Source organism: Methylocystis suflitae, from assembly GCF_024448135.1.
Lineage (GTDB): Bacteria > Pseudomonadota > Alphaproteobacteria > Rhizobiales > Beijerinckiaceae > Methylocystis > Methylocystis suflitae.
On record NZ_JAMRYX010000017.1, the window covers coordinates 1 to 55804 of the forward strand.

Sequence of the window (55804 nt, forward strand, 5' to 3'; positions counted from 1 at the left end):
ACTTCCCAAGCGCCGCATGCGACTCGTTCACCGATGCGCCGCCGTCGATCACGCTTTTCGCCAATCCAGGCGCGGCGATCGCGATATTTTCGGCAAAGAAGCGCGCGAGCGCGGCGTAGCGCGCCGCATTCGCATCGGCTTCGCGCTGCGCGCGCTTCGCGCCTTTGACGAGCAGCGTCACGCCGCGCGCGAGCGCGAAGAGGCGCAGATAGGGCGTCGCGCCGGCGAGCGCGCCGGCGATTTCGGCTTTCGTCAAAAATGCGCTCGCCTGCGCCAGCGCTTCGACACTCTCGCGCAGCGCCTCGCGCGCGACATCGGCTTCGCGCGCGATGGCGCGCATATCGTCGATCTCTCGCACGAGCGCCGCGCCGTCGCCGCCGCGGATCTTGCGCGTCACGAGATCAATCGACTGAATGCCGTTCGTGCCTTCGTAAATGGCGCAGATACGCGCGTCGCGCATGAGCTGCGCAACGCCGGTCTCCTCGATATAGCCCATGCCGCCGAAGACCTGAATGGCGAGTGAGGTCGTCTCATTGGCGATATCGGTCGAAAACGCCTTGGCGACGGGCGTCAGTAGAGAAGCGCGCTCATGCGCCGCCGCCGCGCGCGCCGGATCGCTTTCGCGATGCGCGCGATCGATCGCGGCGGCCGTCTCGTAGCAGATCGCCCGCGCCGCCGCCGTTGAACTCGCCATGGTCAGCAACATGCGCGCGACGTCCGGATGCTCGATGATCGCGCTCGTCTCCTTGGCGCCGGGCGCGCGCCCCTGCTTGCGCTCGCGCGCGTAGCCCAGCGCCATTTGCGTCGCGCGTTCGGCGAGCGCCACGCCTTGCAGCCCGACGGAGAGGCGGGCGTTGTTCATCATCGTGAACATGCAGGCGAGGCCCTTGTTCTCCTCGCCGATGAGATAAGCGACCGCGCCGTCCTCATCGCCATAGATCATGGTGCAGGTCGGCGAGCCATGGATTCCGAGTTTGTGTTCGATGCCGGCGCACCGCACATCGTTGCGCCGCGTGAAGCCGCCCACTTCGTCGGGCAGGAATTTCGGCGCCAGGAAAAGTGATATGCCGCGCGTGCCGGCGGGCGCGTCGGGAAGACGCGCCAGGACGAGGTGCACGATATTGGGCGCAAGATCGTGCTCGCCATAGGTGATGAAAATCTTCTGGCCGAAGAGACGATATGAGCCGTCGTCGGCGCGTTCGGCGCGGGTGCGCATCAATCCGAGATCGGAGCCGGCGCCGGGCTCGGTCAGATTCATCGTCGCCGTCCATTCGCCGCTGACGATCTTGCGCTGATAAACGTCCTTCAGCGATTCGCTGGCATGCGCCTCCATCGCCTCGATCGCGCCATGGCCGAGCAGCGGGCAAACGGCGAAAGCCATGTTGGCGGCGTTCCAAATCTCCGTGCAGCCGGCGTTGAGCAGGGCAGGGAGGTCCAGTCCGCCATAGTCCTCGCCGGCCGCGATGGCGTTCCAGCCGCCTTCTTTCCATTGCGCGTAGGCCTCTCGCCAGCCGGGCGGCGTCGTGACGGCGCCATTGGCGTAGGTCGAGCCCACGCGATCGCCGATCTGATCGAGCGGCAGCAGAACCTGTTCGGCGAATTTCGCCGCCTCGGCCAGCGTCTGTTCGGCGACGCCGTCAGCGAGATCGCGGTAAACGCCGTCCGCCTCGATCGCGCCTTCGCCGGCCGCGAGGCGAAGCGCAAAAACAATGTCGTCGAGCGGCGCGCGGTAGGTCATCCGATTTTCTCCAATCCGAATCGTTTCACGGAATCTAGCGCGCCAGCGCGGGGCGCACGGGCCGTCTCCTCCACGGCCATCTCCTTCATGTGCGTCAAAACGCATATTTCGCCTCATGAGTCCGGCATTCACAGAAGTATGGGTAAGAAAGGGCGCTTCAATTACGAGGAGCGGGCGGCGGAGGCGCGCGCGGCGCATCAGGAAATCGGCCGCACTTTCGCGCGACTCAAGAATCGCAATGACGAGAAAGATCATGCGACGATCGCCTGGAAGGCGGCGACCGCCCGCTTTCACGACGCATTGCGCCTCGCCTATCCGGCTGATTTCGGAGAGGATATCGAACGGCTGAAAGCAGGCGACGCGCGTGGACTCGAGGGCGTGATTCGCTTTCTTGAAGCCGATCCGATGTTTTTCGGCTCTGGCTACGCCAAGGCCGATCTCATTCGCTTCATCAACCGCATGACGCTGACCGAGCATCAGGCGGACCGCCTGCGCGCGGTTGCTCTCGCGATCGTCGACCGGCGCGCGTCGCAGGAGTTTCGGCGCTATTGCCGACTGGCCGCGAAGGTCAACCACCCAGGCTTGCGAGAGGAGCTACGGGTTCGCGCGGCGTGCGGCGATCCCGCCGTCGCGCGGCGGGCGCGCTGGATGCTCGCCTATGTCGGATCGCCGCCTTGCGCGAGGCGCGCCGGCCAGTAAAATCGGCGGATCGTCAATTCGGCAGATCCGAGGGCCTAATGCCGCTTTTCGCCTATCGCTGCAGTGACTGCGCGCATCAGTTCGAGACTTTGTCGCGTTTCGATGAGATCCCCGAGTGCCCCGCGTGCGGCGGCGCCCATGTCGAGCGCCAGTTATCGCTCATCGCCCGACCCGCCGCAGGCGGAGAGTCCGGTGAGAGCTGCGCCGCGATGGCGGGCGGCGCGCCCTGTCCGAGTTGCCCGGCATTAGCGGGCCAGATGTGACGTCGGCGGCGACGCTTCTGGGGGCGCGCCGCATCGTCGTTCCGGCGAACGGAATAGAGTTTGAAGTTTTCGAGGCGGGCGCGGGTGATCGTCTCGCGCTGCTTTTGCACGGCTTTCCCCAGCACGCCGTCATGTGGCGTCATCTCGTCGGACCGCTCGCCGCCGCCGGATACCGCGTTTGGGCGGTCAATCAGCGCGGCTATGGCGCCACGACCCGCCCGGTGGAGGAAGACGCCTATTCGCTCGAGGCGCTGACAGCCGACCTCGCCGGATTGATCGACGCCGCGAATCCCGCTTCGGTCTCGCTTATCGGCCATGATTGGGGCGGTTTCGTCGCCTGGGTCGCCGCCATTCGCAAGCTGCGGAAGATCGACTCTCTCGTCGTTCTGAATATTCCGCACCCCCTGTGCTTCCGGCGCACGCTCGAACAGGAGTGGAGACAGAAGCTGAAGTCCGCCTATGCAGCCTTCTTTCAGCTGCCCTGGCTGCCTGAACGACTGCTGTCGGCGCGGCGCGGCGCCGGCACGGAGTGGCTGATGCAGCGGGCCGCAGGCCGGGACGGCGTTTTCTCAAAAGAGGCGATGGACATCTACCGCGCCAATGTCGCGGCGCCGGGCGCCGCCAGCGCCATGCTCAATTGGTATCGCGCCGCGGGCCGCGATATTCTGGCGGCGGAAGACCTCGACGAACGGATCGATGCGCCGACGCTGGTCGTCTGGGGGCTGGAGGACGCAGCGCTCGGGGAGTCCTGTCTTGACGGCGCGGAACGCTATGTTCGCGATCTGCGGATCGAGCGTCTGCCAGGCGTGTCGCATTGGACGCCCGAAGACGCGCCGGAAAAAGTTAACGAGCTGATTTTGGGCTTTGTTTAAAATATTCGACGTTCCCGTCGCAAAAAGCAGCGTGTCGGGGCCAGTAAAGGTTGACTTGGCGCGCTGGCGTGGGAATCTGTTCCATGGTCCCGGACTCCTGCGTCCGGCGGTCGCTGTTTTGCGCCTTTGGCTCAGCGGCCGGCTTTTGGCCAAGAGAAGGAGATGATCCATTCGCCGTCCAATGAAGAGCATCGCAGCCCCCCAAAAGGAAGGGCCGCGCATCAATCGGGAAATTCGCGCGCGAGAAGTGCAGCTAATCGATTCCGAGGGGAAAAATCACGGCGTCATCCAATTGCCGGAGGCGCTGGGCATCGCCGAAGCGGCGGGACTCGATCTTGTCGAGATTGCGCCCAACTCCACGCCCCCCGTCTGCAAAATTCTTGATTACGGGCGTTTTCGCTTCGCCGAGCAAAAGAAGGCCGCCGAGGCCCGCAAAAAGCAGAAAGTCGTCGAGGTTAAGGAAATAAAGCTTCGCCCCGGCATCGACGATCATGATTACGGCGTGAAAATGAAGGCGGTGCGCCGCTTCTTCGAAGAAGGCGACAAGGTTAAGGTCACTCTTCGCTTTCGCGGCCGCGAAATCGCGCATCAGGACATTGGCTATCGACTTCTGTCCCGCGTGAAGGCTGAGACTGCCACGCTGGCCAAGGTCGAACTCGAACCGTCCATGGAAGGACGGCAGATGGTGATGGTGCTGGCGCCTCGATAGCGCGCGTCTCGCCGCAAGGGCAGGAGCCGGGCTGCGGCCGAGGGGTGGCGATCGCTATGTTTGGATCTGGGTTTGTCACTCTGACCGCGCGTCGCGCTTGCGTTCTCGGCGCAGCGGCGCTGATCGCTGCGGGCGTCCCGCCAGCCAGAGCACAGCTGGTGCTGCCTGGGGCGGTCGCCCCGACTCCGGAAGGGACGGTCGCTAGTCCCGGACAAGCAAAGAAAAGGTCCATTGGCGGCGAGATGGGCGCGGCCGCGGGGCCGGCCATCATGCCCAAGGCGCCCGCCGAAGACGCGATCGTCGGAAAAATTCTCAAACGCGACGGCGAGGGAAGCGCCATAGAATTCTCCCGGGCCGGCGCAGACCTGCAAGTCGCCAAGCTCACGCTTGTCGGGGACGATTTGCGACGCTCCGGCGAAGCCTGCCGAGTCGAAGTGGCCGGAACGCCGTTGAAGCTCGCCGCCCGCCAGAGCGACACCGGATTGCGTCGCTATCAAATCCTATTTCCAGCCTGCGGCTTCACATTCGACGTTCTTGACGGCGCGATTCTCGTCACCAACGAGGGCAAGGCCTGCGAACTGAAGGACGCGGGTTGCCGCGCCGATCCCGAAGGACTCTGGGGGATGAGCGCGGATGAAATCGACCCCAAGAAGGGCGAGGAGATGCTCGGCGCCCGCGCGCGCGTTGAGAAGACGGTGCGAAGCACATTCCGGTCGCTTTACGACCAGAACAAGAAGGAAAAGGCGATCCGCAACTTCATTGTGAAGGAGCAGGCGGGCTTCTCCTCCTGGCGCGAGGAAGTGTGCCGGTCCTATGCGCGCGAGCCGGATTTCGGCTATTGCGCCTTGAGATTGACCGAAGCGCGCGCCATCGCGCTCGGCGCGCAGCTCGCCGCTGGCGTCAAATTGCCGCCTGGGGTCGCCGAAGAGGTCGCGGCGGAGAACACGAAGAAGGACAAGAAGTAATCGCGGCGTGGGTTCGCCGGAGGGGGCGCAATGCTGAAATCAGCGACGATGACAATCGTTCTGGCGATGCTCCTGTCGCCGCATTCCGCCGCAGCGAGCCCTTGGACCGAAGGACAGGCCGAGTGGTTCAGGCATGGCGCGCGGCATGGGCGCTGGGACTGCTACGGCAAATGTCCTGAAGGGCGCGTTCACAATCGCGCAACTCAGCGTAGCCATCATCGTCCGCGCTGACGCCGACGACGCCAGCATCCACCATCGTTCAACCGCCCCTGCGCATCAACATGCCGCGCCCTGGATCATATGCGAGGATCGCCGCGACCAGGAATGCGCTCGTGTAGGCGAAGACAATCGCGAGCGAGGTCCACTCGACTTTCTCATAAAAGGCGAAGCGGATCAGTTCGACCGCATGCGTGAACGGATTGACCTCGCACAAATAATAGAGCCAGGGGCTCGACTCTTTCACGCGCCACAGCGGGTAGAGCGCGGAGGAGGCGAAGAACATCGGAAAAATCACGAAATTCATCACCCCCGCGAAGTTTTCGAGCTGTTTGATCAGCGATGACAGCAGCATGCCGAGCGCGCCAAGCATCAGGCCGCTGAGCGCGAGCGCCGGCAGCAGGGTGAGATAGCCCCATTTCGTCGGCGGCTCGATTTCCCAGAAATAGGCGATCACCAGGAAGGCGTAGACCTGCAGGATCGAGACGGCGACGCCCGCCAGAAGTTTGGAGCCGAGCAGAAACCAGCGCGGAAAGGGCGAGACGAGCAGCGTGCGCATATTGCCCATTTCGCGGTCGTAGACCATCGAGAGCGAGGACTGCATGCCGTTGAACAGCTGGATCATCGCCATCAGGCCGGGCGCGATATAGACCTCGTAAAGAACGTAAGTTTCGTAAGGCGGGATGATCGAAACGCCGAGCACCTGCCGGAAGCCCGCCGCGAAAATGAAGAGCCAGACGAGCGGGCGCACCAGCGCCGAGACGAAGCGTTCGCGCTGATGCAGAAAGCGCAAGCCTTCGCGCCAAACGACTCCCGAGAGGCAGATGAGATATTGGCGAAGGGTGAAGCCTCTCGGCGCAGCAATTTCGCTCATGCCGAAAGCTTCTCCTGACCGATCCCGGCGATGCGCGAGAAAGCGTCGCCGATATTTGCCGCGCCCTGCGCCGCGACGATCTCCCGCGCCTGGTCGGTCGCGAGCACCTTGCCCTGATGTAAAATGACGACCTGATCGTCGTCGGCGATCTCGTCGACAAGATGCGTGGTCCACAAGACGCCGAGACTCTTTTCCCGCACCAGATCGCGAACGAGCGCGAGGAGATCGGCGCGCGCCTTGATGTCGAGTCCGACCGTCGGTTCGTCGAGAAGCAGCAGCCGCGGATCGTGCAGCAGCGCGCGCGCAATTTCGACGCGGCGCATCTGTCCCCCAGACAGCGCGCGCGCCTTGTCCTTGGCGCGGTCCGCGAGGCCCGCGCGCGATAGCGCCGCCTGTCCAAGGCGGCGCGCGTCGATCGGGCCGATGCCATGCAGGGCTGCGTGGTAAAGCAGATTCTGCATCACGCTGAGTTCGAGATCGAGCGTGCGCGCCTGAAAGACGACGCCAAGCTGGCGCAGCGCTGCGCCGGGCTCGCGCATGACGTTATGGCCGAAGATGTCAATCTCGCCGTGGCGCGCGGCATAGAGCCGCGTGATCAGCGAGAACAGCGTGCTCTTGCCCGCGCCGTTTAATCCAAGCAGCACCGTGAAGCTGCCGGCCGGGACGGAAAAGCTGACGTCGTCGAGCGCCTTGCGCGCCCCATAAGAGTGGCTGACATTTCTGATTGCGAGCGCGTCGGTCATTGCGGCGCCACGACGACGCCCCAGGGGAAAGCGCCGACCGGGATCGACTTCACCACTTTGAGCGATGCGACGTCGATCACCGAGACGTCGTTGGAGACGCCATTGGCGGTGAGCAGATATTTTTCGTCGGGCGTGAAAGCGAGATGCCAGACGCGCTGACCGACGAGCAGATATTTTTCGACCTTTTTCGTCTCGGCGTCGATCACGGCGATGCGATTGGCTGGCCCCAGCGCGACGAAGGCGCGTTTTCCGTCGCGCGTGAATGAGATGCCGATCGGCTGGATCGCCTCTTTCGACATCGCCGGAATGTCGAAGCTGATCTTCTGCTTCAACTCGCGTTTCGCTGGATCGATGATCGCGACGGTGCCTCCGACTTCAGACGAAACCCACAGCTCCGACCCGTCCTTCTTGAACTCGGCGAAACGTGGCCGGCCGTCGACGAGAATATTCGCGACGATCTCTTTCGACTGCGTGTCGATCAGATGCGCCATATTGGTCGTTTCCGAGGTGTTGACGAGCAGCTTGCCGTCGGGACTGATGGCCATGCCCTCGGGTTCGACGCCGACGGGAATGTCGCCGATCATTTCTTTCTTCTTCACGTCGATCAGCGTGACGAGATTGTCGTTTTCGTTCGAGACATAAATCACGTCGCCATCGGGACTGAGCGCCAGGAGCTCGGGATCCGGGCCCGAGGGCAGCTTGCCGGTAACCTTGAGCGTCTTCGTGTCGAGCACTTGAATGGCGTCGTCGTCGCCGGCGCAGATGTAGAGTTCGGAGCCGTCCTTGTTGAGCGCAATGCCGCGCGGACGTCGGCCGACCTTCACCGTCGATGTCGCTTCCATCTTCTCCGTATCGAGGACGGTGATGGAATTGCCCTTCTCGTTGCTGACGTAAGCCTTGTAGGCGTGGGCTGGCGCGATCAAAGTTGCGAGCAGCGCCGCGACCCACAACCCCCTCCCTGTCCCTCCCCCGCTTCGCGGGAGAGGGGACGCCAACGATCGGCCTTTTGCGAAAACAAAGGAAAGGCCGAATCTGCTCCCTCTCCCGCGCCAGCGGGGGAGGGTTGGGGAGGGGGCGTTCGTCACTTCAATGTGCATTTCGTCTCCGGCTGATCGACTCCAAGCGTGTCGAGTTCGCTCGTTTGATGGAGAAAGCCTTCCTGCGGCGAAACAGACACGATCATCCGCCCGTCGGAAAGCAGGATCGGCTGGCGCAATTGCTGGTTCCAGGGCCGCAGCGTAAGCCGCACGCCTTTGAATGCGGCGATGGAGAAGTCCTTGCCGAGCAGATAGAGGCCGAGCTTCTCTGGGTCGTTGGACCCCGTGCGCGTTGCGGCTTCGCCGATCATCCGCATGGCGAGCCACGCGGCATTGTCTCGCGCATTCATCAGGCGCCGGAACGTCTGGGTGAAGCGGTTCTGCAACTGAAGCGCGCCCCATTGCTCATGGGAGGGGTCCCAGCTTGTCGGCGTCAGGCCGCCGGAGCCTGCCACAGGACGCGGGTCCCAGGTGCGGTAGGGCAGATAACCGCCAAAGACCTCGCTCTCGTCGGCGGCGATGAGCGCGTCATAGGCGGGCGCGTTCTGCGTCAGGACCGGGATCTGCCGCTGGGTCTGCACGGAGCCGGAATCGCTGCGGCGTCCGCCGCCGGTGTCTTCATAGACGCGTTCCTCGACGATCTTTGCGCCAAATTTCTTGGCGCTGTTGCGGAAGGCTTGCGCCAAAAGTTCGTCTTTCGGATGCGAGCCCTTGATGAGCAGCCAGCGGCGCCATTGCTTCCAGATGAGATATTGCGTGAGAGCATCCGCGAGCATCGACCGCGTCGGCGCGACATGGATGACATTGGCGCGGCAGTCCGCCTCGCGAAGCCTGTCATCCGTCGCGGAGACATTAAAAAGCACGGCGCCTTTCGGCTTCGCGCGCTCGGAAGCGGCAAGCAGCCGTTCGGGCGAAAGATCGGCGATGATGAACAGCGCGCCCTTGTCCAGGAGCGCGTCGAGGGCCGCCACGAGGTCATCGCCGTCCTCGAGCTTGGCGTCGATCGCCTCGAACGTCTGGTTGGTAAATTTGCCTGTGGTGTTGTTGTCGGCTGCACCCGTCAGCGCCCCCGCGAGCGTGTCGTCGGCGGCCGGAATATCGAGAATGGAGAGGGTCTCTCGGGCGTGCGCTTCGCGCAACACGCCGACTTTGACGTTGACCGTTTCAGCCGCGACCGGCGCGGCTGAAAGCACCAAACAGAAGGCGGCGACCAAGCTTTTCATATTGCCTAGATGGCCGCTTTGGCGCGCGGGATCAAGTTTTTCAGAGCCCGCGCGCCTTCCTCGATTCACCGTGTGACGCGCAGCAGCGCCTTACCCTTCTTGGATGCGAGCTCCTTGGCGTCGAGCGTGCCGTCATTGTCGGGATCCGCATCCTTGAACAGGCCGGAGACCATCGTCAGAAATTCGTCCTTTGAAAGCGTGCCGTCATTGTCCGGATCGGCCGTTTTGAAGTCCTTCTTCGAGACGCGTCCCTTCAGCTCTTTGATGTCGACCGTCCCGTCCGAGTCCTTCTCAAGACGCGTAAAAAGGTCAGTCGCAGACTTATTGATTTCCTTGAGATCGACAGTTCCGTCGTCGTCCGTGTCGAGCGCGGCGACGGGGCCAGTCGCCTTGGCGAGCGCGGACGTCGCCGGCAGCGCCGTCACGCCAGCAAGCGCGAGCGCGCCGAACAGCAATGCTTTCTTCATGTGCGACTCCTTTGGTAAAGCCATCGCACGCAATATAGCGCGGGCGCCGCCGAACCGGCTAGCGGCTCGCGACATTCCTCCCCTCTGGAGTCAGTAGGTGATCTTCACGCCCCCATAGACGCCGAGCGGCGGTCCGATCGAGACCATGCGCGGATTGTTGAAGGCGAGGAAGGAGATGTCATTCGTGTCGAAAAACGTGCCGAAGCTGCGCGCGCGCGTGTTGGTGACATTTTCGAGCAAGCCATAGACCTGGATGTTCGGGCCAAGCTGATAGGATGTGCGAAAATTGAGGATCGCATAGGAAGGCAGCGTGCCGGCGATGTTGATTTCGTCGCCCCGAATCCATGGGCCGGAGGAGTAGACGACGTCTGCCCCGATTTTCCACAGCGGGTTAACGGCGAAATCGATTCCGCTTTTAAAGCGGTGGCGCGGCACCGAGGTTAGATTGGCGCCTGGCGTCACCAGGATGGAGCCGCCGGTCCCAAAAATCGCGGTCGCCGGATTATCGGGCGCGCCGAGCACGATCGTCGAGCGGAACGTCGCGTCCGTGAGCGTGTAGTTCAGAAAGGCGTTCACCCTTTCGGTCGTGTAGCGGAACGACGATTCGAAGCCTTGGCGCAGAGTCGTGCCAGCATTGGTGAAATAGCCGCGGCCGTTGATCGCGCTCGGCACGCTCAGAATGTCATTGAAGCTATAGGTGTGGAAGACGCCAAGGCTCCAGTTGAGATTGCCGGGAAGCGCGTCGGCATAGGCGGGCAGGACCGCCGGGACGGCAAGATCCCCCCGAAAGCCGGCTTCGATCGTTTGCGCCTCGACCTGCTTCAGCGGCGGATCGGCGACGAGGAAGTTGTCGATAAGACAGGGCCGGTTGGGATCGGCGCAGCCGAGTTCGAGCGGGGTTGGCGCGCGGTTGGCCTCGGAGTAGCTGGCGTAGGCGGAGACGTTCGGCAGTATCTTGTAGGTCAGGCCCGCGACGGGATTGATGCGGGTGAAAATGCCATTGCCGTTCAGCGTCGTTCCTCTCATGTCATAGAGCGCGATGCCGGCGCGATTGAAGCGCGCGCCCGCCGTAACCTTCAAATCATCCGTCAGATCGAGCGAGTCGAGCGCATAGACGCCGAGATAATCATTCGCCGCACGCACAGAAACGCTGGAGATGCCGGTAGCCTGCTCTTCGACAATGTAGCCGAAGCCTCCGACGACGAGATTGGGCTGAATGACGCCGAGCTCCTCATTGGCAGAGAAGGCGGTCCAACCATGATCGTAGCTGACGCCGAAGGTGATCTTGTTGTGAAAGCCGAAATAGATATCGTCATTCGTGACCTGCACCGTGCCGCCGACGGTGCGCGAACGCGTCCAGGTTCTATCGATCGCCCCGAGCGGGACCTGTCCGTTGAAAAAATTGGGGATGTTTGTGTCGCCGGCGTCGCTCTCGCATAGCGACTCGTCGACTTCACATTCGAATTCCGTCGTATTGCCGTCGACCCTCGCCTGATCGAAGGCGCGGTAATGGACGTCGCCAAAGAGCTTCCAGGTCGGCGTCGCCTGAAACACGCCATTGATGTCGAACATCGAGAGCGTGTTCTTGATCGTCTGCGGCGTGGTGAACACCGCGCTTTCGTCGAGATTGGTCAGATCGACCGGCGCCGGCCCTGAAACGCCGAACTTGTTATTGGCGAGCGTCACATTGGCGTGGATCTCGCCGCTCTCGCCGCGGTAGCCGACATCGCCATAGAAGCGCTTGATGTGCGCGCCGGAAAACTGGCGGTAGCCGTCGTCGCCGAGCGCCTCCATCGCCATGTAGGTGGCGAACGGGCCGGAGATGAGACCATGCTGCATTGACGCTTGGCGACGGCCGCGGCTGCCGAAACGTCCGTCGAGTTCGAAGCCCTGCCAAGTGAAGCCGGTTTTCATGTCGAGCGTGACGGCGCCGCCGATGGCATTGAGGCCGAATAGCGGGTTGCCGGTGACAAGCGTGAAGCGATCAATCGCAACGCTCGGAATCATGTCCCAGTAGACGTTGTCGCCCCAGGCTTCGTTGACGCGAATGCCGTTCTGATAAACAGCGAGGCCTTGCGGCGTTCCGGCGATGGGCGAGGCGACGAAGCCGCGGAAATCGATTTCCGGCAGGAAGGGGCCGCCCGCCACGTCATTAACGATGACGCCCGGCGCCTGACGGACAAGGTTGTCCGTGAGATTGAACGCGCGCGTGTTCTGCAGCTCATTGCCAGTGATCGTATAGGTCGCGGCTGGAACAGCGTAACGCACGATGGGAGACGCCGGCAGAGCAGGCGTCGCCGGCGCTGACGTCACCGACGCCCGACCTGTCGGGGTCGAGGGCGTCGTCTGAACAGGCGGCCGCGCGGTCGAACGCAGAGGCGCGCCTCCCACCTCGATCGTCGGCAGCGCCTGCTGCGCGCGGGCTGTTGTGGCGAGAGAGGCGCAAAGAGCGATCAGCGAGACCTGTTTGACGAAGCGCATGAGAGACCTGGAATTCGAAACCATGTTTGAATGAGTTATATCGACGCGGCCCGCAGCCGGTAGTCGCCAGAGGCGACAAACCGGCAATATTTCCCGTCTGTTGCGCGACGGCTACACTTCTGAAAAATAACGCAAATTTGCGGATGCATTCCTGTGTCTATCGGGAATATGTCCCGACTCGCGCGACAAAGGCGAATGCTCTGCGCGCCGGCGTCAACAACCGATCAATCGCGTCGAGCACACGCTGACTCGCACGCGGGTTGTTGGCTCGGCGCCGATCGAATTACGTCGTCGCCGAAACGCCAGTGGTTTTCCGGCGCAAGGGCAGGCTCGCGATCAGCACCGCAAGTATTCCGGTGACGAAAATGCCGTCGAAGGTTCCTGCGCCGCCAAACGAGACGATCGGCGTCCCGATGCCCTCTATCTTATCAAGATTGAGTAAGTCGGCGCCGATGATTGTGCCGAGACTGCCGCTGACATAGGCGACCGGCGCGGCGAACTCGCGCGACAACAGAATCGCCAGAGCCGCCGACAACAATGGCGGCGCCAGAATCGGCACGCTAATGCCGGCGCCGGGCACAATCCGCGCAAAGTAATGGACCACCACAGCGACGATCGCCGTCGCAAGCGCTGCGACGATCCAGATGTTATTGCGCACGAGCAAATAGATCGAAAGCAACAGCGGAATAACGGCGCCGCCGACATTGACGGCCAATATCATTCCTGGCCAATCGACGACCATTGGGACGACATAGCGCCTTCCGAAAAAGTCGATCATCTCCTGAGGAACGACGCGTTCGTCGGAGAAGTGCGCGATCGGTATGTTCACGTAGCTCCCCAGAAGCGACGCGAGCAAGAGGAGCGTCGCAAATTTGGAGCTCAGGCCGATGCGGCCGAAAGCATAGCGGAGCACGCCAAACTGGATCAGCAGGAACAGCGCGATGAGTGCGCCCAGGAAGACCGCGTAAAGGATTGGCGGCAGCGGGAGATAGTCAATGTGTTGTGAGTTCACGCGCCACCCCGTGCATTGCGGTGCGTCGACCGTTAAGCCGCATATAGGGGCGAAGCGACGCCGGGCGAGTTGAGTCTCAGATAGGCGAAGGACCGCGAGCGGAGCCTGCCCTTAGCTTGACCCTCATGGCGGTCCGGCGCGTCTGCCAGAGCGGATGATCGCCCCATCTCGTTTCCGACCGCGCAAGCCGATCAGCCATGCGATTGGATTGTCGCTCAATGACGCGCCGCTCCGCCCTCGCGCATCGGCAGCGACGCGGTTAGCCGCGCGCCGCCCTTTGCGTCGTTGGCAAGCGTGAGCGCGCCGCCGAGCGCGCCGACTCGTTCGCTCATACCGCGCAAGCCGAGACCGCTCGAGGACGCGGAACGAGTCGCTTGGAGACCCGCCCCATTGTCGCGCACGACAATATGCAATGCGCCCTTCGACCGCTTGACGGCAACCTCGACTCGATTGGCGCCTGAATGCCGAAGCGCATTGGCGAGCGCTTCCTGCACGATGCGATAGGCGGTGAGCGCGGTCGCTTCTTCGATGTCCCCTGACGCGCCGTCGAGCGAAAGTGCGATGGCGACCTGCGGGTTGGTTTCGCGCCAGCCTTGCGCCAGCGCCTCCAACGCGTCGGCAAGTCCCATTTCCTCGAGGGCGGCGGGACGCAGCCGGCCGAGAATGCGCCTGTTGACCTGTTGCAGGGCGGCGATCTGCGCGTCGATGCGGGCGCAGTCTTCGGCGAGCCGTGTCGGGTCTGCGCTTGAGCCCGTCACCCGTCGCGCCAACGCGCCAACGCCAGCGCGCACCGCGAACAGAAAGGGGCCGATTTCGTCATGCAGATCGCGGGCGATATCTTTTCGCTCTTCGTCCTGCACATGGATCATGCGCCGCACGAGCTTGCGATTTTCTTCGTCGAGTCGTTGCAGCGTTGCGGCGAGCGTGTTGATTCGTTCGGCAATGATGACGAATTCCAAAGACCCGTCGGCGGGAACGCGCATAGAATGCTCGCCGCGCTCCAGAAGCTTCAGTCCCTCCGCGAGCGTCGCGACCGGACGCAGCGTCCGCGACACGGCGAGCGAAACGAGCGCGAAGGCGACGGCGGCGATTCCCGCGCCGCCGATCGCGAGCCAGACAATCTCCTGCCAAATCTCGGCGATCTCATCCGCAGGATTGGGAGCGATCATGATCGCGGCGCCGCGCCCCGTTTCGATTCTGGTCACGGCGTCGTTTGGCAGCACGAGCCGGGTGAACCACTGCGGCGCGCGGTCGACGTCCTCCCGAGCGGGCGTTTCCTCTCCGGCGAGCGTGACGCGAACATGGCGCAGCCGCCGCGCGTCGGTGAGAAGTCGCGCGATCTCCGCCTGCGGATCGGGCGCGGCGTCAAGCCGCGTTAGCGTCGCTTCTATGAGTTCGCGCGCAAGCCGCGTCGCGCCGTCGGCTTCGGCGCGAACGCGCGCGCCCGCATGCACGACGAGCAGGCCGACGCCGAGCGCCAATCCCAGCGCAAGCACGACGCCGAGCAGCAGCGACAGGCGAAGGCGCAGGGAGAGCCTTCGAAGCATGGGCAAATTCTCTAGAGAAGCGTGCGACTTTACGAAAGGCCCCAAATGCCGGCAATGTTTCGCCGCCTGCCTTCGGCAGGCCCGGGATACTTGGAGCCACGTCAGATTATGCGCGTTCTTATCGTCGACGACCATCCGATCATCGTTTCCGGCTGCGCGGCGATGCTCGCCGGCGAGGGGGACATCGACGTGGTCGACGCGCGAGACGCGGAGACGGGTCTCGCCGTCTTCGTGGCGCAAAAGCCGGACGTGACAGTCGTCGACATCGGCCTGCCGGGGGTTTCCGGATTCGAATTAACGCGGCGGATTCTCGAAGCTGATCCGCAGGCGCGCATCGTCATCTTCAGCATGAACGACGATCCGATCTTCGCGGCGCGCGCGATTCAGATGGGGGCCAAAGGCTATGTGACGAAGAACGACGATCCCTATCTTTTGCTGACGGCGGTGCGCGAGGTCGCGTCCGGCGGCGTTTTCCTCATGCCCAAAATCGCCAACCGGCTGGCCTTCGAAAAGAGCGGCGGCGCGGCCAGTCCGCTCTCGGCGTTGACCGCGCGCGAATTGGAGATTTTGCGAATGCTCGGGCGCGGGCTCGGAACGGCGGAGATCGCCGACGCGACTAAAGTCTCCTACAAGACCATCGCCAACAGCTGCTCGATCATCAAACGAAAGCTTGGCGCCCGCACGCCGATGGAGCTGATGCGCATCGCGCTCGAACACAAACTGACGTGAGAGGCGTATCCCTTCTCCCGCATGCGGGAGAAGGTGTCGTCGCGAAGCGACGACGGATGAGGGCCCTCACCCGGTCCTGCTTTGCAGGACCACCCTCTCCCGCGAGCGGGAGAGGGGACGCGCGGCCTATTTCGTCTCCGCGTCCGGATAGGGCTCCGGCGGCGCGTAATTCACAGGAATCGGACCCGTCAGCGCGCCGAGAAAGGCGACAATGTCGGCCGCGTCCTTCTCCGACAGCTCCTGCCCGAGCTGCGTTTTGCCCATGATTTTCACGGCTTTCGTCAGATCCTCGACCGACCCGTCGTGAAAATAGGGGGCCGTCTGCGCGACATTGCGAAGGCCCGCGACCTTGAAGACATAAAGGTCCGCGTCATTCTTTGTGACGTCCGCGCGACCCCTGTCCGGCGTTGCGACTCCTGTCGCCTTCCCGTAGTCGCTGACGACGCCGAATTTCTGGAAGGAATTGCCGCCGACGCCCGCGCCATTGTGGCAGGCGACGCAACCTAGATCGATGAATTTGCGCAGCCCGGCCTGCTCTTGAGTCGTCAGCGCCGCAGCGTCGCCCAGGAGGAAGGCGTCGAATTTGGAGGGCGTCAGCAGCGTGCGCTCGAAGGCGCCGACCGCGACGCCCCAATTCTTGGAATTGATGGGGTCCTTGTCGCCGGGGAACGCCTTTACGAAAGCGCCGGCGTAGGCGGGAACCGCCTTCAGTTTGCTCATCGCCGTGGCTTGATCGGGATTGCCGAAGCTCGCAGGGCCGAGCAGCGATTTTTCCGCCTGGTCTTCGAGCGATTCGCGATCGCCGCGCCAATGCTGCTTGAAATTCAGCGCGGCGTTGAAGACCGACGGCGCATTGCGCGGATTCTCCTTGCCGAACACGCCGATCGCCTTCGGCAGCCCGTCGCTCGCCTGCTTGTCCGGCAAATGGCAATGCGCGCAATTGACGTTGCCGTCCATCGACACGCGGTTTTCGAAGAACAGCCGGCGACCAAGCTCGATTCGCGCCGCCGTCACCGAATCATTGGCAGGGGAGGGAACGACGATCGGCTGGAAATTCAGTTTTGCGTCCTCAAGAAGCGTCTTCGCGCTCGGAGGCTCCGCGCGGGCGGTCGCAGCGATGAGTAGGAGAGAGCCGAGGGCGATGAAAAAAGAAGGCGCGCGCAAAATCGACGCTCCTGTTCGCGGCCACTCGTCTCGCCGACGTCGGCCAAAATGATTCGAGCCGGCGATACGAAAAGCGCAACCGCTTTGCGCAGCGCTCTTCTTGCCGGCTCGATTTTTGGAATTCGTTGGCGGCTTCGGCGAAGCGAAGGCCGCGCCGAAATTAGATCTCGGCGGACTCGTAGCTGGTGATTTCCATGCCGACGCAGACTTCGACAATCACGGGAGTCGTCCAGGCCATTTTTTCCTCCGTATTAGAACTCTTTACGGCTCTGCCTGCTTATGTGGCGCATCGCGCCCGCAGGTTTAAGCTCGGCGCAGCATTTAACATGATCGCCGCCGCTTCGCAAATGGGATGCGGCGCACAATATCGGCCGCTGGCGATGACAGCTGAGCGCTTCTCGTGAGCCTCGGATGCAAATGACGCAGCCGAACGTCTCGACAGTCGCCGTGACGGCTGATAGGCATAAGCAAAACGCGGGAGGAGCCGCCCGGCTCGGCGAGTAGACGCTAAAAAACAAATGGATAGCGTTCACTTCGCCGTTAAGCTTTTGAGCTTGGCCGGGGCAGGTCGCAAATCGGGGTAGGAATGGAGACAGCGACGCTCGACGGCAAGGCGATTGCGCTTGGCGACGCCTATAAACATGCCGCCAAAATTCTCAGTGGGGCGGCCTTTCCGCTCGTCGCCGGCCTCGGCGCCGACGTCGCCGGCGCGCGCGCCGCGATCCTGTTGGCCGAGCGGCTGAAGGGCGCCTTCGACCATCTCGCGTCGCGCGAAACGCTCGCCGATATCGACGTCAAGCGTTCCTTCGGCATGTTCACGACGACGGCGAATGAGGCGCGCCTTCGCGGCGACTGCGTCGTGCTGATCGGCCCGGGGCTGACGCGCGCCTGGCCTGGAATGCTCGAGCGCCTTGCGCTTGCCGAGCCGCCGCGCCGCGGGGCGCAAGCGCAGCAGCCGCGCAAGGTGATTTGGGTCGGGCCGGAAGGCGACGAAGCGAACGCCGTCCCTGGCGCAAAGGTTATTCCGGCCTCTGTGCAGGAACTTTCCGGCGTGCTGGCGGCGTGGCGCGCACGCTTCGGCGGACGGCCAGTGGCGCTGGGCGCTGAAAAAGTCGCTCTCATTGACGGCCTCGTGGAGACGCTGCGAAACGCGCGCTTTGGCGTCTTCGTCTGGTCGGCGTCGACGCTCGATCCGCTGGCGATCGAAATGATGCAGGCTTTGGTGATCGAACTCAACGCCACGACCAGATTCACCGGCGTCCATATCGGCGGCCGTAGCGGCGCTTCGGGCGTGACCCAGGCCGCCGGCTGGATGACGGGCTTTCCGCCGCGCACGGGCTTTGGCCGTGGTTATCCGGAGCACGATCCGTGGCGTTTCGAGTCCTCGCGGCTTGTCGACAGCGGCGAGGCGGATGCGGCGCTGTGGATTTCCGCCTTTGACGGCGAAAAGCCTTCTTGGTCTCGCGCCGACATTCCGCTCATCACGCTTGCGCCGGCGCATACCTCGCCGTCTCGCGGGCTGTTCATTAAAGTCGGTCAGCCCGGCGTCACGCATGACGCGGTGCTGATGAGTCAGGAAACCGGCGGCATGACGCTGCGCAAAGCCAGCGCGCCCACGGACGCGCCGAGCGTCGCGCAGGCGATCGGCGCCATCATGGCGGAAGTTTCGGAGGGCGCATGGCGCTGACAGTTTTGCGCGGCGGCCATATCGTCGATCCGGCGACCGGCCAGGACGCGATCGGCGACGTGTGGTTCGAGGATGGCCGCATCGTCGAGCGGCCCGAAGGGCGCAGCGCCGATCACGAGATCGATGTCTCCGGCCATATCGTTATGGCCGGCGCGATCGACATCCATTCGCACATCGCCGGCGGCAATGTGAACACGGCGCGACTGCTGCTGCCGGAGCTGCATCGTGCGATTCGGGCGCGGCTCGCCGACACGCCGCTTTCGACCGCGAAATGGTCGAGCTACGAGACGGGCCGTCTCTATGCGCAGATGGGCTTCACCACTGTCGTCGAGCCGGCGATGGCGCCGCATCACGCCTTGCAGACCCATCTCGAATTCAACGACGTGCCGATTATCGACAAGGGCGCGCTCACCGTGCTCGGCAACGACGATTTTCTGCTCGGCATGCTGCGTGACGGAGAGAAGGACGGCGCGATCAACGATTACGTCGCGCAGACCGTCGAGAACACCCGATCGCTCGGACTGAAGTGCATCAATCCCGGCGGAGTCGAGGCCTTCAAGGAGAACATGCGCGCCTTCGGGCTCGACGACGTCGTGCCTTTTTATGGGCTGACGTCGCGCCAGATTTTCCAGGCGCTGCAGAAGTCGACGCAGGCGGTGGGCATCGCCCATCCGCTGCATCTGCACATGAACAATCTCGGCCTTGCCGGCAATATCGACACGGCGCTCGCCACGATCGACGCGGCGCAGGGGCTGCCGCTGCATCTCGCGCATGTGCAGTTCTACGCCTATGGCAAGGAAGGCAAGAACGGCTTCTCGTCGGCCGGCGCGCTCTTCGCCGAGAAGGTCAACGCCAATCCGAATGTTTCCGTCGACGTCGGCCAGGTGATGTTCTCCGACACGGTGACGATCTCGTCCGACGTTCTGAAACAATTCAACAGCCTGCCCGGCGCGATTCCCAAGAAGGGCGCGATCTTCGATGGCGACGCCAATGGCGGCGGCATCGTCCCCTACGCCTATAAGATTTCGAACTACTACAACGCCATCCAATGGGCGGCGGGCCTGGAGCTCTTCCTGCTCATTGATAATCCCGAGCAGGTGTTCTTCACCACCGACCATCCGAACGGCGGTCCCTTCACGACCTATCCGGAGCTCTTCGCGCTGCTGATGAGCGCTGATCTTCGCGCGCAGCATCTTGCGCGTCTTCCGGCCGACGTGCTGGAGCACACGACGCTGCCGTCGATTTCGCGGGAATACACGCTTTACGAAATTGCGCAGATGAGCCGCTCCGGCGCCGCGAAGCTATTTGGCTTTGTCGATCGCGGCCGGCTCAGTCCAGGCGCCGTCGCCGACATCGCCGTTTATAAGCCCGGACGCGACGTCGCCGGCATGTTCCGGCGCGCGGCGCTCGTCTTCAAGGACGGCGCCCTCGTCGTGCGCGATGGCCAAGTCTCGCATTACACGCGCGGCAAGACGCTGCATATTCGTCCGCGCTACGATCAGCAGATTACGAATCGCCTCGATTCCTATTACGACGATCTTTACGGTCTGCCGCGGAGCATCTTCGACGTGCCCGACGCCGCGCTGCCGCACAAGGACGCCTTTGCGGAGGTTCCATGCCGGATATAATTCGCAACGGCGTGACGATAGACGACAATTTCGCCGAAGCCTTCCCGATGAGCGGGACGGGCATTCTGATCACCGCGCCGAACGCCAAATGGGCGCGGCAGGCGGCGCTGACGATGACCGGTTTTGCAACGTCGGTCATCGGCTGCGGCTGCGAGGCCGGAATCGATCGCGAAGTGCCGCCGCAAGAAACGCCGGACGGACGCCCGGGCGTGCGCGCGCTGCTCTTCGCCATGTCGTCGAAAGATGCGGAGAAGCAGCTCGTCAACCGACTCGGCCAATGCGTGCTGACCTGTCCGGGCTCCGCGGTCTATTCGACGGTCGCCGGCGAGTTCGAAATCAAGGTCGGCGACGCGCTGCGCCAGTTCGGCGACAAGTGGCAGATGTCCAAGGTCGTCGACGACCGGCGCTACTGGCGCGTGCCGGTCATGGACGGAGAGTTTTTCTGCGAAGGCAAGGTCGGCCTGACCAAAAAATCCGTGGGCGGCGGCAATCTTTTGATCATGGGCGCGGACTGGGACAAGACCATGCGCGCGACAGAGGCCGCTGTCTCGGCCATCGACGGCGTCGCCGACGCGATTGCGCCCTTCCCCGGCGGCATCGTGCGCTCGGGCTCAAAGGTCGGTTCGAAATACAAGGGCATGAGCGCGTCGACCAATGACGCTTATTGCCCGACGCTGCGCGGCGTCACCAAAAGCGAGCTCGACGCGGATATCGGCTGCGTGCTTGAAATCGTCATCGACGGCTTGACCGACAACGCCGTGCGCGAGGCGATGCGCGCGGGGCTTCACGCCATTATCGAGATGGGGCCGGAGCAGGGCGCCAAGCGCGTCGGCGCCGGCAATTACGGCGGCAAGCTCGGTCCGTTTCATTATCATCTGAAGGAATTGCTGCCGTGAAGCCCTTTACCTTCACGCTTCGCCAGGAGCCGCCGCAGCGCGTCGATCTCTCGGCGCTGACGCCCGACCGCCTTGCGGGAAAATCCGTCGCGCAGATCGAAGCGATCGAACTCGGCGTGACGCGCATTTCGACGAAAGTCGGCGATCTCTTCAAGGTTTCGGAAGGCGATCTGAAGACTGTTCGCTTTGAAGGCGGCTCTTCCCGCTTCGATCTTCTCGGCGCGAAGCTTCTGCCTGGCTTTGCGATTCATGTCGAAGGCGACGTCGGTGCGCAGTGCGGCCGTCTGGCCAAGGGCGGCAGGATCACCGTCGCCGGCAACGCTGGTCCGCATGCGGCGTCCGGCAACCTTGGCGCCGAGATCGAGATTAAGGGCGACGTCGGCGAATTCCTCGCCGGTCCGCTCGCGGGCGAACTCGCCGGCATGGCTGGCGGGCGCGTCATCGTGCGGGGCAAGGCGGGCGAACGCGCCGGCGACCGGCTGCGCCGCGGCATTCTCGTCATCGAAGGCGACGCCGGCGAAGATCTCGGCGCGCGCCTCATCGCGGGCACGATCCTCGTTTTGGGCGAAGCCAAGGGGCGCGTCGGCTATCTGAACAAACGCGGCTCGATTGTGCTCGCGCGCGGCGGCTGCTTCGGTTCGACCTATGTCGACTGCGGCGCGCATGAGCTTACTTTCGCAAGGCTCTTCGCACGCTCTCTGAGGGATCATAGCGCCCCCGCCGCCGATCTCCTGTCGCGCAAGCTGCGCCGCTATGGCGGCGACACGGCGGTCTTTGGCAAGGGCGAGATATTGACCGCCGACTGACGGGCATTACCCTTGCTAGGAAGCAAACGCCCTCGAGCGGGCGCTTAGCAAGGAGATCGCGATGAATTTCGTCGAACTCATCCTTACTGTCTGCACGCTGGCGCAGCCCGCCGCCTGCGACGAGCGCAAGCTCGTCCTCGAATCGACCACGGGCTCGACCAGCAATTGCGTGATGCAGGCGATGCCATATATCGCTCAATGGTGCGGCGAACACCCGCAACTGACGGTTACGAAGTGGCGTTGCGCGCGGCCGGGAGAGGAAGGCGACAAGATCTGATCGAGCCCTTCGGGCGCGGTCGGTTCCATGGCGAATGAATCGAAAAGACGATCGGCCGGCGCCCTTTGCGGCGCCTTACGCGCCCCCCGACGAGAGCTTCGCTGAAGCCTTTCTCGGTTCGCGTCCGGATGCTGCAACACAACGGGTCGTAGAAGAAGCTGCGCTGACGCTCGTGCGCGGCATTCGCGCACAACGTGATCCGCTCGGCGGCGTCGAAGATTTCCTTCACGAATTCTCCCTCTCCTCACGGGAGGGTCTGGCGGTTATGGCGCTCGCCGAAGCGCTCCTGCGCGTGCCCGACGATGCGACGGCCGATCAACTCCTTGCTGATAAGCTCGCCGAGGGCGATTTCTCCCATCACGAGACATCGAGCGACGCGCTGCTCGTTCAGGCCTGCGCCTTCGCGCTGGGACTGTCGGCGCGTATCGTCGACGTTGCGGAGCCGCGCGGGCTCGTCGCCGACCTTGCCCGGCGTCTTGGCCTGCCCGCGCTGCGCGCCGCCGCGCGTCAGGCGATGCGGCTGATGGGCGCTCATTTCGTCTTTGGCGAAACCATCGAAGCGGCGATCAGACGGGAGCAGGGACGGCGCGAGCGCTTCTCTTATGACATGCTTGGCGAAGGCGCGCGGACGGCGGGAGACGCCGAGCGCTATTTGGAGGCCTATGCCCACGCCATTCGCGCCATCGGCGACTCGGCCGGAAGCTCCGGCCTCCCGACGCGCCCCGGAATTTCGATCAAGCTTTCGGCGCTGCATCCGCGCTATGAGGCGATTTCGCGCGAACGCGTATTGCGGGAATTGCCGCCGCGCGTGCTCGACCTCGCCCGCCTCGCGAAGGAGCGCGATCTTCTTTTCACCATCGACGCGGAGGAGGCGGATCGACTCGAACTGTCGCTGGACGTGTTCGCACGCGTCGTCGACGACCCGTCTCTTTCCGGCTGGGACGGATTCGGGCTCGCGGTGCAGGCCTATCTGAAGCGCGCGACGGCCGCGATCGACTATGTCGCCTCGCTCGCGGAAGCGAACCATCGGCGCTTCATGGTGCGTCTCGTCAAGGGCGCCTATTGGGACAGCGAAATCAAACGCGCGCAGGAGCGCGGTCTTGCCGACTATCCCGTGTTCACGCGCAAGGCGATGACCGATCTCAATTTCGACGCCTGCGCGGCGCAGCTCTTCGACCAACCGCGTCTCTTCCCGCAAGTCGCCACGCATAATGCTCGTAGCGTCGCCGCCGTTCTAACGATGGCGGGCGGGCGGCGCGACTTCGAGTTTCAGCGCCTGCACGGCATGGGCGAGTCGCTCTATGAGTCGCTCGCGGAAATGAGCGACGCCGCCGTTCGAATCTATGCGCCGGTCGGCCCGCACCGCGATCTTCTCGCCTATCTCGTGCGGCGCTTGATCGAGAACGGCGCCAACTCCTCTTTCGTCGCGCGCGCCGCCGACCCCGAGACGCCGGAGAGCGCGCTTGTCGCGGACCCTTATGAAGCGCTCGGCGCGTCAAATCGCGCGCGCCATCCGCGTCTCCCGCTGCCGAGCGAGATTTACCTGCCGCAACGCGCCAATTCAAAAGGCGTGGAGTTCGGCGATCGGACTGCGCTTGCGGCGCTGATTGACGAGACGCGCGCGCCGGTTCCGCCGCCTGACGCGCGACCGAGCGTCGAGTTACACGCAGCAGCGCGCCCGGTGCTGTCGCCGATCGACGGCGCCGTTGTCGGTCATGTCGTCGAAGCAGATGAAGCTGCGGCGCGCGCTGCGGTCACATTGGCGGCGCGCGCCTTCCCAGAATGGTCCAGGACTCCCTTCGAGGCGCGGGCGCGGATCATCGAACGCGCGGCCGATCTGATTGAGGCGCGGCGCGGCCCGTTGATCGCCTTGTTGCAAAGCGAGGGCGGCAAGACCCTCGACGATGCGCTCGCAGAGGTGCGCGAGGCGGCTGATCTTTGCCGCTACTACGCCGGTCAGGCGCGAATTGTCTGCGCCGACATGCCGCTGCCGGGGCCGACGGGCGAAGCCAATGTCCAGCGTCGGCATGGACGCGGCGTCTTTGTTTGCATTTCGCCCTGGAATTTCCCGCTTGCGATTTTCATCGGTCAGGTCGCAGCGGCGCTGGTGGCGGGAAATTGCGTCGTCGCCAAGCCCGCCGAGCAGACGCCGCTCGTCGCCGCCATGGCGATCGAGCTCCTGCGCGAATCCGGCGTTCCGAAGGACGTGCTGCATTTTGCGCCGGGCGATGGCGCGATCGGCGCCGCGCTTGTCGCCGATCCGCTGACCGCCGGCGTCGTTTTTACCGGCTCGGTCGAAGTTGCGCAGCGGATCAATCGCGCGCTCGCCGAGCGAGATGGCGCGATCGCGCCGCTCATCGCCGAAACGGGCGGGATCAATGCGATGATCGTCGATTCGACGGCGCTGATCGAACAGGTCGTCGACGACGTCATGGCGTCAGCGTTCCGATCGGCCGGGCAGCGGTGTTCAGCCTTGCGGCTCTTGTGCCTGCAAGGGGAGATCGCGCCCGTCTGCCTCGAGACGCTGATTGGCGCTGCGCGCGAGTTGCGGGTCGGCGATCCGCGCGAGATCGGCGCGCATGTCGGCCCGGCGATTGACGCCGAGGCGAAGGCCAAACTCGACGCCTATCTTTCGCGTCAGCGCGCAGCCGGGAGAATTCTTTACGCCGGCGTTGCGCCCTCGACAGGAACTTTCGTCGCGCCGCATATCGTCAGACTCGATCGCGTCGATGAGTTGCAGGAAGAGATTTTTGGGCCCGTCTTGCACGTCGTGACGTGGCGGTCCGAGCGTCTGTCGCAACTGCTCACGGACATCGAAGCCAGCGGATATGGCCTCACGCTCGGCATGCATACGCGCATCGAGCAGCGCATTCGCGCATTGTCGCGCAAAGCGTCCGCCGGCAATATTTACGTCAATCGCAACATGATCGGCGCGGTCGTCGGCAGTCAGCCTTTCGGCGGATTTGGCCTGAGCGGCACCGGTCCAAAGGCGGGCGGGCCGGATTATCTCCTCCGCTTTCTTCATGAGACGACGCTGACGATCAACACCGCGTCGTCAGGCGGCGACGCAGGACTGTTGTCGCTCGGAGAATCCGACGAGCTTGATCGCGACAAATTGGCGCAAACACGCCCGTTGAAGTCACACCTCTGACGCTCCACTTCACTAACGTTTCCACATCGATCGTCAGCGCCATCGTTGCTGAATTTTCGGTTGCTTGGCGATCGTCCGTAACGAGGGAGATCAGCATGGCCGAACAAAGCAAGCTGCCAGCGTCACGAGAGTCCACGCAGGCCGGCGTTTTCGATTGGCATCCTTTCGAATCCTTCCGGCGGCAGTTCGATCGGCTCTTTGAAGACTTTCCGTCGCGTAGAAGCCTGGCCGATTTCCAGCCGTTCGACCGACTGATGTCGGCGGCGACGCCGCCGGTCGATTTCGTCGAGAAGGACGGTGGATACGAGATCACCGCTGAACTGCCGGGGCTCGATGAGAAGAGCGTCGATGTGAAGCTGTCCAACGGCGTCTTGTCGATCTCCGGCGAGAAGAGCGAAGAAAAGGAAGAAAAGAAGGAGGGCTATTACTGCTCAGAGCGCCGATACGGCTCGTTCCGGCGCGCCTTCAGGGTTCCCGAAGGAGTCGACGCGGACAAAATCACCGCGGACTTCGAAAAGGGCGTGCTGAAAATCAAGCTGCCGAAAACGCCGGAATCCAAGCAGGAAGAAAAGAAGATCAAGATTGCAGCCAAGTAGCGCCGCCTTAGACGCGGCGCTCAAGCGCTGGCTTTAAGATCGCAGGCCGGCGCGTCCGTGCGGAGCGCCGGCGATATTTTGCTTGTGCGCCGGCCGGCGCATCAGGCGCGGCAGCACGAGATGCGGCAGCACGCCCTCGCGAATGACGGCCCGCCGTAACGGCCCGAGCGCCGCCATGGCGATGAAGCTTGCGCCGCGCAGCAAATCCACCGGCAGATAGGGAATGATGAGCGACCGGTTGAGCAGGTCGACGCCATGAGTTCTAAAGCCGATGTCGCCGCGCCGGTGAAGATCGTAGCGCGCCAGCGCCCGCGACAATTCGCGCGGATTTTTAAGATCGACGCTGGCGAGACAATCCTCGAGATCGGCGACGTCGCGCAGACTTAAATTCAGTCCTTGCGCGCCGATCGGCGGAAAGATGTGACAGGTCTCGCCGACGAGCGCGAGGCGCCCCGTGGCATGCTTCGACACCTGCATGCCGCCCATGCGGAACTGCCCGATGTCGCCTTCGATGCGCATGGCGCCCAGTTCCGACTTGGCGAAATCCTCGATTTCAAATTCGAGCTCTTCGCGGGGCTTGGCGAGACGCCGCCGCGCGTCGGCGACGCTCATCAGCCAGACAAGGCTCGAACGATTCGGCGCATCGTCTCGCGCGGGCAGCGGCACCAGCGTGAAAGGGCCCGAGCGCGTGTGATATTCGGTCGAGACATTTTCGTGCGGGAACTCGTGGCGCAGCAGCATGGTGAGCGCGATCTGCGGATAGGTCCATTCCTTCACGTCGATGCCGGCGACCGCGCGGGCGCGGCTGTTGCGCCCGTCCGCTGCAACGATGAAGTCCGCCTGGAGCCGGCGTCCGTCTGCGAGAATGGCGACGGCGCCGTCGCCGTTGAATTCGTAATCCGCGATGTCTGCGTCGACGAACGCGATTTCGGAGCGGCCGCGACAAAGATCCAGCAGAATGGCGACGAGGTCATCATTCGACACATTGACGCCGAGCGCCGGCAGCCCGATCTCGCGCGCCCGCAGGTTGAGTTCCGGCACTGGCAGAAACTGATCGGTGTCGTCGATCATATGGATCGCTTCAACGGCGCAGCCGCGCGCTTTGACGCGCTCCAGCGCACCGAGCGCATCGAGAAATCGGACGGACGATTCGAACAAGGCGACCGTGCGTCCCGGCAGCGGCGGCGGAACGCGGCCGGCGAGCGTCGTTTTCAATCCCGCACGCGCGAAGGCCAGCGCCGCTGCGAGGCCGGTCGCCCCGGCGCCGGCGACGAGAATTTCCGATCTGAGGTTTTCGTGCGCCGTTGTCATATCGTCCGTCTCCTGCGTTCCGTTATAGCGGCAGACTCTGCGGAGCGCGAGCCGGACGGGCGAGCACGACGCCTTTGGCTCGGCGCGACGGCGGTGCTAGGCTTAAGTCCCGCTTCTCCAGTCTCGGCGCCCGTGACGAATTCTCGCCTCGTCGGCCTTTCTGTCCACCTCTTCACCGCGAGCGGTGCGGCGCTCGGCCTGATCGCGCTGTTCCACGCGGCCGACGGCCGCTTTGCGGCGATGTTTGCCTGGCTTGGCGCGGCGCTCGCCATCGACGCCATCGACGGAACGTTGGCGCGGCATTTCAGGGTGACTGAAACGGCGCCCTTCATCGACGGCGTCGCGCTCGACCTCGTCGTCGACTTTCTCAACTATGTCGTCACGCCGCTTGTGGCGCTATGGCGCTCCGGCCTCCTGGATCCGGCGCTCGTCGGGCCCGTTTGCGCCGCGGTCTGCGCCTGTTCGGCGCTCTATTTCGCGGATCGGCGAATGAAAACGGCGGACTACTGGTTTCGCGGATTTCCATCGCTGTGGAACATCGTGGTCTTTTATCTCCTCGTGCTGCGGCCGCCGGCCGCCGCGAGTCTCACGCTGGTTCTGGTGACGACGGCGTTTATGTTCGTTCCGGTCGCCTTTATTCATCCGCTGCGCGTTAAGCGGCTGCGGCCTGTGACGCTCGTCGTGACCGTCATCTGGGGCGCGGCGGCGATCGCGGCGGTCGCACAGAATCTTGCGGCGGCCTCCTTCACCGTAAAGGCGGCTCTGGTCGTGACGGGGTGCTATTTTCTCGCTTTGCCGCTTTTTCGCGAGGGCGGCGCAATCGCGAAAGGGGAGGATGATGGTTAAGGCGATTCGCGTGCATCAGCCCGGCGGGCCGGATGTGCTCGTCATGGAAGACGTCGATCTGCCGGCTCCGACCGCAGATGAAGTGCAAATTCGCCACGCCGCCATTGGCGTCAATTTCATAGACGTCTACCGCCGTACCGGCGCTTATCCGGCGGACTATCCGTTTATCCCCGGACATGAAGGCGCCGGCGAGGTGATCGCCGTCGGCGAGAACGTGAAGAACTTCAAGGTCGGGGATCGGGTCGCTTATGTCGGCGCGCTTGGCGGCTATTCGGAGGCGCGCAACATCGCCGCCGGCTCAGTGGTCCATCTGCCGAAATCCTTCAGCTATGAGCAGGGCGCGGTGATGATGCTGAAAGGGCTGACGGCGCAATATCTGCTGCGAAGGACGTTCAAGGTGGAGAAAGGCCAGCGCGTTCTCGTCCATGCCGGCGCCGGCGGCGTTGGGCAGATCCTCTGCCAATGGGCAAACGCGCTTGGGGCGAAGGTCATCGCCACCGTCGGCTCTCCTGAAAAGGCCAAGATCGCGGAGGAGGCCGGCGCCAAGCACACAATCCTCTATCGCGAAGAAAATTTCGTCGAACGCGTGCGCGACATCACCAAGGGCAAGCTGTGCGATGTCGTCTATGACGGCGTCGGGCGCGCGACATTCCCCGCTTCGCTCGACTGCCTGAAGCCGTTCGGCATGTTCGTGAGTTTCGGCTCAGCCTCCGGTCCGATCGCGGCCTTCGATCTCGGCCTTCTGGCGCTGAAAGGATCGCTCTATGCGACCCGTCCCTCGCTCTTCACCCATATCGCCCGCCGGGGCGACTATGAGGAGATGATGGACGATTTCGTCCACGCGGTGAAGCGGGGCTTCGTGACTCTTACCGAGCCCGCGCGGCATCCGCTCGCCGACGCCGCCAAAGTGCATGCCGCGCTCGAATCACGCGCCACCAGCGGCTCCATGGTTCTAATTCCATGATTTCGCCATAAAGGGACAGGCGAAAGCAGTGCTCCGGGGACAAACTTGACTTGTGTTGCAATTTGAGCACTAGGCCGATTGATGCGCTTCGCAACGCTTTGTTAACTTGGCCGAATCAGGCTCCGGCCGCGCGCCGCTCACGGCGCCAGTTCAGCAGTTTTTCCCCGCTTTTTCCTCCGCCGGCGGGCGAGTCGACAATTTCGTCCTACGCTTTTGGCGCAAATCGATTATGCTTTCCATGTTCCGGCTTTGAGGTTCCTCCCGCCTCTCGATTAGCCCGAACCGCCTTCCAAAGCCCGGCGTTTGAGCCGGGCTTTTTTCTTGGCCCTCGCTTGGCAACCCCGCAGTTTCTATTGCAATTTTTTGGTAAGAGCCCCATCCTTGTGTGGCGGCGGGCTCTCTTTCGGGCTTTGGGCCGCGAAGCATGAGGGTTGCAACGCTGTCGACAGGTGTTCATCCGGGTGCGGCTCGTGGTCCGCTCCGACCGGAAATTGGCGCAAGCGCCCAATTGGCCGGCTCAATCGTGCAAAAGGTTCTCACCAGCCTGGACGAAACCAAGGCCGAGGACATCGTCTCCATCGATCTGCGCGGAAAGACGGCGCTCGCCGATGACATGATCATCGCGACGGGCCGTTCGACCGTGCATGTCGGCGCCATCGCCGACAAAGCGATCAAGGCCCTCAAAGCGGCGGGCGTCGTTGCCCCGCGCGTCGAAGGCCTCTCCCAGTGTGACTGGGTGCTGATCGACGCCGGCGACGTCATCGTCCACATCTTCCGTCCCGAGGTGCGCCAGTTCTACAATCTGGAAAAGATGTGGGGCGGCGATCGACCGGTGGAGATTCGCCTGGTCTGACGGAAGCGGACGCAAGCGCGCCTTGGCATCGCTTGTCCATCTGCCTCCGTCTCGCCGGGCGTCGGATGAAACTGGGACTGATCTGCGTCGGCCGCCTGAAGGCGGGCCCCGAGCGGGAGCTTTTCGCGCGCTACGCCGAGCGCATCCGCGCCTTGCGACGGCTGGGCCTCGAAGGTCTCGAACTTAAGGAAATCGACGAGAGCAGGGCCTCCTCCAGCGCCGAGCGGGCGTCGCGCGAAGCGATGGAACTGCTGGCGGCGCTGCCTGCCGAAGCGCGGCTTGCGGCGTTTGATGAACGGGGCAGGGCGGAGACCAGCGCAGCCTTCGCCCAATTCATCGCCTCAGAACGCGACAGGGGCTGCAAGGCGCTGTGGTTTGCGATTGGCGGCGCCGAAGGGCTCGACGAGAGCGTCCGTGCGCGCGCGACCGCCATTTTCTCTTTCGGCGCGATGACGCTGCCGCATCAGTTGGCGCGCATTCTCGCGGCGGAGCAGATTTACCGAGCGATGACGATCCTATCGGGGCACCCGTATCACAGGGCCTGATTGATTAGGATCCACCGAGGCTCGGGCAATCTCCTTCCGACCATCCGCTCTCTGGCCGCGAGCAGCGCAGGAGAATTCCTAATGCACGGTGCGTCCGTGCATTTCGCAGCCAAGCCCGGCGGCGCGCGCCGCCTCCTGCACCCTGTCGCCGGCTTTTTTCACCTTGTCGAAGTCGCCGCGTAGCGCCTTCAGCGCGTTACGCTCCTGACTGATTTCCTCGGCCGTTCGGAACGACATTCGACGCAGAAGCGGCAAAGGCGGGCACCAGCCCTGCAGCGCGTGCTGGAGCAAAAAGCCGCTGACCAAAACCGGCAGCGCCAGCCAGCGACGATCCGACGTCAAGCCCAGCGCGAGCCCGACGAGCGCCACCGAGGAGGCGTTGGCCTCGAGCGCGCGCTCGATATCCCACTCCCGGTCGAGCTCTTCCAAGCGCTCGTCGATCTTTTCCGGGTGTTTGGCGAAGTAAGACAGCCGCGCCTGCGTTTCCTTGCGAATGGCGCGATTGATGTCCTCATCGGTGTTTTGCGGAACGCGAGCGACCGTGGTCGGCATGCATGCTACCTCCCCTTGTTCAATTCCAACCGAAAAACCCGGCTGAAGTTCCTGACGTCGGGCCGCCGGCGGCCTTTACGGTCCCAGTGGCATGCGCTAAACCCCGGCGGTAACGAGCCCCGGCGTTACCGCGCGGGGCTTTTTCTTTTGGAGGTCGAGATACGGCCATGGCGAATGTGGCGGTGGTCGGCGCCCAGTGGGGCGACGAGGGCAAGGGCAAAATTGTCGACTGGCTGTCGCTCGAGGCCGACGTCGTCGTGCGCTTTCAGGGCGGCCATAACGCCGGGCATACGCTCGTCATCGACGGCGTAACCTATAAGCTGGCGCTGCTGCCCTCAGGCATCGTGCGGCCCGGCAAGCTTTCGGTCATCGGCAATGGCGTCGTCGTCGATCCGCATTTTCTCGTCGGCGAGATTGATCGGCTGCGCGAGCAGGGCGTCGAGATTTCGCCGATGAATCTCAAGATCGCGGAAAACGCGCCGCTGATCCTCTCGCTGCATCGCGAGCTCGACGCGCATCGCGAAGAGGCGAGCGGAAACGGCGTCAAGATAGGCACGACCAAGCGCGGCATCGGACCCGCCTATGAGGACAAGGTCGGGCGCCGGTCGATTCGCCTGATGGATCTCGCCGAGCCCGATCTGCTCGACGACAAGATCACCCGCGTGCTTGCGCATCACGATCCGCTGCGGCGCGGCCTGGGCCTGCCCCAGGTCGATCCTCGCGCGTTGCGCGAGGAACTGCTGTCCGTCGCGCCGCGCATCCTGCCGTTCATGGACGCGGTGTGGGAACTGCTCGAGGACAATCGCCGCGCCGGAAAGCGCATCCTCTTCGAGGGCGCGCAGGGCGTGCTGCTCGACGTCGATCACGGCACCTATCCCTATGTGACGTCGTCCAACACCGTCGCCGCCTCGGCGGCGAGCGGCTCGGGGCTTGGCCCCGGCGCCATCGGCTATGTGCTCGGCATCGCCAAGGCCTATACGACACGCGTCGGCGGCGGCCCGTTTCCGACCGAGCTTCATGACGAGATCGGCCAGTTGATCGGCGATCGCGGCCGCGAATTCGGCACCAACACCGGACGGCGGCGCCGATGCGGCTGGTTCGACGCGGTGCTCACTCGTCAGGCGGTGAAGACGTCAGGAATCAATGGCGTCGCGCTGACCAAGCTCGACATTCTCGATGGTTTCGACGAGATCAAAATCTGCACGCATTACATGCTCGACGGAAAGCGCATTGAGCGCCTGCCGGCCTCGCAGGCGGCGCAGGCGCGCGTGCAGCCGGTCTACGAAAGCTCCCCCGGTTGGAAGGAATCGACGAGCGGCGCGCGCTCCTGGGCGCATCTGCCGGCGCAGGCGATCAAATATGTGCGTCGCGTCGAGGAGCTGATCGAGGCGCCGGTCGCTCTGCTCTCAACGAGTCCCGAACGCGACGACACGATCCTCGTGCACAATCCGTTTCAGGATTGAGCATACTTCCCGCTCTCCAATCCATCATCGGCGCGACCAAAAATCTAATCTGTTGAGGCGGTCAGCATCACTGGTTTTCGCGAAAACGGGCAGGCGTTGCTTATGCCGCACGCGTCCCGTACCCGTGCGCATGCGCCTAAGCGCCGGTGGGTGCGATGATTTTAGCGTCTCCTTTTGTTTGCCGTAATTATGTATTTGAGGTAGACGCCTGAGCAATGGGCTTCCGTCTTGCTTGTGTCTTAAAGCCTAGACTTTGCGTTTCGGGAAGGGTGTAGGATGAATGCGAATAATGCTAAGCTTTTGACGGACAGCCGAGCGTGCGCATTCTTTGAAGACGCCGCGAATAAGCTTCGCACCCATTTCGAACGCCAAGTGCTTGCGGCGCTGCCAGATTTTGCGCGCCGAGCGCTTGAACGCGAATTGAACGCATTCTCCAAATTGTCGAGCGCTGATCCTGTGCCGCCATTGGCGGACGTCTCGTTTATGCGCGCGGAACAATGCGCCCATGACTTGCTGAGCATGAATTACGAAGGCGACGCCCATTCATTTTTCCGGCGCTGCGTCAGCGAAGCGTCGGCGGAGATTGCGGCGGCGGTGATCGCCGCATCGGGGCAGGGCGGAAATATCGTGATTTTTCCGATGCCTTCCAGCAGAGTGGCCGTTGGCCGCACGCTTTAGCTTTCCTGCGAGATTCCGTCTGATCCGGCGGCGTCGGAGCCGGCTCAAAGCGCATGGTCGGGCAGCGCTCTGAAGCGAGCCAGCATTCGTGCGCGGAGCAGCCTTGTTACCGCCGCCGCGCCGCCGTACGAACGGGCAGCGGCGCGAGCGACGTGTGGAGAGCGGGAATGAAGGAAAAGATCGAAGCCTATCTGCTGGAAGAGATGCATCGCGAGTTGAGCGAATTCGAGCAGTATGACGTCGATCCGCGCACACGTTTCATTTACGGGAAGGCGCTGGAGTTCTATTGGACGCTCTCGCGCTTCTTTGGTCTTGGCCGCCTGCATGACGGGCGCTGGCGCAAGCCGGATGCGGTCAAAGCGCAGGCGCTGCGCACGCGGCTTGAAGGCGACATTCCGGCGCCGGCGGCGCGCAATCGTCTCCTCATCGATATGACGGCGACGCATCGCTTTGGCGGCCATACGGGCGTTCAGCGCGTCGTGCGCGAAATCGCGCGCGCCTGCGTTGAAAGCGGCGAAGCGCTTCCGGTCTATCTTGAAGGCGGCCGGCTCTTCGGGCATTTCAAGCACGACAATTTGCCTGACGCGGTTGAACTGCAATCGGGCGACACACTGCTCTTGCTCGATTCAGGATGGGGCTTCGTCGAGGAATATCCGCCGCTCTTGGGCGCAGCGCATGATGCTGGCGCCGAAGTCGTCGGCTGCCTCTATGATCTCATCCCCTTACATTACCCGGCCGCCACGGCGCCGAAAAATAGCGCTCCCTTTGTTCCATGGTTTAACGATGTTCTGATGCGTTGCGATGCGATTGTCTGCATCTCGCACAGCGTGGCGCTGGATCTTCTGGCATATATGCGTGAGGAGCATTTTGCGCCCCCTGCCAACATGCGAATTGGCTGGTGGCCGCTTGGCGCGGATTTTCACGCGCACGCCCAATCCTCGCCTTCGCCAATCGCACAACGCATCGCCTCGATGCAGGCGCCTTTCTTCATGAGCGTCGGCACGCTCGAGCCGCGAAAGGCATATTCGATCGCTCTGGATGCATTCGAAACGCTTTGGGCGCAGGGGTGTGATGCGCGATACGTAATTGCTGGCCGCTGTGGCTGGAACACACGCGCGTTACAACGCCGCATCCGCGAACACCCGGAATTCAAACGGAAGCTCTTTTGGCTTGATGACGCCAGCGACGTCGATCTTGCATTTCTTTATCCACGTGCGCGGGCGCTAATTTTTCCTTCTTTTGCCGAGGGCTTTGGCATGCCGCTGGTGGAAGCTGCATATTATGGGACGCGCGCCATCGCGAGCGACATTCCAGTGTTGCGTGAAATTGGCGGCGAGGGCCATGTCTACTTCGACCTGCTCAATTCCCATTCGCTCGCAACGCATGTGCGAGCGGAACTGGCTGCAAAGAAGGCGCCTCACCGGATTTCCTTCGTCAGTTGGCAGGCTTCGGCTGACGCCTTGACTGGGATGTTGCGGGACAACGCCTATCAAATCGACGCCGAAGCGGTGCGGCTCCTGTCTTCCAAGAACTCGGCCGTGGAGGTAGGGCAGTGAAAGACGCCATACGTTCTTACCTCCTTGGGCAACTTTATGAGGAGGTCTGTGAACGAGATCGCCAAAGCGTCGACGCGCGCTTCAAGGCGGTTTACGATCGGATGCGCGAACTATATTGGACGATATCTAGGCTCTTGCGGGGGTGCTGGAAGTTTATTGGATGGGGCGAGGAGAGACAAAAGGCGCCGCCGTCGTGGATGTTGGTCGATCAGAACATCGTTAGCAACGCGGACCGCGGACGCTTGCTAATCGACGTAACGCCAACATACCGTAGCGACGTCGGCACTGGCATTCAACGCGTCGTTCGGGAAGTCGCGAAAGCGGCGATCGCGTCGGGCCAAGGCTTTCCCGTGACGATCATCGACGGCCGCCTTTGTTGCCATGCCGCGGGGGCCAGTGAGCCTCTCGCTATCGATATTCGAAGCGGGGATACCTTCCTTCTACTCGATGCCGGCTGGATTTACGTCTCGGAATATCGATCGATAATTGACTATGTCTGGGCCCGCGGCGGTCGCAACGTCGCCTGTCTCTACGATCTTTTTCCCATTCTTTACGCGGCGGGCTTTTCGGCGAGGCTGCGGAGCGGCTTCAGCAAATGGTTCGAGGAGATCGTTCTTTCCTGCGATGCCGTCGCAGCAATTTCGAGCAGCGTCGCGCAGGAGTTTGAGCAGCATTGCGAGGAACGCGCTCTCGCGCGAAAGCAGGGACAAAGTGTCGGCGTATGGAAGCTCGGCGCGGATTTTACTGAAGAGGAAATAACAAATCCTACGGCGCGCGTTCGAATGATCTGTGACGGTTCTCGTATTTTTTTCCTAAGCGTCGGAACGCTCGCGCCAAATAAAGGTCAGGCTCTTGCGCTTACGGCGTTTGAGCGTCTGTGGGCGCGGGGGATCGACGTTGCGTTTGTGATCGTCGGCCGACGTGGATGGAACACAGCGGCTCTCGAGCGGCGCTTATGCGAGCATGTTGAGCTTGGCGGCCGATTGTTTTGGTTCAGCGATGCGAGCGACGCGGAACTGGGTTGCCTTTATCGAAAGGCTCATGCCGTTATCTGCGCATCCTATGCTGAAGGTTTTGGCTTGCCGCTGATAGAGGCCGCGCGCGCCGGCGCGCCCGTCATTGCAAGCGACATTGATATTTTCCATGAAGTGGGAGGCGAGTCGATCACCTATTTTAGTATGCTCGACGCCGACTCATTGGGGACGCGGATTGTCGAGTCGCTTGCATCAGGAAGACGCGGAAGACCGCTGCCGGTGTTATCATGGCGACAATCGTCCGAGGCGCTACTAGGACTGATACGGAATGATCTCCATTCGGCTGCATCCTAGAATCGGAAGCTCCAATAGCGCCCGCGCTTGCCGAATTCGAATAAAGCGGACGAACCTATTTCAACTGATAAGATTGAGTTCGGATCATATCCAGAAGCTTCTGAGTCGACTGGCTCCAATCGGGAACTTCGATTTTTTTGGGTTGCCTCTCCTTCGTCATGGCCTCCCGCAATTTGCGAGCGAGATCTGAGCTATCTAAAGCTCTGAAATAGGAGATATTTTCGCCGCCCACTTCTCGAAAAATGGGTATGTCGGACGCGATCACCGGCAGCCCGTCATTTGCAGCCTCGATAATAGGGAGGCCGAATCCTTCTGCGAGCGAAGCAAAGACCAGCGCGTGTGCGGAACTGTACAAGTAGTGCAGTTCTGCGTCATTTGCATTCTGCAACCAGTGCAAACGCTTTCTATGCTCCTCATGTTCAAGAATTCTTCGCTGCAAAACCTCGCTCATCCAGCCGTAACGGCCGACGATGACGAAATGAGCATCGATCCCGCGTTTCCACAACGCCTCCATCGCATCCAGTGAAACATGGTACCCTTTGCGCGGCTCGAGCGTTCCGACGCTTAAAAAAATTGGAGATGATGTTTGCGTGATCGCGGTGACGTCAGCTCCTACGGGCAATGTTTTACTGTAGCGGAAATTGCCTCCGAGCTGGAACCAACCGACCGGCATTCGAACGGGCTGCGGCAAGCCCGTCAAGTGCGCCTTCAGTTCATGCGCTACAGATTCGGAGATGCAAACCGCCGCGTCGGACTCGCAAACTATTGCGCGGAACCAACCTTCATAATGCTGCAGCTGCTCGGGACTGAACGACCATGGTATCGTTTTCGGTAGCAGATCATATATGCAGACGACATTTTGGCCGCCCAGGCTTTTGACGGCTTTCATCGCCGCAGAATAGCTCTCCAAATCCGCCGCTGGCGCATCCAAAAGCAGCAAGGTGTCGCCAGGCGCCAATTCAACAGTATCCGAGGAGATCGCATTCTTGAAATAAGGATAAAACCTGTCCTTAATACGAAGAACCGGGAGAGCCGCGCCCATTTCCGCGCCAGCGAAAGCAATTTCCTTCACGACCCGCTGGATCCCGGTTTCTTTCCCCGACAAATGGGTAGACGCTACATCGATCAATATCCTTCCACAGTCTGAAGACTGAATGCAGGAGCTGCCTGGGACGGATGGGCGTTGGCGAAGGATCTGATCGAGGCGGTTCGTCGCTTGCCGTCGGCCATCATGCAAAAAACCAAGCCCAATAAATCTGGTTATCGACCAATAGAGCTCGAGCATACGCTTCGAAAAAAAATCTCTGAGCCAGCTCTTCTTTGGTTTTTCGTGGTTCTTCAGATAAAAATATTCTCTGTATAGGACATCTAAAAAGTAGCGGCTCACGGCGCCATTATTGTCCATAATTGTCTCCGGAAAAATAACTCGACGTTACAAAGGGTGATACTGATATAGCCAATTTTCTGAAAGCACGTCATCGCCGTTCTTGAGGAACAGGCGCATCTCCACAGGCTCAGAGCCTTCGACGGTGAGGTCGAATTGCGCCCGCCAATGGCCCGGCACATTGTCAAAAACCGCTTCAGTGAAAACGTAGGAGAACGTTCCGCGCGAAGCCCATAATACCGGTTCGGGCTTCACGCCGAAGGGGAGCTTGGCGAGGGGCTCGCCCAGAAACTCCACCATGAACTTTCGGACGCCCTTGGGCCGCGGCTTGCCGGGCTGGCCGCCGTTGCCGAGCCTCGTCGCGACGCAGCGCGCGAGCTTGGTCGGATAGGGCTCGTCCGCAAGCCAATGCAGCCGATAGGAATATTCGAAGGAGGCGCCGGGAACGGCGGGCTTCTCGGGCGCCCAGATGACCACGATGTTGTCGTGGATCTCGTCGTCCGTCGGGATTTCGATGAGTTGAATCGCGCCCTTGCCCCAATCGCCCTTGGGTTCGATCCACACGCTCGGACGGCGATCATAGAACACATTGTCGAGATAGTGATCGTAATTGCGATCACGCTGCATCAGGCCGAAGCCCTTGGGATTATTGTCGCCAAACGCCGACGCCATGACCCGGTTCGGATTGTTCAACGGCCGCCACAAGCGCTCGCCTGCGCCGGTCCACATGCTCAGCCCGTCGGAATCATGCACTTCCGGCCGCCAATCAATGGCCGTCGGCTTTGCGGTCTCCGAGAACCAGAACATCGAGGTGAGCGGCGCGACGCCAAAGCGCGTGAAGGCGCCCCGCAGATAGAGCGCGCAGTCGATGTCCATGACGACGCCCTTGCCGCGCGTCATCAGGAAGCGATAGGCGCCCACGATCGACGGCCCTTCGAGCAGCGCATGCAGGACGACGCCGTCGGCGGTCTCCGGGCCGATGTAAATCTCGGTGAAATCCGGGAACTCTTCATTCGATCCGGCTTGCCAGGTATCGAGCGCGACGCCGCGCGCCGACATGCCATATTGCCGCAATTCGCCGATCGCGCGGAAATATGACGCGCCCAGAAACGCCACCCAGTCGTTTTTCTTCCAGTCGAGCGCGCCGTCCTTGGCCTCTTGAATGCGAAATCCCGCGAAGCCGGCGCCCGGCGGCAGTTGGCGCGCGATCGAATCCGCCGGCATATTGAAGTAGCTCGTATCGTAAAGAACCTCGCGCGCCTCGCCGTTTTCGACGACACTCATCCGCACGGCCTTCTTGAAGAACATCCCAAGGTGGAAGAACTCTATGGGGAAGCGGTCCTTGGTGTCGGCGAAAAGCGCGTGATCGGTGTTGTAGGTGATCTGTCCCCACTTCTCGTAGTCGATCTGCGAGGTGATCTCGGGGGCAGGGATGTTCGGCTTGCGGTAAGGCTCTTTGATAAGGCGCTGCGCCGTCTGCTTGAGCGTCTCGAAGGAGAATGGCCGCGCGTCGCCGAGCCGAAGATTCGAGACGCTCGTCGCCGCCGCGTTGCGAGGCGCGCCGACGGCGCCTAACGCGCTCGTCGCCGCCGCCGCCTTGATAAACGAGCGACGATCCTGCTTCTCGACCATCTCGGCGTCCTTGTTGCGAAGTTTGGGAGATGCGCGTCTGTGTCTGCCGCCGCCGCGTGCCTGTCGGGGGGCGCGAGACATTAAGGCGCAGGACCGTTAATTAGCCGCGAATCGGCTCATTGCGGATCGCGGTCCGCATGAAGAAATAGAGTCCGATCAGCCCGGCGAGAGAGAATATAACTTCGAGCGAGCGGCTGATGAGCGGATCAAGCTGAAAAAGGCCGCCCAGCGCCCAGCCCGCGGCCCAGGACGCGCCGACAAGCTCGGTGCCGACCAAGACCGCCACGGCGACGAGCGTCGACAAGTGCAGATAATTGATGGGCTTCTTGCTCATGGCCTCATTCTCGAGCTCGACCCTTTAACAGGCGGCAACGCCGCGCTCACGTTTTGCTATAGCAAAGGCAGCTGCAAGGCAAGCTGGAGGGACCGCGCCGCGGTGCTCGACGAGCGCGAAGTCGTGGATCTGGAACGCTAATTGACGCGCTCCGCGATCGCGCGCCGCTTCCGGCGGTCTTTCCGCTTGTATGTTATGGCGTCGCAATGATAATCGGCGCCGCCGAAGGCGCGGCGCGCTCGCCACGTCGCGAATTCGAAGGGGTGACGCTTGTTCCAAGGCGCCAGCAAGAGCTATCTGAACCGCAAGTCCGTCCACAAGATCATCGCCGATCACGCCGCCGCGGACGGAGATGGCCTTAAGCGCGCGCTCGGCTGGGCGTCGTTGATGTCGCTCGGAGTCGGCGGAATTATCGGCGCCGGCATTTTCGTGCTGACAGGCACGGCGGCGGCGAATTACGCCGGGCCCGGCGTCATGATCTCCTTCATGCTGTCGGGGCTCGCCTGCGCCTTCGTCGCGCTCTGCTACGCGGAGCTTGCGTCGCTTATTCCCGTCTCGGGGAGCACCTACACTTACACGTACGTGACGCTCGGCGAGATTTTCGCCTGGATCATCGGCTGGAATCTGGTGCTCGAATATGCCGCGGGCGCGGCAACGGTCGCGGTCGGCTGGGGCGGCTATTTCAATCGCGTCATGCAAGGGCTTGGCATACATTTGCCGCCCGAACTGACGACGGCCTTTTTTGCCGATCCGACCGCGCATGGGGCGCCGCCCGGCGCCGTGCATGGGTTGTTCAATGTGCCCGCCGCTGGAATCGTCCTATTGCTGACCGCGCTGCTCGTGCGCGGCACGTCCGAGTCGACGCTGTTCAATAACGTCATCGTCGCCATCAAAGTCACTGTCGTGCTGATGGTGATCGTGTTTGGCGCTGCGCATATCGACTACGCCAATTGGTCGCCGATCATTCCGGAGAACACGGGCGACTTCGGAACTTACGGCTGGAGCGGCGTCGTGCGCGGCGCTTCGGTTGTGTTCTTCGCCTATATCGGCTTCGATTCCGTCTCGACCGCGGCGCAGGAGGCGCATAATCCACAACGGGACGTGCCGATTGGCATCGTCGGCTCGCTCATCATCTGCACGATTCTCTATATCGCCGTGGCGGCGGTGGCGACCGGCGTCGTCAACTACAAGGAGCTGGGCGTTCCGGATCCGATGGCGCTGGTCATGGATCGCACCGGCGTCTCGTGGCTCGCCTGGGCGGTGAAGCTCGGCGCGCTGGCCGGACTGACGACGGCGATTCTGGTGCTGCTCTACGGGCAGACGCGCATTTTCTTCGCCATGGCGCATGACGGTCTGTTGCCCCCGATCTTTGCGAGGCTTCACCCGACATGGCGCACGCCCGCCGTAAGCCAGATCCTCGTCGGCGTGGTCGTGGCGCTCGCGGCGGGTCTGTTGCCGCTCGATATTCTCGGCGAAATGGTGAGCATCGGGACGCTGGCGGCTTTCGCGCTCGTCTGCTTGGCGGTGCTGCGCCTGCGTCGCATGCATCCGGATATCAGGCGTCCATTCCGCGCGCCGGGGATCCCATGGTTGCCCGTCGCCGGCATTTTGTCCTGTTTCGCGCTGATGGTCGCGCTTCCGCTCGACACTTGGCTACGGCTGCTGATCTGGACCGTCATCGGCGTCGCCATCTACCTCCTTTATGGCTTCAAGCACGCCAAACGCCTCCATTAGGGGGCTGGCGCGACGAGATTGACGTCCTGAAAGCGCGGACGGGGGAACCCTTGGCCGCCGGCGAGGTTACGACTTAGTCCCGATCCTTCGTCGCAGCGGAGCGATCGGGCGTGACCTTTCGGAACGTCAAACGGGGTTCTCCGACATGAATGCGCCGGCGATCGTCTGGTTTCGCAATGATTTGCGCATCTCGGACAATCCGGCGCTGGCGGCGGCCGCACGAACGGGCGCGCCGCTCGTCGCCCTTTACATCCTGGACGACGAAAGTCCCGGAGAATGGCGCACGGGCGCCGCGGCGCGTTGGTGGCTGCACCACTCTCTCAGGGCGCTGTCCGAGAGCCTCGCCGGCAGGGGCGTGTCGCTGACCCTGCGCCGGGGGCGAGCGCATTACGTCTTCGAGCAGATTGTCGCCGAAACCGGCGCCGGCGCCGTCTTCTGGAACAAGCTCTACGAGCCCTGGGCGATCCGGCGAGATGCGGAACTTGAGGCGCAGCTGCGCGATGATGCCGTAGAAACTCATTGTTTCCATGATTCTGTACTCTTCGAGCCGGAGAAGCTTCGCACCAAATTGGGCGAAAATTTCCGGATCTTCACGCCTTTTTGGCGCGCCTGCCTCGCCGCGCCGCCGCCAGAGCGGCCGCTTCCGGCGCCCGAAATCCTGCACGCCGCGCCCCTTCCGCCAGACAGCGACGATCTCGACGCCTGGCGGCTGTTGCCCCAGAACCCCGATTGGGCGATCGGCATGCGCAAGGTCTGGCTCGTCGGTGAGACGGCGGCGCGCGCCGAGCTTGCAGACTTCGCGCGTCACCATGTCGGCGACTACAAGGTTGAACGCGATTTCATGGGCCGCGTCGGCGTCTCCAGGCTTTCCCCGCATCTGCACTTTGGCGAATTGTCGCCACGCGAAGTCTGGCACGCGATCAGCGAGCCTCAAAGCATTGGCGGCGAAGCCTATCTGAGGGAACTCGGCTGGCGGGAGTTCTGCCATCACTTGCTGATCGCCCATTGGGACCTGCCGGACTGCCCTTTGGACAGGACCTTTGAGCGCTTTCCCTATCGCGACGACGAGACGTCGCTCGACGCCTGGCGGAACGGTCAGACCGGCTATCCGCTCGTCGACGCCGCGATGCGCGAATTATGGATCACGGGCTGGATGCACAATCGCGCGCGTCTTGTTTCGGCGAGCTTCCTGATCAAGCACCTGCTCATTGACTGGCGGAAGGGGGAGCGCTGGTTCTGGGACACGCTGGTCGACGCCGATCTCGCCAACAACAGCGCCAATTGGCAGTGGGTGGCGGGCTGCGGCGCCGACGCCGCGCCTTATTTCCGCATCTTCAATCCTGCGCTTCAGGGCGAAAAATTTGATCCGGACGGCGCCTATGTGCGCCGTTACGTGCCGGAGCTCGCGGGGCTCGACGCCCGCTACATCCATCGTCCGTGGGCGGCGCCGGAGGATGTCTTGCGCGCGGCAGGCGTAAGGTTAGGCGTCACCTATCCCCATCCGATCATCGATCACGCCGAAGCCCGCGAGCGCGCGCTCGCGGCATTCGAGTCGATGCGGAGCCAGGCGGCGTTGCGACCGGCGTAGCGGCATTGCGAGGAGGCGAAGCAACGCTCACGCCGTCATTGCTCGCGATGACGGCTAAATTGCTTCGCTGCGCCAGAATGACGCGGGCGCTCGCCAATATCGCCGCGAGCCGGTAAAGCCGGCGGCATGTCTCACGCCATTCATCCCTTCGAAGAAATCCGCATCCTGTTGGCGGCTCTGCCGGGCCCCGATCTTCAAGCCGCGGCGGCGGTCCGCGCGCGCGACGGCCGGCTCACCAAGCCGCCTGGCGCGCTCGGTCGTCTCGAAGAGATCGTCGAATGGCTGGCCGCCTGGCAGGGCAGGGCGGAGCCCGCGATCGAGCGCCCGCTCGTCGCGGTTTTCGCCGCCAATCACGGCGTCGTGGCGCAGGGCGTTTCGGCTTTCCCGGCGAGCGTCACGCAGCAGATGGTGGCGAATTTCCTCACTGGCGGCGCGGCGATCAATCAGATCTGCAAGTCCTATGGCGTCGGCCTGAAGGTCTATGAGCTGGCGCTCGAACGGCCGACGGCCGACTTTACTGTGGCGCCGGCCATGGACGAGCGCGAAGCGGCGGCGACCTTCGCCTATGGGATGGAGGCGATCCAGGGCGATATTGATCTCCTCGCCCCTGGCGAGATGGGCATCGGCAATACGACCAGCGCCGCGGCGATCTATGCCGCGCTCTACGGCGGGCCGGCGTCGTGCTGGACAGGACGCGGGACGGGCGTCGACGACGCCGGCCTTTCGCGCAAGAACGCCGCGATCGACGCCGCGCTGACGCTGCATGGACCGCATCTCGGCGACCCCTTAGAGATTCTGCGCCGGCTCGGCGGGCGGGAAATCGCGGCGATGATGGGCGCCATCGCCGCCGCGCGTCTCAACCGCATTCCTGTGGTGCTTGACGGCTATGTCGCCTGCGCCGCCGCCGCGCTGCTCCATGCGATCGCGCCCGAGTCGATCGCGCATTGCTCAGCTGGCCACGTCTCGGCGGAGGGGGCGCATCGCGACGTTCTGACGCGGCTTGGCAAGCGCCCGCTGCTCGATCTCGATATGCGCCTCGGCGAAGGCTCGGGCGCGGCGCTCGCCATTGGCCTGATCAAAGCGGCGCTCGCGTGTCATAGTGATATGGCGACTTTTGAGAGCGCGGGCGTATCGGAAAAATCGGAATGATTTGCGGATGGCCGGCGGCTTGCGCTCAAGAAACTGTCACATCCGCGGCGCATTGAAGTCAAAACCGAGGCGCGCGGCTAAGGCCGCCGGAGCGTTTCCCGATCACATGGAATCATATGATCGATAAGGAAACGCTCAAAATCAGAATGGTGGAGCAGGGTCTCGTCGGAAAAGCCTGTCAGCTTTTTCGGAACCTGCTCTAAGGAGCGCGCTTGCATGAACTCCGATCTCACATCCGCCTACGCAGCCGTGATCTTGATGGCGGCGCTTGCGGCGGCGCTGCCCTTTCATCTCAGTCGCATCCTGGGTCCGCAGCGGCTGCTTCACGCGGCCTATGCCGCCGCCGCACTTGGGCTGTTTTGTCTATTGGGCGCGACCGCCTTCGGCTGGACGGTCGACCGACAAGGCGCGCTGCTTTGGGTCTACCTCGCGCTTTTCCTTCTCGCAGCAGGGATTGCGGCGCGACGCCGCATGACGCTCGGCGCGATTGGGCTGCCCTGGCTTTCGGCGCTGATCCAGCTCGGCGTCGTCGCTTACATGTTTGCGCCGGATTCGTTCCGAAAGCCGCCGCTGACGGCGGCGCTGTTCCTGTATTTCATGTTCGAAGCGCTCGTCTGGCTGCGCGGCCGCGAGGCGCAGGAGCCCACGGCGTTGGTGGGAGCTAATGATCGCGAGCGGCCGCCGCTTTTCCCGCCACGGCGCCATCGTGGGTTCGCCGAAGCTTCACTGGCGGCTGCGGCGATCGCCATCGCCTTTCTGCTCTTCGCTGGCCCACAAGCGGCGCATATCGCTCCGGAGTCAGATTCGGCGCAGCAGCAAGAGCCGCAAATTGAAGAAACTGCGGCGAGCGGCGTGACGACGAACAGCGAGGAGCCCGCTTCAGAGGCCGCTTCATCCGCGACCGACGAAGCGCCCAAGACAGAGAGCCGGGAAAGCGCGCCGGCGCAAGCCGCGGGCCATACGCCTGCCGAGTCCCCGCCGACCGTGGCGAAGGATCCCGGAACCTATACGGCGCGCGCAGGCGATACGTTTAAATCCATCGCCAAGCGTCTCTATGGCGCAACAAGCAAATGGCGCGCGATCGCCGAACTCAATCCCGACCTGAAGTCGAAAAAGCTGCGGGCGGGTCAAGTCGTCAACCTGCCGCCGGCGCCGGCGCGGTGAGGCGGCGGGAGCACCGATCGAATTCTCGGCGGCTCCTGTCGTACTCGGCCGAGACGTCCGCATTGGCGTCCTAGGCGACCGCGGTTGCGAACCGCAGCGTCTCCTGCTCGGTCATGAGGGCGTCGAGCCGCTGGTCATGCGGTTCGATCGGCACATGGTCGGCTTCCTGGCAGGAATAGGCGACGCCGACCGCGACGACCGGCTTCTTGGCGCGAAGGATCGAGAGCGTGGCGTCATAGATGCCGCCGCCATAGCCGAGCCGAAAACCGCGCCGATCGAAGGCGGCGAGCGGCGAAAACACAATATCGGGGTCGTATGCAGGCTTGTCGTCCGAAGGCTCCGACAGGCCGAACGGCCCTTTGACGAGGTCGTCGCCAGGTGCGAAGACGCGAAAGACCAAGGGATGCCGCACCTTGTGCATCACCGGCAACGTCACGCGATAGCCTTCGGCGGCAAGCGCATCGATGAGCGGACGCGTGTTCAACTCGCTGCGGATTGGCCAATAGACGGAAACGACAGGCGGCGCGCCCAGTTTCGCGTCGCGCGTAACGGCGGCGACCAGCGCGACGCCCCGGCGCGCGACGGACGCGGCGGCCTCATGCGCTTCGTGCGGCGCGATAAGATCGCGGCGCGCCAGCGAACGGCGCCGCAGCTCGGCTTTCAAATCGCTCATGCGAGAGCAATAACAGGGAAGGAGAGTGCGGGCCACAAGAGCCGTGGGACATCGATCCCGGGAACCTACAACGTAGGTGGGCGCCATATGACCAAGCCCACGGGCGAGGCCAGGGACAGCTCCCATAAGGATCGATAAGGCCCCGGGGAATAATAGTCCTGCACGCACCCCGCAGCGCCGCCTAGTGAATGTAGCGCCGCGCGCGGCCGGGCGCCAGTGGCGTCTGCGAGATTCGCTAGGCGAGCGCTAACTCCAATGGCGCGGACCTTTCGCGTTCTTTTCTCTCCGCCGGCAGGCGCTCGATCCGCGTCAGCGTAAACAGCCCGAAGGGCGCGAGGGGGCGGCGCTCGATCAGCTTCATTTGCGGGTTCTGGTCGATCCAGTCGCCGATGATCGACCAGGGAAATTGCGGACGCCAGCCGAGCTTGGGAGCCATATGGCGGTCGAGCCACGCCTCAAACAGCGCGATGGCGTCGTCCTTGCCGCTCACATGATTGACGAGCACGATCTCGCCGCCCGGCCGCAGCACGCGCGCGAGTTCGTCGAGCATGGCTTGCGGCTCCGGCACGACCGTCAGGACGTAAGGCGCGACGACGCAAGCGAAACTCGCGTCCGGGAACGCCATGCGCGTCGCGTCCATCTTCACGAGGCCGGCGACATGCGAGAGACGCTCGCGGCGCACGCGCTGCGCCGCGCGGCGCAGCATCGGCTCCGACAGATCGACGCCGACGACCTGCGTATTGGGCGCAAACATCGGCAGTTCGAGTCCCGTGCCGACGCCGACGTCGAGGATCGGTCCGTGCGCCTTCGAGGCCGCCGCCGCGGCGGCGCGGCGGCCGGGCTTCAGCAGCGTCGCGAAGGTCAGGTCGTAGATCGGCGCCCAGCGCGCATAGGCGGCCTCGACATTACAATTATCGAGCGTTTCGACTTCGCGCAAAAAATTCCTTGCTTCGCTCATCGAGGCGCCCTTCGCACTTCTTCGGCGCGCAGCGGCGGCGCCTTTGATGCCATCGTAATCGCGGGCTCGATCGCGGCGATAAATCCACCGCCGAGCACCCGCGCTTCGTTTTCGTCGGCGTCGTAGAAGACGCAGGCCTGCCCCGGCGAGACGCCGAATTCGCTCGCCGCGAAGATCACCAGCGCGCCGCCGTCGCCGTCCGCGATCACCCGCGCCGGAACTGGCGGCCGCGTCGAGCGCACGCGCGCCATGATGTCGATGCCCTCGGGCGGCAGGGAAGAGAGCGCGCCCTCGCCAATCCAATTCACGTCGCGCAGCTTCACGGCGCGCGTCTCCAGCGCCTCGCGCGGGCCGACCACGACCTGAGCCTTCGCGGCGTCAAGGCGCAAGACGTAAAGCGGCTCCGCGTCGCGGCCGGCGACTTTTGCGCCCAGCCCCAGGCCACGGCGCTGGCCGATGGTGTAGTGGATGACGCCCGCGTGGCGCCCCAGCACACGGCCGTCGAGATGCACGATTTCGCCGGGCACCACCGAAGCGGGCGCAAGCTTTTCGACGATGTCGGTGTAGCGCCCGGTTGGCACGAAGCAGATGTCCTGGCTGTCCGGCTTATCGGCGACCTCGAGTCCGAAGCGACGCGCCATGTCGCGAACTTCGGCCTTGGCGTAGTCGCCGAGCGGAAAGCGCAGCATCCGCAGCTGCTCGCGCGTCGTCGCAAATAGGAAATAGCTCTGGTCGCGCGCCGCATCCTTGGCGCGGTAAAGCGCACGGCCGCCGCGTCCGTCGTCGCGGGCGGAAATATAATGGCCGGTCGCGAGCGCGTGCGCGCCGAGGTCCTTCGCCGTTTCCATAAGATCGGCGAATTTGATGAACTGGTTGCAGGCGACGCAGGGCACGGGAGTCTCGCCGCTGGCGTAGCTCGCGGCGAATTCGTCAATCACCTTCTCGCGAAACTTGCTCTCGTAATCGAGAACGAAGTGCGGAATGCCGAGTCGCGCCGCGACATTTCGCGCATCGTGAATGTCGCGCCCGGCGCAGCAGGCCCCCTTGCGGTGCGTGGCTTCGCCGTGATCATAAAGCTGCATCGTGACGCCCACGACGTCGTAGCCTTGCTCCTGCAGCAGAGCGGCGACCACGCTCGAGTCGACGCCGCCGGACATCGCGACGACGACCCGCGTCTCGCGCGGCGAGGAAGGCTGCGGCGCATGATCCGATACGCTATTCGTCATTTACGGAAGCGACGCCTGTTTACTACGAAAAGTGGGGCGAGATGGGTAAAGGCGCGAAAATCGAGCGCCCGGCCCGCCGCGCATCGGTGAGGCCACTGTCACCATTTAGAGCATTACCCGTCCAAGAGGCAATCCTGTCGATATTTTTCGACCGAGAAAGCCGCCATCCCGGCGTCATATTGTTCGCAGCCGCCATCGCTGCTATGACGCCGCGGCGTTTGAGGCGCGGAGATGGATCTAAATGGCGGCGATGAAACTCCTGGCGGGCAACTCAAATAGGCCGCTCGCGGAGGCGATCGCCGCCCACCTCGGCATTCCGCTCTGTCGCGCCCAGGTTCGCCGCTTCGCGGACCAGGAAATCTGGGTCGAAATTCTGGAGAATGTGCGCGGGCAGGACACGTTCGTGATCCAGTCCACATCCGCGCCGGCCAACGACCATCTGATGGAGCTCCTGATCATGATCGACGCGCTGCGCCGCGCTTCAGCGCGTCGCATCACGGCGGTCATTCCCTATTTCGGCTACGCCCGCCAGGACCGCAAACAGGGACCGCGCACGCCGATCTCGGCCAAGCTTGTCAGCAATCTGATCACGCGGGCGGGCGCGGACCGCGTTCTGACCGTGGATCTGCACGCCGGCCAGGTTCAGGGCTTCTTCGACATTCCAACCGATAATCTCTTCGCCGCGCCGGTCATCGTGGCGGACATCAAGTCGCACCTTGAACTCAAGAATGTCATGGTTGTGTCGCCGGATGTCGGCGGCGTGGTGCGCGCGCGGGCGCTGGCGAAGCGCATCGACGCGCCGCTCGCCATCGTCGACAAGCGCCGCGAGCGCGCCGGCGACTCCGAGGTCATGAACATCATCGGCGACGTAAGCGGCCACAATTGCATTCTCATCGACGACATCGTCGATTCGGGCGGAACGCTGTGCAACGCCGCCGAAGCGCTGCTCGCGGCGGGCGCCGGCTCCGTCTACGCCTTCATTACCCATGGCGTGCTGTCGGGCGCGGCGGCGGAGCGCATCGCCAATTCGAAGCTGAAGCAGCTCGTCGTCACCGACACGATCCGCGCGACGGCCGCGGTCGAAGCCGCCCCCAACATTCGCGTCATTCCGATCGGCCATCTGATCGGCGAGGCGATCGCCCGCACGGCGCGGGAGGAAAGCGTCTCCAGCCTGTTCGATTAGGCCTTCCGTGAGGATAGGCCACGCGGCGGCTTTCTCGGCCAATCGAGTCAATAAGACTGCGAGCGGAAGCTTGCACGCAGGACGGTGAGGCAGGCGCCGGCGAAACCGAAGCTGGTCGTTACGATGCTCGCCATGAGATAGAGCCTGAACACGTTCGGACCCCAGCCTTCCGCCGGCGGGCCGTCGAGGATTGGAAACGCCGCCTGCAAGATGAACAGGCTCGAATTAGTGAATGCGCCCACGACCATTGCCCAGCGCACGGGCCAGACGAAAGGAATGCGCGTTCCGTAGAAGCCGAGCAGGAGCGCGCTCATCAGCAGGAAGTCGATATGGGCCTGCAAGAGGCGCGAGAATTTCTCTGGAAAGATCGCCGACATGAGCGGCGCTTCCATCTTGAGCGCCACCAGACACCAGGCCAGAACGAGCGCAACGAGCACCCACAGGGCGGCGCCCCTTAGCAAAATAATGTTGTTTTCATGGACCGATCGCGCGTTTTGACTCATTTTGACATCCCTGCTGATTTCAGCGGTTCGCCGCAGGGCGGATATGCAACATTCATCGAATCAGTGCTTGACCGAGGCGGCTGAAAAACTTGTCTGAAATGGATCTGCCGGGCGTGACGAGGGGAGCCGATGACGAAAGCGCAATTCCTTTCGACCGAAGGCGTGCCGCATGCCCGGCGCCGCGAGTGGCTCTGTGAGGTGATCGGACGTGAATACGCCCGCGCAGACGCTTGCGCCCTGCCGACGCAGCCGCTGTTCAATGAAATGACGATATATGGCGAAATTGACGTGCGACTCTCGGCGATCCGCTCAAACGCCATCCTCATCGAAAGACCGCAGCGGCCTGCGCTGCCCGACAGTCACGACGTGTTTCTGGCCGTTGTGCTGCTCTCGGGCGAATATTTTATTGAGCAAGGCGAACGCCGAGCGGCGTTGCGTCCTGGCGACATGACGATCTACGACGCCACCCAGCCGCACAAAATCTATTGTCCTGGCTCGTTCTCGAAACTGATCGTATCTCTGCCGCGGGCCGCCATGCGGAAGCGTTTGCCCGATATGGACCGTCGCCTGGCCACACCGATCGCCGGCGCGCGTGGACTTGGCGCGATCGCCGCAGCGCATATCCGTTCAATCGCCGCGCATGCCGCCGCACTCACGGATGAGTCCTTCGCGGCGGCGACGGACCATTGCGCCGACCTCATCGCCCTTTCCGCTGCCGATGCGCAACAAATTCCCGCGACCGCCCGCAGTCGCGACGCCACGCTGCGACGGGTGAAGCGCTTCATCGAAGGCCGCTTGGGCGATCCCCGGCTTGATCCGACCATGACGGCCCAGGCGCTGGGGCTTTCAATCCGCTATCTCAACGCGCTCTTCGAAGCTGAGGGCGTATCGCTGATGCGCTATGTTTGGTCGAGACGTCTCGATCATTGTCGCGCCGACCTCAACGCCCGAGCGCACGCCCCGATTGGCGAGATCGCCTTTCGCTGGGGCTTCAGCGATTTTTCCCACTTCAGCCGCGCGTTTCGCCGGCGGTTCGGACAATCCGCGCGCGAGATGCGGATGCAAGCCGAATAGCCGGCTCGATCACGCGCTATTTTGGCGCGATCGCCCAAATGCAGATGACGTGATCGAATCGAAAAGCTTAGAGCGCGCTTCGCGCAAAGCCCGGCGTCCGATCTTTCGCGAGCCGCGCTCTATGCTCAGCTTGTTGTCTCATTCTCAGCTGAGCAAGATATTTGACGAGCCCAGAAATAACATGCCCTCGATGACGCTAACTGAGAAAAAAAACAGGTGCGCGCGAAAGCATATCTTTGGATCATACCAATTCCAGCGCCGCAATATTCCATAGGCCGCGACGCCGTCCACACAAGAGAACAAGAAAAACGCACTCATTAACAGGGCGGCCTGAGTTGAAAAATTGGCGGCCGCCAGCCCGACGTAGACCAGTCCGCGCGAGCTGATATGGCCTAACAGCGCGGACCCTCGCTCGATTGGCACCATATATCTGACGCAGTAGGAGTCCGCGGCTCCAGCCGCCCACTCGGAGGATTCTTGCGGATCGTCTTCACTAAGGAAAACGCCAACGATGAAGACATATGCTGCTTCAACAGAGCCAGCGCCGACCCCAAAAGCCACCGCCTGCGTAAGGGTTACTGGCCAAGCGTAGAAGAAAAAAAGTAAAGCCGCTCCAAGCTCCGTGACGGCCGAGAGCGTCCCGTGAAACACGGCGATGGTTTTAGTCGTGAGCCGCTTTCGGAGCCGAGGCGTTAGGAAGATCGCAATGGCGTATTTAACCATCACGGAGAGCGCCCAAACGGCGGCTCCTGCCGCAACCGATTTCCAATCGCGCCACAGAATTACACAAGCTAACGGCGGCGCGACGCAAATCGCCGCTACCGCCGCCCAGGATTGAATGCTCCATCGGCCCGCGGCGCCTGGAGAGGTCATGTGATTAATTATGCGATATCTGCGTCGAGATCACTTTTTCTCGGCGACGACCGCCGATGACACGACAACGTTGACGACCGGTCTCGTCCCCTGGGTCACGACGCGTACGACCGGCGACACGAAAGCCGCGACGGCTTCTCCCGCGCCAGGGACCGTCAGTTGTTGACGAGCGCCGGCCTGGATCGCCTCTCTTTGAGGCTCCGTGAGGCTAATTCCAGCCTGTCTCAGAGCATTTTCCGGATCAGACTCCAATTGGTGCGCGAACTTTTGGTCCGTGAAGATACGACCAACCAATGCTCTCAAATGTTCTTCATTTTGCGTTTGCGTCATGTTTGCGCTCCGTCATTTCGCCCAAAGCTGGCTTGCAGCTGTTGAGGCGGCTCTACACTCCGATGTGGCGAAGGGGTCGCTCCATGGAGACGTGTTTCGGCGGCCGCGATTCCAGCACTTCGCGCATCGGTCGCTTTTCGCCGCCGAGAGAAACTTCCCGAAGATTCTGAAGACCGCCTTGCCCCTCATGTATCTCTTGGGGAAAATAGAGGGCGATCGGTTCCGGATGGCCGTATTCCACCATCGGCCGCTCGCCATATTTGAGTTTTGAGACTGTCTTCAATCCGAAGACTGCAGAAGTTATTTCACGTATTTCCGACGGACTTAATTTAACGCCGGAACGAAACAAATATAAATCTCGGAAAAATCCGAAGCTATTGTACATGGACTCGTTCACCAGTCCATTTTCGCGGTCCTCTTCCCAAAGCCGAGACCCGGGAATTTGACAATACCACTGCAATAAAATTCTCACGCCGTAAGTAGAAAATAGGTGAGAGGCGAATTGGCACGTTTTAATGACTTCGGCCTTCGTCTCCCAGGGAAATCCCAACACAAATGAAAAATCGGCTCGCTCCGAAAGATTATGCCGGTAGAGAAGACGCGCGGCGTCTTCGAGAATCTGGGTCGTCGTGCCCTTGCCGATCAGATCTAGGCCAGCGTCATAACCAGCCTCCGCGCCGACCAGAAATTGACTGGTGTATTCCGCGACTTGCGACACGAATCCGTCGTACAGCAGGTCGGTGGCCCTTGAGTCATAGACCAGCTCGGGGCGCAGATCTCGTTCTCGAAAGAGTTCGATCATCTGCAGAACACGCTTTGGATTCATCGAAAATTCGTCGTCGATAATATGTATAAAGTCGTGCTGGGTTCTGTACGTGTAACTCATCAACGTCTCAAGCCGATCAAGAAAGGCGTCTGCTGGCATGCCTCTCCAGGTTTGGCGGTAAGACGTGCTGCAAAAGGAACAATCAAAGGCGCATCCGCGCGACGATTCAATTGAGAGCGACTTGTAGACCTTCAAAGGGATTTCGCTGAAGTCCGGCATCGGAAAGTCAGCCAATTGCGTTTTTGTGATTTTCGGTCCAATCGGATTACGACAAATGTTCCCGTCTTTGTGTCGCCAAGTTAGATTTGGCACGTCTTCAAAACCAATGCCTCTGTCCAAAGCGACGCAGAGCGCTTCGATTGCGATCTCTCCCTCTCCTCGAATGATAAAATCGACCGGGAAGGCGTTCATGATGTAATGATCGAACATCGTCGGATGGATGCCGCCGAGCACAATCGGCACGTCAGGACGTAGCGATCTGACTTGTTCGATGACTTTGACCGCTGTCGGCCAGGACATCGATGTTGCGGCGATCCCAACCAATCCGCAGTCATCGATGTCAGGAGTGAATCGATCGACGCGCGCTGTGCCGGCCGCGATCAGGTCCGCGACAACCGCTTCAAATCCTGCGCGCCGTAGAACCGCCTGCAGAAGATAAACGCCATATGGCGGGCATTCCCGGACCGCATCCATGGCGATGGGTTGGGGTTCACCCCAAAAAAAATCATCCATAATCGGGGGTGCGAACAACACGACTTTCATTGAAATAGCTCGCGTTCGTAAGCTTAAAATCTCAACCCAGGGTTGTATAGCGTAATTTCATGAGTGAGTCCACAGCGCCCAGCCGGACTTTCTGAACGAATGTGTTGCGACCCATTTTGTGGGGGCGCGCTGCGTATGCGCGTTGGCCTTGCGCCGGAATGCCCGCAAATGCGAGAAGACGCCGTGCCTTCGACTACTTGTTCCGCTCGCGATCCCGTTCCGCCGCGCTTCAATCTCGCGCGCTATTGCCTTGCCGAAAATGCGCGGCTGCGGCCCGAGGCCACGGCGCTCACCGTCGTCGGCGACGCCGGCGCGCAGCGCTGGAGCCACGCTGAACTCGATCTGAAAGTGCGGCGTCTCGCCGCCGGTTTGCAATCGCTCGGCCTTCCGGCGGGCGCGCGCGTCATGATCCGCATGGGCAACGAAGCAAATGCGGCGCTTGCCTATTTCGCATCAATCGCCGCCGGCTATGTGGCGCTGCTCGCGTCCTCTCAGCTCACTTTCGAGGAAGCCGAGTTCATGGCGCGCGACTGCGGCGCGTCCGCGCTGGCGTTGGGCGCATCCTTCGAGAACGAGCCGCATAGCGGAGACTTCCACATCTTGCGCGGCGCCGATCTGGCGCGGCTCGCTGAGAGCGCGCCCATCCCGGACTACGTCGACACCGCCGCCGACGATCCCGCTTATCTTGTTTACACCTCCGGCACGACGAGCCGGCCGAAAGGCGTCTTGCATGCGCATCGCGCCGCTTGGGGCCGGAGGCCGATGCGGGAGCATTGGACGGGGCTCGGCCCCGGCGACGTGATGTTGCACGCCGGCGCAATCAATTGGACCTATACGCTTGGAGTCGGCGTCGTCGATCCACTGTCGGCCGGCGCCAGCGCGGTGCTTTACAACGGGCATCCAGATCCTGCCGCATGGCCGCGTCTCATCGAAACCTATCGCGCGACGATTTTCGCCGCCGTGCCCGGCGTCTTCCGGCAGATCCTCAAATATGGCGCGCTGGAAGCGGCCAATCTATCGAGCCTGCGCCATGCGCTCTCCGCCGGCGCGGCGCTGCCGTCGAGCCTGCTCGCCGAGTGGCGCACGCGCACGGGCAAGGAGATTTTCGAAGCCTTCGGCATGAGCGAGATTTCGACCTTCGTCTCCAGCGGACCAACCGCGCCGGTGCGTCCCGATTCGCCGGGCAGGCCGCAGCCGGGCAGGGCGGTCGCGGCGCTGCCGCAAGAGGGCGGCGAGACGCCGCTTCGGCCCGGCGAAACCGGCCTCCTCGCCGTGCGGCGGGACGATCCGGGCATGATGCTCGGCTATTGGAACCGTGAAGAAGAGGAGCGGGAGGCGTTTCGCGGCGAGTGGTTCGTCTCGGGAGATATCGTCGAATTCGACGCGGACGGCTATATGTGGCGCCACGGCCGCGTCGACGAGGTCATGAATGCGGGAGGCTACCGGGTCTCGCCCGCGGAAGTTGAGAAAAGGCTGCTCGAGTTTAACGGCATCGTCGAAGCGGCGGCGGCGGAACGGCCAGGGCGCGACGCAACCGCGACGATCATCAAGGCCTATGTGGTGATGCGCGACGGCGCGGCGCGGGACGAGACGGCCATCCTCGAATACTGCCGCGCGCATCTTGCCGCCTACAAATGCCCGCGCGCGGTCATGTTCCTCGATGCGCTGCCGCGCAACGCCAATGGCAAGCTCAACCGCGCGGCCCTGCCGTAAATAGAGAGGGCCCGAAGGTTCGCCGGGGCGAACGGCGAACGATCGGGCCCCACGTCCGCTCACAGGGAGGAGCGCGGACTACCGGAAGCTCATGGAGCGAAGATTCTCGCGACTTCGGCGCCGCCGTTCTGCGGCGCGACGCGGCCACGGGCGCGCTTCTTGACCTTCGTCAAGGGAACCATGCCATTAATGGCCGACTTCATATTGGGCGACGCCTTGAAGGTTATGACTCGCCGCGCTTCGATCGGCACGGGCGCGCCGGTGCGCGGATTGCGGCCCGCGCGCTCGCGTTTCGTGCGCACGATGAACGAGCCGAAGTCGTGCAGCTTGAGCGACTCGCCGGACGCCAGAGTCGCCGCCATTTCCTCGATCACCAGGTCGGTCAGGCGCTTGGCTTCGCGGCGTGACATGCCTTCAATGCGGCGATGGATCGCCAGCGCAATGTCCTCGCGCGTGAGCGTGCCGCGCGCGCCGTCTTCATGCGATGCCGATTCATGTTCGACTTCGTCGCCATTGGCGCGCGCGACGAAGGGCTTCAGCATCTCTTTTGGATTCGCGATCGACATCAGCGCTCTAATCCCCAGTTTTGGGCCTGAAGCGGGGGGTTGCCTTTCCGCTTGGCCGAGGGATTGCGCGCAACTTGCGTCGGACCTGATTGCTCTCAGAAGTGCGGCAGATCGCATTGCCGATTGACTCTCTTTTCAATGCGCATCTCAGGCATCGACAAGAAGCCGCCGCACGTTCCAATTTGACGCAACTTGGCGCAATATCTCGTTTATTCTGCAGATTGCGTGCTAGCGCCCGGCGCGTGAGCCGCACCTT

At 62.7% G+C, this 55804-nt stretch carries 53 protein-coding genes and 1 other RNA gene; 28 read left to right on the top strand and 26 right to left on the bottom strand.

Annotation, left to right across the window (positions count from 1 at the left end; all coding sequences use genetic code 11):
- Window positions 1-1738, bottom strand: a 1738-nt coding sequence (locus tag NEI07_RS00965; RefSeq protein ID WP_256032099.1) for an acyl-CoA dehydrogenase, incomplete at its 3' end; no start/stop codon positions are given.
- A gap of 87 nt (window positions 1739-1825) precedes the next feature.
- On the opposite strand from NEI07_RS00965, the gene NEI07_RS00970 reads away from it, so the two are divergent.
- The 6 genes from NEI07_RS00970 (at window position 1826) to NEI07_RS00995 (ending at window position 5477) form a co-directional block, all read left to right on the top strand.
- On the top strand, window positions 1826-2437 hold the full coding sequence (locus NEI07_RS00970; protein WP_256032100.1) for a hypothetical protein: 612 nt from the start codon (window positions 1826-1828) through the stop codon (window positions 2435-2437).
- Window positions 2438-2475: 38 nt separating this feature from the next.
- The gene (locus NEI07_RS00975) at window positions 2476-2700 is read left to right on the top strand and encodes an FmdB family zinc ribbon protein (RefSeq protein WP_256032101.1); all 225 of its coding nucleotides are present in this window, start codon (window positions 2476-2478) and stop codon (window positions 2698-2700) included.
- Window positions 2673-3572 (top strand): alpha/beta fold hydrolase, encoded by a 900-nt coding sequence (locus NEI07_RS00980; RefSeq protein WP_256032103.1) that lies wholly within the window; start codon window positions 2673-2675, stop codon window positions 3570-3572. The genes NEI07_RS00975 and NEI07_RS00980 overlap by 28 nt, the downstream gene beginning before the upstream one ends.
- Window positions 3573-3753: 181 nt before the next feature.
- Entirely contained in the window at window positions 3754-4281 is a 528-nt protein-coding gene (gene infC / locus NEI07_RS00985; protein WP_256032104.1) for a translation initiation factor IF-3, read from the top strand.
- Between the two features lie 242 nt (window positions 4282-4523).
- Window positions 4524-5246: a hypothetical protein gene (locus tag NEI07_RS00990; protein WP_256032105.1), complete on the top strand. Its 723-nt coding sequence runs from the start codon at window positions 4524-4526 to the stop codon at window positions 5244-5246.
- A 30-nt stretch (window positions 5247-5276) separates the two neighbouring features.
- Window positions 5277-5477, top strand: a complete 201-nt coding sequence (locus tag NEI07_RS00995; RefSeq protein WP_256032106.1) for a hypothetical protein — start codon at window positions 5277-5279, stop codon at window positions 5475-5477.
- Between the two features lie 28 nt (window positions 5478-5505).
- Here the strand turns inward: NEI07_RS00995 and NEI07_RS01000 are convergent, their stop codons facing one another.
- From NEI07_RS01000 to NEI07_RS01035, 8 genes are all read right to left on the bottom strand, one after another.
- Window positions 5506-6336 carry an ABC transporter permease gene (locus tag NEI07_RS01000; protein ID WP_256032107.1) on the bottom strand — a complete coding sequence of 277 codons (831 nt, stop codon included), beginning with the start codon at window positions 6334-6336 and terminating at the stop codon, window positions 5506-5508.
- On the bottom strand, window positions 6333-7079 hold the full coding sequence (locus tag NEI07_RS01005) for an ATP-binding cassette domain-containing protein (RefSeq protein WP_256032109.1): 747 nt from the start codon (window positions 7077-7079) through the stop codon (window positions 6333-6335). Before NEI07_RS01005 ends, NEI07_RS01000 begins: the two co-directional genes overlap by 4 nt.
- Window positions 7076-8029 (bottom strand): YVTN family beta-propeller repeat protein, encoded by a 954-nt coding sequence (locus tag NEI07_RS01010; protein ID WP_256032112.1) that lies wholly within the window; start codon window positions 8027-8029, stop codon window positions 7076-7078. The genes NEI07_RS01005 and NEI07_RS01010 overlap by 4 nt, the downstream gene beginning before the upstream one ends.
- 131 nt (window positions 8030-8160) lie before the next feature.
- Window positions 8161-9339 carry an ABC transporter substrate-binding protein gene (locus tag NEI07_RS01015; RefSeq protein WP_256032113.1) on the bottom strand — a complete coding sequence of 393 codons (1179 nt, stop codon included), beginning with the start codon at window positions 9337-9339 and terminating at the stop codon, window positions 8161-8163.
- 65 nt (window positions 9340-9404) lie between these two features.
- A complete protein-coding gene (locus NEI07_RS01020; protein ID WP_256032115.1) occupies window positions 9405-9806 on the bottom strand; it encodes an EF-hand domain-containing protein in 402 nt (133 codons plus the stop codon).
- 90 nt (window positions 9807-9896) lie between these two features.
- Window positions 9897-12287, bottom strand: coding sequence for a TonB-dependent receptor (locus NEI07_RS01025; RefSeq protein ID WP_256032116.1), 2391 nt, complete (start codon window positions 12285-12287; stop codon window positions 9897-9899).
- 283 nt (window positions 12288-12570) lie between these two features.
- Window positions 12571-13299, bottom strand: a complete 729-nt coding sequence (locus NEI07_RS01030) for a DUF1614 domain-containing protein (RefSeq protein WP_256032117.1) — start codon at window positions 13297-13299, stop codon at window positions 12571-12573.
- 215 nt (window positions 13300-13514) lie between these two features.
- Complete coding sequence (locus NEI07_RS01035) at window positions 13515-14846, bottom strand: ATP-binding protein (RefSeq protein ID WP_256032118.1); 1332 nt, start codon at window positions 14844-14846, stop codon at window positions 13515-13517.
- Window positions 14847-14954: 108 nt separating this feature from the next.
- Here NEI07_RS01035 and NEI07_RS01040 point away from each other — a divergent pair, with 108 nt between their 5' ends.
- A complete protein-coding gene (locus tag NEI07_RS01040; RefSeq protein WP_256032119.1) occupies window positions 14955-15575 on the top strand; it encodes a response regulator transcription factor in 621 nt (206 codons plus the stop codon).
- Window positions 15576-15701: 126 nt separating this feature from the next.
- On the opposite strand, the gene NEI07_RS01045 is transcribed toward NEI07_RS01040, so the two are convergent.
- Window positions 15702-16739: a cytochrome-c peroxidase gene (locus NEI07_RS01045; protein WP_256032120.1), complete on the bottom strand. Its 1038-nt coding sequence runs from the start codon at window positions 16737-16739 to the stop codon at window positions 15702-15704.
- A gap of 160 nt (window positions 16740-16899) precedes the next feature.
- Window positions 16900-16959 (bottom strand): pyrroloquinoline quinone precursor peptide PqqA, encoded by a 60-nt coding sequence (pqqA, locus tag NEI07_RS19655; protein WP_407659836.1) that lies wholly within the window; start codon window positions 16957-16959, stop codon window positions 16900-16902.
- Between the two features lie 366 nt (window positions 16960-17325).
- Between pqqA and NEI07_RS01055 the strand changes: the two genes are divergently transcribed.
- The 7 genes from NEI07_RS01055 (at window position 17326) to NEI07_RS01085 (ending at window position 25780) form a co-directional block, all read left to right on the top strand.
- Window positions 17326-18426, top strand: a complete 1101-nt coding sequence (locus NEI07_RS01055; RefSeq protein WP_256032124.1) for a molybdopterin-binding domain-containing protein — start codon at window positions 17326-17328, stop codon at window positions 18424-18426.
- Window positions 18417-20054 carry a formylmethanofuran dehydrogenase subunit A gene (locus tag NEI07_RS01060; protein WP_256032126.1) on the top strand — a complete coding sequence of 546 codons (1638 nt, stop codon included), beginning with the start codon at window positions 18417-18419 and terminating at the stop codon, window positions 20052-20054. Before NEI07_RS01055 ends, NEI07_RS01060 begins: the two co-directional genes overlap by 10 nt.
- Window positions 20042-20950, top strand: coding sequence for a formylmethanofuran--tetrahydromethanopterin N-formyltransferase (fhcD, locus tag NEI07_RS01065; RefSeq protein ID WP_256032127.1), 909 nt, complete (start codon window positions 20042-20044; stop codon window positions 20948-20950). The genes NEI07_RS01060 and fhcD overlap by 13 nt, the downstream gene beginning before the upstream one ends.
- Window positions 20947-21756, top strand: a complete 810-nt coding sequence (locus NEI07_RS01070) for a formylmethanofuran dehydrogenase subunit C (protein WP_256032128.1) — start codon at window positions 20947-20949, stop codon at window positions 21754-21756. The genes fhcD and NEI07_RS01070 overlap by 4 nt, the downstream gene beginning before the upstream one ends.
- 61 nt (window positions 21757-21817) lie before the next feature.
- Window positions 21818-22033 (top strand): hypothetical protein, encoded by a 216-nt coding sequence (locus tag NEI07_RS01075; RefSeq protein ID WP_256032129.1) that lies wholly within the window; start codon window positions 21818-21820, stop codon window positions 22031-22033.
- A 34-nt stretch (window positions 22034-22067) separates the two neighbouring features.
- Window positions 22068-25184 (top strand): bifunctional proline dehydrogenase/L-glutamate gamma-semialdehyde dehydrogenase PutA, encoded by a 3117-nt coding sequence (putA, locus tag NEI07_RS01080; RefSeq protein WP_256032130.1) that lies wholly within the window; start codon window positions 22068-22070, stop codon window positions 25182-25184.
- 95 nt (window positions 25185-25279) lie between these two features.
- Window positions 25280-25780, top strand: coding sequence for an Hsp20/alpha crystallin family protein (locus tag NEI07_RS01085; protein ID WP_256032131.1), 501 nt, complete (start codon window positions 25280-25282; stop codon window positions 25778-25780).
- A 33-nt stretch (window positions 25781-25813) separates the two neighbouring features.
- Here NEI07_RS01085 and NEI07_RS01090 read toward each other — a convergent pair whose 3' ends face one another.
- Window positions 25814-27091 (bottom strand): FAD-dependent monooxygenase, encoded by a 1278-nt coding sequence (locus NEI07_RS01090; protein ID WP_256032132.1) that lies wholly within the window; start codon window positions 27089-27091, stop codon window positions 25814-25816.
- Window positions 27092-27223: 132 nt separating this feature from the next.
- On the opposite strand from NEI07_RS01090, the gene NEI07_RS01095 reads away from it, so the two are divergent.
- From NEI07_RS01095 to rlmH, 4 genes are all read left to right on the top strand, one after another.
- Entirely contained in the window at window positions 27224-27937 is a 714-nt protein-coding gene (locus tag NEI07_RS01095) for a CDP-alcohol phosphatidyltransferase family protein (protein ID WP_256032133.1), read from the top strand.
- Window positions 27930-28901: a quinone oxidoreductase family protein gene (locus NEI07_RS01100; protein WP_256032135.1), complete on the top strand. Its 972-nt coding sequence runs from the start codon at window positions 27930-27932 to the stop codon at window positions 28899-28901. Before NEI07_RS01095 ends, NEI07_RS01100 begins: the two co-directional genes overlap by 8 nt.
- A gap of 424 nt (window positions 28902-29325) precedes the next feature.
- The gene (rsfS, locus tag NEI07_RS01105; RefSeq protein WP_256032137.1) at window positions 29326-29754 is read left to right on the top strand and encodes a ribosome silencing factor; all 429 of its coding nucleotides are present in this window, start codon (window positions 29326-29328) and stop codon (window positions 29752-29754) included.
- Window positions 29755-29819: 65 nt separating this feature from the next.
- Window positions 29820-30299: a 23S rRNA (pseudouridine(1915)-N(3))-methyltransferase RlmH gene (gene rlmH / locus NEI07_RS01110; RefSeq protein WP_256032138.1), complete on the top strand. Its 480-nt coding sequence runs from the start codon at window positions 29820-29822 to the stop codon at window positions 30297-30299.
- Window positions 30300-30377: 78 nt separating this feature from the next.
- On the opposite strand, the gene NEI07_RS01115 is transcribed toward rlmH, so the two are convergent.
- Window positions 30378-30851, bottom strand: a complete 474-nt coding sequence (locus NEI07_RS01115) for a YgaP family membrane protein (protein ID WP_256032139.1) — start codon at window positions 30849-30851, stop codon at window positions 30378-30380.
- 167 nt (window positions 30852-31018) lie between these two features.
- Here NEI07_RS01115 and NEI07_RS01120 point away from each other — a divergent pair, with 167 nt between their 5' ends.
- Window positions 31019-32314 carry an adenylosuccinate synthase gene (locus tag NEI07_RS01120; protein WP_256032140.1) on the top strand — a complete coding sequence of 432 codons (1296 nt, stop codon included), beginning with the start codon at window positions 31019-31021 and terminating at the stop codon, window positions 32312-32314.
- Between the two features lie 246 nt (window positions 32315-32560).
- Here the strand turns inward: NEI07_RS01120 and NEI07_RS01125 are convergent, their stop codons facing one another.
- Entirely contained in the window at window positions 32561-32857 is a 297-nt protein-coding gene (locus NEI07_RS01125; RefSeq protein ID WP_256032141.1) for a hypothetical protein, read from the bottom strand.
- Window positions 32858-33159: 302 nt separating this feature from the next.
- Here NEI07_RS01125 and NEI07_RS01130 point away from each other — a divergent pair, with 302 nt between their 5' ends.
- Window positions 33160-34548: a glycosyltransferase family 4 protein gene (locus tag NEI07_RS01130; protein WP_256032142.1), complete on the top strand. Its 1389-nt coding sequence runs from the start codon at window positions 33160-33162 to the stop codon at window positions 34546-34548.
- A 350-nt stretch (window positions 34549-34898) separates the two neighbouring features.
- Window positions 34899-35876: a glycosyltransferase family 4 protein gene (locus NEI07_RS19555; protein ID WP_256032143.1), complete on the top strand. Its 978-nt coding sequence runs from the start codon at window positions 34899-34901 to the stop codon at window positions 35874-35876.
- 55 nt (window positions 35877-35931) lie between these two features.
- Here NEI07_RS19555 and NEI07_RS01140 read toward each other — a convergent pair whose 3' ends face one another.
- The 3 genes from NEI07_RS01140 to NEI07_RS01150 form a co-directional block, all read right to left on the bottom strand.
- Window positions 35932-37281, bottom strand: a complete 1350-nt coding sequence (locus NEI07_RS01140) for a glycosyltransferase family 4 protein (protein ID WP_256032144.1) — start codon at window positions 37279-37281, stop codon at window positions 35932-35934.
- Window positions 37282-37308: 27 nt separating this feature from the next.
- Window positions 37309-38892, bottom strand: a complete 1584-nt coding sequence (locus tag NEI07_RS01145) for a glucan biosynthesis protein (protein ID WP_256032145.1) — start codon at window positions 38890-38892, stop codon at window positions 37309-37311.
- 100 nt (window positions 38893-38992) lie between these two features.
- The gene (locus NEI07_RS01150) at window positions 38993-39226 is read right to left on the bottom strand and encodes a hypothetical protein (RefSeq protein ID WP_256032146.1); all 234 of its coding nucleotides are present in this window, start codon (window positions 39224-39226) and stop codon (window positions 38993-38995) included.
- A gap of 270 nt (window positions 39227-39496) precedes the next feature.
- Here NEI07_RS01150 and NEI07_RS01155 point away from each other — a divergent pair, with 270 nt between their 5' ends.
- The 4 genes from NEI07_RS01155 (at window position 39497) to NEI07_RS01170 (ending at window position 44861) form a co-directional block, all read left to right on the top strand.
- Window positions 39497-40960 (top strand): amino acid permease, encoded by a 1464-nt coding sequence (locus tag NEI07_RS01155; RefSeq protein WP_256032147.1) that lies wholly within the window; start codon window positions 39497-39499, stop codon window positions 40958-40960.
- A gap of 145 nt (window positions 40961-41105) precedes the next feature.
- Entirely contained in the window at window positions 41106-42548 is a 1443-nt protein-coding gene (locus NEI07_RS01160) for a cryptochrome/photolyase family protein (RefSeq protein ID WP_256032148.1), read from the top strand.
- A gap of 126 nt (window positions 42549-42674) precedes the next feature.
- Window positions 42675-43697: a nicotinate-nucleotide--dimethylbenzimidazole phosphoribosyltransferase gene (cobT, locus tag NEI07_RS01165; protein ID WP_256032149.1), complete on the top strand. Its 1023-nt coding sequence runs from the start codon at window positions 42675-42677 to the stop codon at window positions 43695-43697.
- 216 nt (window positions 43698-43913) lie between these two features.
- A complete protein-coding gene (locus tag NEI07_RS01170) occupies window positions 43914-44861 on the top strand; it encodes a LysM peptidoglycan-binding domain-containing protein (protein WP_256032150.1) in 948 nt (315 codons plus the stop codon).
- Window positions 44862-44931: 70 nt separating this feature from the next.
- Here the strand turns inward: NEI07_RS01170 and NEI07_RS01175 are convergent, their stop codons facing one another.
- From NEI07_RS01175 to mnmA, 4 genes are all read right to left on the bottom strand, one after another.
- Window positions 44932-45534 carry a 5-formyltetrahydrofolate cyclo-ligase gene (locus NEI07_RS01175; RefSeq protein ID WP_256032151.1) on the bottom strand — a complete coding sequence of 201 codons (603 nt, stop codon included), beginning with the start codon at window positions 45532-45534 and terminating at the stop codon, window positions 44932-44934.
- A 26-nt stretch (window positions 45535-45560) separates the two neighbouring features.
- Window positions 45561-45715, bottom strand: a non-coding RNA gene (gene ssrS, locus NEI07_RS01180) — 6S RNA.
- Between the two features lie 54 nt (window positions 45716-45769).
- Window positions 45770-46492 (bottom strand): class I SAM-dependent methyltransferase, encoded by a 723-nt coding sequence (locus tag NEI07_RS01185; RefSeq protein WP_256032153.1) that lies wholly within the window; start codon window positions 46490-46492, stop codon window positions 45770-45772.
- Window positions 46489-47718, bottom strand: a complete 1230-nt coding sequence (mnmA, locus tag NEI07_RS01190) for a tRNA 2-thiouridine(34) synthase MnmA (RefSeq protein ID WP_256032154.1) — start codon at window positions 47716-47718, stop codon at window positions 46489-46491. Before mnmA ends, NEI07_RS01185 begins: the two co-directional genes overlap by 4 nt.
- A 250-nt stretch (window positions 47719-47968) precedes the next feature.
- On the opposite strand from mnmA, the gene NEI07_RS01195 reads away from it, so the two are divergent.
- The gene (locus NEI07_RS01195; RefSeq protein ID WP_256032182.1) at window positions 47969-48901 is read left to right on the top strand and encodes a ribose-phosphate pyrophosphokinase; all 933 of its coding nucleotides are present in this window, start codon (window positions 47969-47971) and stop codon (window positions 48899-48901) included.
- 47 nt (window positions 48902-48948) lie between these two features.
- On the opposite strand, the gene NEI07_RS01200 is transcribed toward NEI07_RS01195, so the two are convergent.
- Window positions 48949-49404 carry a hypothetical protein gene (locus NEI07_RS01200; RefSeq protein WP_256032155.1) on the bottom strand — a complete coding sequence of 152 codons (456 nt, stop codon included), beginning with the start codon at window positions 49402-49404 and terminating at the stop codon, window positions 48949-48951.
- 129 nt (window positions 49405-49533) lie between these two features.
- On the opposite strand from NEI07_RS01200, the gene NEI07_RS01205 reads away from it, so the two are divergent.
- Window positions 49534-50478, top strand: coding sequence for a helix-turn-helix domain-containing protein (locus tag NEI07_RS01205; protein ID WP_256032156.1), 945 nt, complete (start codon window positions 49534-49536; stop codon window positions 50476-50478).
- Window positions 50479-50622: 144 nt separating this feature from the next.
- On the opposite strand, the gene NEI07_RS01210 is transcribed toward NEI07_RS01205, so the two are convergent.
- The 3 genes from NEI07_RS01210 to NEI07_RS01220 all read right to left on the bottom strand — a co-directional run bounded on the left by NEI07_RS01210 (window position 50623) and on the right by NEI07_RS01220 (window position 53269).
- A complete protein-coding gene (locus tag NEI07_RS01210; protein WP_256032157.1) occupies window positions 50623-51201 on the bottom strand; it encodes a hypothetical protein in 579 nt (192 codons plus the stop codon).
- 180 nt (window positions 51202-51381) lie between these two features.
- Window positions 51382-51681, bottom strand: coding sequence for an Os1348 family NHLP clan protein (locus NEI07_RS01215; protein WP_256032158.1), 300 nt, complete (start codon window positions 51679-51681; stop codon window positions 51382-51384).
- 52 nt (window positions 51682-51733) lie between these two features.
- Window positions 51734-53269: a B12-binding domain-containing radical SAM protein gene (locus NEI07_RS01220; protein ID WP_256032159.1), complete on the bottom strand. Its 1536-nt coding sequence runs from the start codon at window positions 53267-53269 to the stop codon at window positions 51734-51736.
- A gap of 168 nt (window positions 53270-53437) precedes the next feature.
- On the opposite strand from NEI07_RS01220, the gene NEI07_RS01225 reads away from it, so the two are divergent.
- On the top strand, window positions 53438-54982 hold the full coding sequence (locus tag NEI07_RS01225; protein ID WP_256032160.1) for an acyl-CoA synthetase: 1545 nt from the start codon (window positions 53438-53440) through the stop codon (window positions 54980-54982).
- 89 nt (window positions 54983-55071) lie between these two features.
- Here the strand turns inward: NEI07_RS01225 and NEI07_RS01230 are convergent, their stop codons facing one another.
- On the bottom strand, window positions 55072-55548 hold the full coding sequence (locus NEI07_RS01230; RefSeq protein ID WP_256032162.1) for an integration host factor subunit alpha: 477 nt from the start codon (window positions 55546-55548) through the stop codon (window positions 55072-55074).
- Window positions 55549-55804: the final 256 nt, after the last annotated feature.

Excerpts from the sequence above, each read along its gene's own strand:
- NEI07_RS00970 (WP_256032100.1), top strand. The coding sequence starts at position 1,826 with ATGTGCGTCAAAACGCATATTTCGCCTCATGAGTCCGGCATTCACAGA.
- NEI07_RS00975 (WP_256032101.1), top strand. The coding sequence starts at position 2,476 with ATGCCGCTTTTCGCCTATCGCTGCAGTGACTGCGCGCATCAGTTCGAG.
- infC (WP_256032104.1), top strand. The coding sequence starts at position 3,754 with ATGAAGAGCATCGCAGCCCCCCAAAAGGAAGGGCCGCGCATCAATCGG.
- NEI07_RS00990 (WP_256032105.1), top strand. The coding sequence starts at position 4,524 with ATGGGCGCGGCCGCGGGGCCGGCCATCATGCCCAAGGCGCCCGCCGAA.
- NEI07_RS00995 (WP_256032106.1), top strand. The coding sequence starts at position 5,277 with ATGCTGAAATCAGCGACGATGACAATCGTTCTGGCGATGCTCCTGTCG.
- NEI07_RS01000 (WP_256032107.1), bottom strand. The coding sequence starts at position 6,336 with ATGAGCGAAATTGCTGCGCCGAGAGGCTTCACCCTTCGCCAATATCTC.
- NEI07_RS01005 (WP_256032109.1), bottom strand. The coding sequence starts at position 7,079 with ATGACCGACGCGCTCGCAATCAGAAATGTCAGCCACTCTTATGGGGCG.
- NEI07_RS01015 (WP_256032113.1), bottom strand. The coding sequence starts at position 9,339 with ATGAAAAGCTTGGTCGCCGCCTTCTGTTTGGTGCTTTCAGCCGCGCCG.
- NEI07_RS01020 (WP_256032115.1), bottom strand. The coding sequence starts at position 9,806 with ATGAAGAAAGCATTGCTGTTCGGCGCGCTCGCGCTTGCTGGCGTGACG.
- NEI07_RS01025 (WP_256032116.1), bottom strand. The coding sequence starts at position 12,287 with ATGCGCTTCGTCAAACAGGTCTCGCTGATCGCTCTTTGCGCCTCTCTC.
- NEI07_RS01035 (WP_256032118.1), bottom strand. The coding sequence starts at position 14,846 with ATGCTTCGAAGGCTCTCCCTGCGCCTTCGCCTGTCGCTGCTGCTCGGC.
- NEI07_RS01040 (WP_256032119.1), top strand. The coding sequence starts at position 14,955 with ATGCGCGTTCTTATCGTCGACGACCATCCGATCATCGTTTCCGGCTGC.
- NEI07_RS01055 (WP_256032124.1), top strand. The coding sequence starts at position 17,326 with ATGGAGACAGCGACGCTCGACGGCAAGGCGATTGCGCTTGGCGACGCC.
- NEI07_RS01060 (WP_256032126.1), top strand. The coding sequence starts at position 18,417 with ATGGCGCTGACAGTTTTGCGCGGCGGCCATATCGTCGATCCGGCGACC.
- fhcD (WP_256032127.1), top strand. The coding sequence starts at position 20,042 with ATGCCGGATATAATTCGCAACGGCGTGACGATAGACGACAATTTCGCC.
- NEI07_RS01075 (WP_256032129.1), top strand. The coding sequence starts at position 21,818 with ATGAATTTCGTCGAACTCATCCTTACTGTCTGCACGCTGGCGCAGCCC.
- putA (WP_256032130.1), top strand. The coding sequence starts at position 22,068 with ATGAATCGAAAAGACGATCGGCCGGCGCCCTTTGCGGCGCCTTACGCG.
- NEI07_RS01085 (WP_256032131.1), top strand. The coding sequence starts at position 25,280 with ATGGCCGAACAAAGCAAGCTGCCAGCGTCACGAGAGTCCACGCAGGCC.
- NEI07_RS01090 (WP_256032132.1), bottom strand. The coding sequence starts at position 27,091 with ATGACAACGGCGCACGAAAACCTCAGATCGGAAATTCTCGTCGCCGGC.
- NEI07_RS01100 (WP_256032135.1), top strand. The coding sequence starts at position 27,930 with ATGGTTAAGGCGATTCGCGTGCATCAGCCCGGCGGGCCGGATGTGCTC.
- rsfS (WP_256032137.1), top strand. The coding sequence starts at position 29,326 with ATGAGGGTTGCAACGCTGTCGACAGGTGTTCATCCGGGTGCGGCTCGT.
- rlmH (WP_256032138.1), top strand. The coding sequence starts at position 29,820 with ATGAAACTGGGACTGATCTGCGTCGGCCGCCTGAAGGCGGGCCCCGAG.
- NEI07_RS01115 (WP_256032139.1), bottom strand. The coding sequence starts at position 30,851 with ATGCCGACCACGGTCGCTCGCGTTCCGCAAAACACCGATGAGGACATC.
- NEI07_RS01120 (WP_256032140.1), top strand. The coding sequence starts at position 31,019 with ATGGCGAATGTGGCGGTGGTCGGCGCCCAGTGGGGCGACGAGGGCAAG.
- NEI07_RS01125 (WP_256032141.1), bottom strand. The coding sequence starts at position 32,857 with ATGGGCGTCGCCTTCGTAATTCATGCTCAGCAAGTCATGGGCGCATTG.
- NEI07_RS01130 (WP_256032142.1), top strand. The coding sequence starts at position 33,160 with ATGAAGGAAAAGATCGAAGCCTATCTGCTGGAAGAGATGCATCGCGAG.
- NEI07_RS01140 (WP_256032144.1), bottom strand. The coding sequence starts at position 37,281 with ATGGACAATAATGGCGCCGTGAGCCGCTACTTTTTAGATGTCCTATAC.
- NEI07_RS01145 (WP_256032145.1), bottom strand. The coding sequence starts at position 38,892 with ATGGTCGAGAAGCAGGATCGTCGCTCGTTTATCAAGGCGGCGGCGGCG.
- NEI07_RS01150 (WP_256032146.1), bottom strand. The coding sequence starts at position 39,226 with ATGAGCAAGAAGCCCATCAATTATCTGCACTTGTCGACGCTCGTCGCC.
- NEI07_RS01160 (WP_256032148.1), top strand. The coding sequence starts at position 41,106 with ATGAATGCGCCGGCGATCGTCTGGTTTCGCAATGATTTGCGCATCTCG.
- cobT (WP_256032149.1), top strand. The coding sequence starts at position 42,675 with ATGTCTCACGCCATTCATCCCTTCGAAGAAATCCGCATCCTGTTGGCG.
- NEI07_RS01170 (WP_256032150.1), top strand. The coding sequence starts at position 43,914 with ATGAACTCCGATCTCACATCCGCCTACGCAGCCGTGATCTTGATGGCG.
- NEI07_RS01175 (WP_256032151.1), bottom strand. The coding sequence starts at position 45,534 with ATGAGCGATTTGAAAGCCGAGCTGCGGCGCCGTTCGCTGGCGCGCCGC.
- NEI07_RS01185 (WP_256032153.1), bottom strand. The coding sequence starts at position 46,492 with ATGAGCGAAGCAAGGAATTTTTTGCGCGAAGTCGAAACGCTCGATAAT.
- mnmA (WP_256032154.1), bottom strand. The coding sequence starts at position 47,718 with ATGACGAATAGCGTATCGGATCATGCGCCGCAGCCTTCCTCGCCGCGC.
- NEI07_RS01195 (WP_256032182.1), top strand. The coding sequence starts at position 47,969 with ATGAAACTCCTGGCGGGCAACTCAAATAGGCCGCTCGCGGAGGCGATC.
- NEI07_RS01200 (WP_256032155.1), bottom strand. The coding sequence starts at position 49,404 with ATGAGTCAAAACGCGCGATCGGTCCATGAAAACAACATTATTTTGCTA.
- NEI07_RS01205 (WP_256032156.1), top strand. The coding sequence starts at position 49,534 with ATGACGAAAGCGCAATTCCTTTCGACCGAAGGCGTGCCGCATGCCCGG.
- NEI07_RS01210 (WP_256032157.1), bottom strand. The coding sequence starts at position 51,201 with ATGGTTAAATACGCCATTGCGATCTTCCTAACGCCTCGGCTCCGAAAG.
- NEI07_RS01215 (WP_256032158.1), bottom strand. The coding sequence starts at position 51,681 with ATGACGCAAACGCAAAATGAAGAACATTTGAGAGCATTGGTTGGTCGT.
- NEI07_RS01220 (WP_256032159.1), bottom strand. The coding sequence starts at position 53,269 with ATGAAAGTCGTGTTGTTCGCACCCCCGATTATGGATGATTTTTTTTGG.
- NEI07_RS01225 (WP_256032160.1), top strand. The coding sequence starts at position 53,438 with ATGCGAGAAGACGCCGTGCCTTCGACTACTTGTTCCGCTCGCGATCCC.
- NEI07_RS01230 (WP_256032162.1), bottom strand. The coding sequence starts at position 55,548 with ATGTCGATCGCGAATCCAAAAGAGATGCTGAAGCCCTTCGTCGCGCGC.